This window comes from Pinisolibacter sp. DMC100 (genome assembly GCF_056313705.1).
The window spans coordinates 167754-225424 of sequence record NZ_JBQUZT010000001.1 but is presented as its reverse complement, the minus strand read 5'-3'; the positions used below and the strand labels follow the sequence as shown (position 1 = coordinate 225424).

General features: G+C 69.1%; 51 protein-coding genes (2 of these 51 cut by a window edge). 39 read left to right on the top strand and 12 right to left on the bottom strand.

Annotated elements, in window-relative coordinates; all coding sequences use genetic code 11:
- Together ACT541_RS01075 and ACT541_RS01070 are read right to left on the bottom strand one after the other, a co-directional pair.
- On the bottom strand, positions 1-899 hold the 5' portion of the coding sequence (locus tag ACT541_RS01075) for an aspartate-semialdehyde dehydrogenase (RefSeq protein ID WP_476133601.1). 139 nt of this gene lie to the left of the window's left edge; the window shows 899 of its 1038 coding nt (coding positions 1-899); its start codon is at positions 897-899; its stop codon lies off the left edge, out of view.
- A 294-nt stretch (positions 900-1193) separates the two neighbouring features.
- Complete coding sequence (locus tag ACT541_RS01070) at positions 1194-1400, bottom strand: hypothetical protein (protein ID WP_476133599.1); 207 nt, start codon at positions 1398-1400, stop codon at positions 1194-1196.
- On the opposite strand from ACT541_RS01070, the gene ACT541_RS01065 reads away from it, so the two are divergent.
- The 3 genes from ACT541_RS01065 to ACT541_RS01055 all read left to right on the top strand — a co-directional run bounded on the left by ACT541_RS01065 (position 1399) and on the right by ACT541_RS01055 (position 5145).
- Positions 1399-2349 carry a TAXI family TRAP transporter solute-binding subunit gene (locus tag ACT541_RS01065; RefSeq protein ID WP_476133597.1) on the top strand — a complete coding sequence of 317 codons (951 nt, stop codon included), beginning with the start codon at positions 1399-1401 and terminating at the stop codon, positions 2347-2349. The two genes, ACT541_RS01070 and ACT541_RS01065, sit on opposite strands and share 2 nt — an antisense overlap.
- 97 nt (positions 2350-2446) lie before the next feature.
- Positions 2447-4741 (top strand): TRAP transporter permease, encoded by a 2295-nt coding sequence (locus ACT541_RS01060; RefSeq protein ID WP_476133595.1) that lies wholly within the window; start codon positions 2447-2449, stop codon positions 4739-4741.
- Positions 4738-5145 (top strand): DUF1850 domain-containing protein, encoded by a 408-nt coding sequence (locus tag ACT541_RS01055; protein WP_476133593.1) that lies wholly within the window; start codon positions 4738-4740, stop codon positions 5143-5145. The genes ACT541_RS01060 and ACT541_RS01055 overlap by 4 nt, the downstream gene beginning before the upstream one ends.
- On the opposite strand, the gene ACT541_RS01050 is transcribed toward ACT541_RS01055, so the two are convergent.
- Complete coding sequence (locus tag ACT541_RS01050; RefSeq protein WP_476133592.1) at positions 5117-5917, bottom strand: phosphatase PAP2 family protein; 801 nt, start codon at positions 5915-5917, stop codon at positions 5117-5119. The genes ACT541_RS01055 and ACT541_RS01050 overlap by 29 nt on opposite strands.
- Positions 5918-6034: 117 nt before the next feature.
- Here ACT541_RS01050 and ACT541_RS01045 point away from each other — a divergent pair, with 117 nt between their 5' ends.
- A complete protein-coding gene (locus ACT541_RS01045) occupies positions 6035-6688 on the top strand; it encodes a LysE family translocator (RefSeq protein WP_476133590.1) in 654 nt (217 codons plus the stop codon).
- 125 nt (positions 6689-6813) lie between these two features.
- On the opposite strand, the gene ACT541_RS01040 is transcribed toward ACT541_RS01045, so the two are convergent.
- Positions 6814-7461 (bottom strand): septation protein A, encoded by a 648-nt coding sequence (locus tag ACT541_RS01040; RefSeq protein WP_476133588.1) that lies wholly within the window; start codon positions 7459-7461, stop codon positions 6814-6816.
- Between the two features lie 136 nt (positions 7462-7597).
- On the opposite strand from ACT541_RS01040, the gene ACT541_RS01035 reads away from it, so the two are divergent.
- From ACT541_RS01035 to ACT541_RS00900, 28 genes are all read left to right on the top strand, one after another.
- The gene (locus tag ACT541_RS01035; protein ID WP_476133587.1) at positions 7598-8422 is read left to right on the top strand and encodes a hypothetical protein; all 825 of its coding nucleotides are present in this window, start codon (positions 7598-7600) and stop codon (positions 8420-8422) included.
- 130 nt (positions 8423-8552) lie between these two features.
- Positions 8553-9845, top strand: coding sequence for a S1C family serine protease (locus tag ACT541_RS01030; RefSeq protein WP_476133586.1), 1293 nt, complete (start codon positions 8553-8555; stop codon positions 9843-9845).
- A 27-nt stretch (positions 9846-9872) separates the two neighbouring features.
- A complete protein-coding gene (locus tag ACT541_RS01025; RefSeq protein WP_476133584.1) occupies positions 9873-10892 on the top strand; it encodes an NADH-quinone oxidoreductase subunit B family protein in 1020 nt (339 codons plus the stop codon).
- Positions 10889-12340 (top strand): nickel-dependent hydrogenase large subunit, encoded by a 1452-nt coding sequence (locus ACT541_RS01020; protein ID WP_476133582.1) that lies wholly within the window; start codon positions 10889-10891, stop codon positions 12338-12340. Before ACT541_RS01025 ends, ACT541_RS01020 begins: the two co-directional genes overlap by 4 nt.
- Before the next feature lie 380 nt (positions 12341-12720).
- On the top strand, positions 12721-13806 hold the full coding sequence (locus ACT541_RS01015) for a hydrogenase small subunit (RefSeq protein WP_476133580.1): 1086 nt from the start codon (positions 12721-12723) through the stop codon (positions 13804-13806).
- Positions 13807-13847: 41 nt separating this feature from the next.
- A complete protein-coding gene (locus tag ACT541_RS01010) occupies positions 13848-15638 on the top strand; it encodes a nickel-dependent hydrogenase large subunit (protein ID WP_476133579.1) in 1791 nt (596 codons plus the stop codon).
- Positions 15639-15746: 108 nt separating this feature from the next.
- The gene (cybH, locus tag ACT541_RS01005) at positions 15747-16478 is read left to right on the top strand and encodes a Ni/Fe-hydrogenase, b-type cytochrome subunit (RefSeq protein WP_476133577.1); all 732 of its coding nucleotides are present in this window, start codon (positions 15747-15749) and stop codon (positions 16476-16478) included.
- Positions 16479-16482: 4 nt separating this feature from the next.
- On the top strand, positions 16483-17046 hold the full coding sequence (locus ACT541_RS01000; protein WP_476133575.1) for a HyaD/HybD family hydrogenase maturation endopeptidase: 564 nt from the start codon (positions 16483-16485) through the stop codon (positions 17044-17046).
- Positions 17047-17068: 22 nt separating this feature from the next.
- Complete coding sequence (locus ACT541_RS00995; protein WP_476133573.1) at positions 17069-17395, top strand: HypC/HybG/HupF family hydrogenase formation chaperone; 327 nt, start codon at positions 17069-17071, stop codon at positions 17393-17395.
- 238 nt (positions 17396-17633) lie between these two features.
- Entirely contained in the window at positions 17634-18089 is a 456-nt protein-coding gene (locus tag ACT541_RS00990; protein ID WP_476133571.1) for a thioredoxin domain-containing protein, read from the top strand.
- A complete protein-coding gene (locus tag ACT541_RS00985; protein ID WP_476133569.1) occupies positions 18086-18964 on the top strand; it encodes a hydrogenase expression/formation protein in 879 nt (292 codons plus the stop codon). The genes ACT541_RS00990 and ACT541_RS00985 overlap by 4 nt, the downstream gene beginning before the upstream one ends.
- The gene (locus ACT541_RS00980; RefSeq protein ID WP_476133567.1) at positions 18961-19176 is read left to right on the top strand and encodes a rubredoxin; all 216 of its coding nucleotides are present in this window, start codon (positions 18961-18963) and stop codon (positions 19174-19176) included. Before ACT541_RS00985 ends, ACT541_RS00980 begins: the two co-directional genes overlap by 4 nt.
- Before the next feature lie 4 nt (positions 19177-19180).
- On the top strand, positions 19181-19735 hold the full coding sequence (gene hybE / locus ACT541_RS00975) for a [NiFe]-hydrogenase assembly chaperone HybE (RefSeq protein WP_476133565.1): 555 nt from the start codon (positions 19181-19183) through the stop codon (positions 19733-19735).
- A gap of 2 nt (positions 19736-19737) precedes the next feature.
- Positions 19738-20862, top strand: coding sequence for a hypothetical protein (locus ACT541_RS00970; RefSeq protein WP_476133564.1), 1125 nt, complete (start codon positions 19738-19740; stop codon positions 20860-20862).
- Complete coding sequence (gene hypA, locus ACT541_RS00965) at positions 20855-21196, top strand: hydrogenase maturation nickel metallochaperone HypA (RefSeq protein ID WP_476133562.1); 342 nt, start codon at positions 20855-20857, stop codon at positions 21194-21196. Before ACT541_RS00970 ends, hypA begins: the two co-directional genes overlap by 8 nt.
- Positions 21196-22257 carry a hydrogenase nickel incorporation protein HypB gene (gene hypB, locus ACT541_RS00960; protein ID WP_476133560.1) on the top strand — a complete coding sequence of 354 codons (1062 nt, stop codon included), beginning with the start codon at positions 21196-21198 and terminating at the stop codon, positions 22255-22257. Before hypA ends, hypB begins: the two co-directional genes overlap by 1 nt.
- Before the next feature lie 10 nt (positions 22258-22267).
- Positions 22268-24598 (top strand): carbamoyltransferase HypF, encoded by a 2331-nt coding sequence (hypF, locus tag ACT541_RS00955; protein ID WP_476133558.1) that lies wholly within the window; start codon positions 22268-22270, stop codon positions 24596-24598.
- A gap of 13 nt (positions 24599-24611) precedes the next feature.
- Complete coding sequence (locus ACT541_RS00950; RefSeq protein WP_476133556.1) at positions 24612-24848, top strand: HypC/HybG/HupF family hydrogenase formation chaperone; 237 nt, start codon at positions 24612-24614, stop codon at positions 24846-24848.
- A complete protein-coding gene (gene hypD / locus ACT541_RS00945; RefSeq protein ID WP_476133554.1) occupies positions 24845-25996 on the top strand; it encodes a hydrogenase formation protein HypD in 1152 nt (383 codons plus the stop codon). Before ACT541_RS00950 ends, hypD begins: the two co-directional genes overlap by 4 nt.
- A gap of 35 nt (positions 25997-26031) precedes the next feature.
- Positions 26032-27060 (top strand): hydrogenase expression/formation protein HypE, encoded by a 1029-nt coding sequence (gene hypE, locus ACT541_RS00940; RefSeq protein WP_476135995.1) that lies wholly within the window; start codon positions 26032-26034, stop codon positions 27058-27060.
- A gap of 44 nt (positions 27061-27104) precedes the next feature.
- Positions 27105-28571 (top strand): sigma-54-dependent transcriptional regulator, encoded by a 1467-nt coding sequence (locus ACT541_RS00935; RefSeq protein WP_476133553.1) that lies wholly within the window; start codon positions 27105-27107, stop codon positions 28569-28571.
- Complete coding sequence (locus ACT541_RS00930; protein ID WP_476133552.1) at positions 28552-29943, top strand: sensor histidine kinase; 1392 nt, start codon at positions 28552-28554, stop codon at positions 29941-29943. Before ACT541_RS00935 ends, ACT541_RS00930 begins: the two co-directional genes overlap by 20 nt.
- A 442-nt stretch (positions 29944-30385) precedes the next feature.
- The gene (locus tag ACT541_RS00925) at positions 30386-31990 is read left to right on the top strand and encodes a phytoene desaturase family protein (protein WP_476133551.1); all 1605 of its coding nucleotides are present in this window, start codon (positions 30386-30388) and stop codon (positions 31988-31990) included.
- Positions 31991-32149: 159 nt separating this feature from the next.
- Complete coding sequence (locus ACT541_RS00920) at positions 32150-32998, top strand: ABC transporter substrate-binding protein (protein WP_476133549.1); 849 nt, start codon at positions 32150-32152, stop codon at positions 32996-32998.
- A gap of 141 nt (positions 32999-33139) precedes the next feature.
- Entirely contained in the window at positions 33140-34270 is a 1131-nt protein-coding gene (locus ACT541_RS00915) for an amino acid ABC transporter permease (protein WP_476133548.1), read from the top strand.
- An 18-nt stretch (positions 34271-34288) separates the two neighbouring features.
- Positions 34289-35035, top strand: coding sequence for an amino acid ABC transporter ATP-binding protein (locus ACT541_RS00910; protein WP_476133546.1), 747 nt, complete (start codon positions 34289-34291; stop codon positions 35033-35035).
- Positions 35032-35682, top strand: a complete 651-nt coding sequence (locus ACT541_RS00905) for a class II aldolase/adducin family protein (protein ID WP_476133544.1) — start codon at positions 35032-35034, stop codon at positions 35680-35682. The genes ACT541_RS00910 and ACT541_RS00905 overlap by 4 nt, the downstream gene beginning before the upstream one ends.
- A gap of 191 nt (positions 35683-35873) precedes the next feature.
- Positions 35874-36620 carry a L,D-transpeptidase gene (locus ACT541_RS00900; protein ID WP_476133542.1) on the top strand — a complete coding sequence of 249 codons (747 nt, stop codon included), beginning with the start codon at positions 35874-35876 and terminating at the stop codon, positions 36618-36620.
- Between the two features lie 64 nt (positions 36621-36684).
- Here the strand turns inward: ACT541_RS00900 and ACT541_RS00895 are convergent, their stop codons facing one another.
- The 8 genes from ACT541_RS00895 to ACT541_RS00860 form a co-directional block, all read right to left on the bottom strand.
- Positions 36685-37491: a DUF2189 domain-containing protein gene (locus ACT541_RS00895; RefSeq protein WP_476133541.1), complete on the bottom strand. Its 807-nt coding sequence runs from the start codon at positions 37489-37491 to the stop codon at positions 36685-36687.
- A gap of 214 nt (positions 37492-37705) precedes the next feature.
- Positions 37706-38626, bottom strand: coding sequence for a transglutaminase family protein (locus ACT541_RS00890; RefSeq protein WP_476133539.1), 921 nt, complete (start codon positions 38624-38626; stop codon positions 37706-37708).
- On the bottom strand, positions 38626-41157 hold the full coding sequence (locus tag ACT541_RS00885) for a circularly permuted type 2 ATP-grasp protein (protein ID WP_476133538.1): 2532 nt from the start codon (positions 41155-41157) through the stop codon (positions 38626-38628). Before ACT541_RS00885 ends, ACT541_RS00890 begins: the two co-directional genes overlap by 1 nt.
- A 31-nt stretch (positions 41158-41188) precedes the next feature.
- Complete coding sequence (locus ACT541_RS00880; protein ID WP_476133536.1) at positions 41189-44491, bottom strand: transglutaminase family protein; 3303 nt, start codon at positions 44489-44491, stop codon at positions 41189-41191.
- 179 nt (positions 44492-44670) lie between these two features.
- On the bottom strand, positions 44671-45081 hold the full coding sequence (locus ACT541_RS00875; protein ID WP_476133534.1) for a DUF6228 family protein: 411 nt from the start codon (positions 45079-45081) through the stop codon (positions 44671-44673).
- Between the two features lie 81 nt (positions 45082-45162).
- Entirely contained in the window at positions 45163-46272 is a 1110-nt protein-coding gene (gene leuB / locus ACT541_RS00870; RefSeq protein ID WP_476133532.1) for a 3-isopropylmalate dehydrogenase, read from the bottom strand.
- Between the two features lie 143 nt (positions 46273-46415).
- A complete protein-coding gene (locus tag ACT541_RS00865; RefSeq protein ID WP_476133530.1) occupies positions 46416-47069 on the bottom strand; it encodes a carbonic anhydrase in 654 nt (217 codons plus the stop codon).
- A gap of 62 nt (positions 47070-47131) precedes the next feature.
- Positions 47132-48082, bottom strand: a complete 951-nt coding sequence (locus tag ACT541_RS00860; RefSeq protein ID WP_476133528.1) for a threonine/serine dehydratase — start codon at positions 48080-48082, stop codon at positions 47132-47134.
- Positions 48083-48362: 280 nt separating this feature from the next.
- On the opposite strand from ACT541_RS00860, the gene ACT541_RS00855 reads away from it, so the two are divergent.
- The 7 genes from ACT541_RS00855 to odhB all read left to right on the top strand — a co-directional run.
- On the top strand, positions 48363-48734 hold the full coding sequence (locus ACT541_RS00855) for a hypothetical protein (protein ID WP_476133527.1): 372 nt from the start codon (positions 48363-48365) through the stop codon (positions 48732-48734).
- A 174-nt stretch (positions 48735-48908) separates the two neighbouring features.
- Positions 48909-50099 carry a cell division protein ZapE gene (gene zapE, locus ACT541_RS00850; protein WP_476133525.1) on the top strand — a complete coding sequence of 397 codons (1191 nt, stop codon included), beginning with the start codon at positions 48909-48911 and terminating at the stop codon, positions 50097-50099.
- Between the two features lie 158 nt (positions 50100-50257).
- Positions 50258-51220, top strand: a complete 963-nt coding sequence (gene mdh / locus ACT541_RS00845; protein ID WP_476133524.1) for a malate dehydrogenase — start codon at positions 50258-50260, stop codon at positions 51218-51220.
- A gap of 247 nt (positions 51221-51467) precedes the next feature.
- Entirely contained in the window at positions 51468-52664 is a 1197-nt protein-coding gene (sucC, locus tag ACT541_RS00840; RefSeq protein ID WP_476133523.1) for an ADP-forming succinate--CoA ligase subunit beta, read from the top strand.
- 4 nt (positions 52665-52668) lie between these two features.
- On the top strand, positions 52669-53553 hold the full coding sequence (gene sucD / locus ACT541_RS00835) for a succinate--CoA ligase subunit alpha (protein WP_476133521.1): 885 nt from the start codon (positions 52669-52671) through the stop codon (positions 53551-53553).
- A 264-nt stretch (positions 53554-53817) separates the two neighbouring features.
- On the top strand, positions 53818-56793 hold the full coding sequence (locus ACT541_RS00830; RefSeq protein ID WP_476133520.1) for a 2-oxoglutarate dehydrogenase E1 component: 2976 nt from the start codon (positions 53818-53820) through the stop codon (positions 56791-56793).
- Positions 56794-56874: 81 nt separating this feature from the next.
- On the top strand, positions 56875-57671 hold the 5' portion of the coding sequence (gene odhB / locus ACT541_RS00825; protein WP_476133519.1) for a 2-oxoglutarate dehydrogenase complex dihydrolipoyllysine-residue succinyltransferase. The gene runs 427 nt beyond the window's last position; 797 of the gene's 1224 nt are visible here — the first part of the coding sequence; the start codon lies at positions 56875-56877; its stop codon lies beyond the right edge, outside the window.

Here is a 57671-nt window from a genome sequence, read left to right as displayed (position 1 = left end):
TCCTCGCGGATGCGGCTGATGTAGGTCGCGTCTTCGCCGGCCGCCTCGTAGGGGGTGATGTAGCCACCCGGCTCGTGCTTGTCGATGACCAGGCAGCCCGGGGCTTCGCGCAGGATGTCGCGGGCCTCGTCGGCCGAAACCGTCTTCTCGAACTCGACGTTGACCGACTCGGAGTGCGAGATGAACACCGGCACGCGGACGCAGGTGGCGGTCAGCCTGATCTTCGGATCGAGGATCTTCTTGGTCTCCGCCATCATCTTCCACTCTTCCTTGGTGAAGCCGTCTTCCATGAAGACGTCGATCTGAGGAATGAGGTTGAAGGCGATGCGCTTGGGGAACTTCTTCGGCTCGACCGGATCGGTGACGAACACCGCGCGGGTCTGGGTGAAGAGCTCGTCCATGGCTTCCTTGCCGGCGCCGGAGACCGACTGGTAGGTCGAGACCACCACGCGCTTGATGGTGTACTCGTCGTGCAGCGGCTTCAGCGCCACGACGAGCTGGGCGGTCGAGCAGTTCGGGTTGGCGATGATGTTCTTCTTGGTGAAGCCGACGATGGCGTCGGCGTTCACTTCCGGAACGATCAGCGGCACCTCGGCGTCGTAGCGCCAGGCCGAGGAGTTGTCGATGACGACGCAGCCCTGGGCGCCGATCTTGGGCGACCATTCCTTCGACACCGAACCGCCGGCCGACATCAGGCAGATGTCCGTGTCGGAGAAGTCGTAGTGGTCGAGCACCTTGCACTTCAGCGTCTTGTCGCCGAAGGAGACCTCGGTGCCGAGCGAACGGGCGGAGGCCAGCGCCACGACTTCCGAAACCGGAAATCCGCGCTCGGCCAGGATGTCGAGCATTTCACGTCCGACGTTGCCGGTGGCTCCGACGACTGCGACCTTGTAACCCATCTTCAGATTCCCCGCATGAACGACCACTCTCCCGTTTCACGGAGAGGACCTCGGGGATCGCTTTTTCGAGGGTGTCGAAGAAGGAACCGTTCGGTCCTCCGCTGCCCTCGTCACCCGCCGGGAGAGGGCTGCGGGAGGTCGAGAGCCTGCGTCAGCCGGCGACTTTCGTCGCCGTCGTCGTGGTCGTTTTGATTTTCGTCGTGGTGACGAACGACATGACGGACACGTGTTCCCGAACAGTTGATCCCGCGCGACGCGCGAGCCCTTCCGAAAAGCCCGAAAGAGGCGGGGAAGTCAAGGGGCGCGCGCCACATCCGCGCTTCCCCGCAGCCGGCCGGCATGGCGTTCGCGAAACGAACGGATGACCGAAAAAATGCCGCGGTCGGCGAAATTGCGGGATTCCGTGGTTGCCGTCGGGCCGCGATCGCGCGACAGTTCCTGGACGATCGGCCTGCGAGAAACGACGGGCCGACGGCGGGGAAACCAGGGAGAGACGGCCATGAAGGCACGTTCCGCGATCGCGGCGCTCGGTGCGCTGGCGATCATGACGGCGTCGTCGATCGGCGCACGCGCCGACGAGTTCATCACGGTCCTGACGGGCGGCACTTCGGGCGTCTACTACCCGATGGGCGTCGCCATCGCCAAGATCTACGGCGAGAAGATCGCCGGCGCCCGGCCGACGGTGCAGGCCACCAAGGCCTCGGTCGAGAACCTCAACCTCTTGCAGCAGGGCAAGGGCGAGGTCGCCTTCACCCTCGGCGACAGCCTCGCCGCCGGCTGGACCGGCGATCAGGAGGCCGGCTTCAAGGCCAAGCTCGACAAGCTGCGCGGCATGACCGCGATCTATTCGAACTACATCCAGATCGTCGCCTCGCACGACAGCGGCATCAAGACGCTGGCCGATCTCAAGGGCAAGCGCCTGTCGGTCGGCGCGCCGAAGTCGGGCACCGAGCTCAACGCGCGGGCGATCCTGGCGGCGGCGGGCCTCGCCTACGCCGATCTCGGCAAGGTCGAGTACCTCTCGTTTGCCGAATCCGTCGAGCTGATGAAGAACCGTCAGCTCGACGCGACGCTGCAGTCGGCCGGTCTCGGCGTCGCCTCGATCCGCGACCTCGCGACCTCGGTCGACATCACCGTCGTCGAGATCCCCAAGGCGGTGGTCGAGAAGGCGGGCGCACCCTTCGTCGCCACCGACATCCCGGCCGGCACCTACGGCAAGCAGGACAAGGCGGTGCCGACGGCGGCGGTGGTGAACTATCTCGTCACCCGCTCCGATCTTTCCGACGACCTCGTCTATCAGATGACCAAGTCGATCTACGAGAACCTCGGCGAGCTGCAGGCGGCCCACGCCGCGGCCAAGGCGATCAGAATCGAGAACGCCAAGGTCGGCATGCCGGTGCCGATGCATCCGGGTGCCGCCAAGTACCTCGCCGAACACGGCGTGAAGTGATCCCGCGACGCCCGGGCGGGGCCTTCCCGCCCGGCGCTCTCATCGCGCGTGGACGGGGGGTCCGCGCGACGGCGCATGCTCATTCGGGAACGGCGAGATGATCCATCAGGCGACGACGCACGACGACGAAGGGCCGATCGGTCCGGCGATCGATCCGGAACACGGCATTCCGGCCGACCACGGCGACGGCTTCGGCGGTCGGCTGTTCTACTGGATCTCGGTCGCCTTCGCGGCCTTCCAGGTGGTGACGGCCTTCTCGATCCCGCTCGACAAGCCGATCGTCGCCGGCCTGACGGCGATCCACTTCACCGCCGGCGCCTTCGCGCTCTGGGCGGTGTGGATCGCGATCGCGGGTCTCCGCGGGCGGATCGGCCTCGACGCGCCGCTCGGCTTCGTGAGCCTGCTCGTCGCCTTCGGGCTGGTCGCCTGGTACACCGGCAACCCGCCGAGCCAGATCGTGCGGACGCTGCACGTCGGCTTCCTCTGCATGGTCGGCGGCCTCGCCCTGGCGCTGCACCGGTCCAAGGGACCGATGGACCGCGTCTTCCTCGTGATCCTGGCGGTCGCCGGCTTCTTGGTCGGGCTCTATCACTGGGCCTTCTACCACGATCTGGTGGTGCGATCGGGCGACCTGACGCAGGCCGACATGGTGGTCGGCATCACCGCGATCTCGGTGCTCTTCGTGCTGGTCTGGCGCTTCATGGGCCCGGCGCTGCCGATCGTGGCGGGCACGTTCCTCGCCTATTGCCTGTTCGGCCATTGGCTGCCCAAGCCCTTCGACCATCGGCCCTACGGGCTCGAGCAGGTGGTCGAGCACATGGCCTTCGGCACCGAGGGCATCTACGCCACGCCGACGCTGGTGTCGGCGACCTACATCTTCCTCTTCATCCTGTTCGGCTCGTTCCTGGAGAAGGCCGGGATGATCGGCCTCTTCACCGACGTCGCCATGGGCCTCTTCGGCGCGGCGCGCGGCGGGCCGGCCAAGGTGGCGGTGTTCTCCTCGGCGCTGATGGGCACGATCTCGGGCTCGGGCGTCGCCAACGTCGTCGCCGTCGGTCAGTTCACGATTCCCTTGATGAAGCGCTTCGGCTATCGGGCGGCCTTCGCCGGCGGCGTCGAGGCGACGGCCTCGATGGGCGGGCAGATCATGCCGCCGGTGATGGGCGCGGTCGCCTTCATCATGGCCGAGACGATCGACGTTCCCTACGTCGAGATCGTCAAGGCGGCGGTGGTGCCGGCGATCCTCTACTACGTCTCGGCCTTCCTCGCGGTGCATCTGGAAGCCGGCAAGTGCGGTCTCCTCGGCCTGCCCAAGGATCAGCTGCCCGACGCGCTCGGCTCGCTGAAGCAGCGCTGGCATCTGGTGCTGCCGCTCGCCGTGCTCGTCTGGCTGCTGTTCTCGGGCTACACGCCGCTCTTCGCCGGCTCGGTCGGCCTCGCCCTGACGGTCCTCCTGGTGATCGCCGGTTCGCTGCTGCTCGGGGTCGAGCGGCAGGCGATCCGCTTCGGCTTCTGGATCGGCCTCGGCGTCATCGCCGGCGCTTCGCTGGCGGTCGGCGTCACCACCATGCTGGCGCTGGTCGGGTTGGCGGTGGTGATGGGCACGCTGTCGGTCGGCGGGCGGGCGACGCTGATCGTCTGCCGCGACGCCTTCGCCGACGGTGCCCGTCAGGCGCTGCCGGTCGGTCTCGCCTGCGCCGTTGTCGGCCTCGTCGTCGGCACGATGACGCTGACCGGCGTCGGCACGATCTTCGGCAACTGGGTGGTGGCGGTCGGCAAGGATTCGCTGATCGCCTCGCTGATGCTGACGATGGTGGTCAGCCTGATCCTCGGCATGGGCATCCCGACCATCCCGAACTACATCATCACCTCGTCGATCGCGGCGCCGGCGCTCTTGGCGCTCGGCGTGCCGCTGATCGTCTCCCACATGTTCGTCTTCTACTTCGGCATCATGGCGGACCTGACGCCGCCGGTGGCGCTCGCCGCCTTCGCCGCGGCGCCGATCGCCCGGACCTCCGGCTTCAAGATCGGCTTCGAGGCGATGCGCATCGCGCTGCCGGGCTTCGTCATCCCCTATCTGGCGGTCTACGACCCGGCGCTGATGCTGCAGCCGCACGGGGCGGCGAGCGCCTTCGCCCACTGGATGGACGTCGCCTACGTGGTGGTGAAGGCGGCGGCGGCGATCGCGCTGTGGGGCGCGGCGGCGGTCGGCTACGGCCGGGCGCATCTGACGCTGCTCGAACGGGCGATCGCGGTGGCGGCGGCGGGCTTCCTGATCACCGCGGTGCCGTGGACCGACGGCGTCGGCTTCGCCCTCGGCATCGGCTTCCTCGTCCTGCATCTCGCCCGGACGCGGGGTGCGGTGGCGTCCGCGTCGGCGAGCCGGTCGTGAAACTCTGCCTGATCGCCGGGGGGGTCGTCGTCGCGCTCTCCGGCGACAGGGCGACACTTTCGTGGACCCACTCGGTCGAGCGTCAGGTCTGGGAAGAGGACTGGCGCGCGACGACGCGCGGGCCGGTGGTCGAGACGGCGCGGGTGCGCGGCTCGGGCGCCGGGATGGAACCGGGGGCGGACGCGCGGCTCGTCGACGGCGCCTGGGTCTGGCATCCGAAGGTTCCCCCGACCCCCGCGGTGCGGCTGGCGCGCTCCGGCGCCACGGCGGATTGGCGGCTCTGCGAGGGCGGCGCCTGCCGGCCGTTCGAGGCGCTGTTGCCGGCGAAGGTGCCGTCGGTCGACCTGACCGTCTGCGACGACGCCGGGCGCCCGCTCACGCCTTCGGGCGGAACGGGGCGATGAGCTTCTCGCCGAGACCGGCGAGGAAGGCTTCGACCGCGTCGACCTTCGCCTGAGGCAGGCGGACGAGGACGAGTTCACGCAGCCCCAGCAGCACGGTCGCGATCAGGCACCACGAGATCATCACGTCCGAGAGGAAGTGCGAGCCGAAGATCACCCGGTTGAACGAGATCGCCAGCGTCCAGCCGACGGTGACGATCAGGGTGGGGCGGCGGAAGCGCTCCGGCACGACGAAGACGAGACCGACCAGCCAGGCCGCGCTCGCCGCCTCGCCGGAGGGGAAGGAGCAGTTGTTGGTCGGGCAGTCGCCGCCCAGCACCCAGGCCGGCTGGAAGCGCCAGTCGCCGCCGAAGATCGTCGTCTCGATCGGGCGGGGTCGGCTCCACAGTTCCTTGAAGAAGACGTTGATCAAGAGGCCCGGGCCGGCGGCGAGCGTCGCCAGCACGTAGAGGAGGCCGCGCATCGGGATCGCCTTGGCGAGCATCGGCACGAGGATCTTGGCCAGCACGGCGAGGACGACGAGGACCGCCGCCCAGCGCGTCACGCCCATGCCGGCGCGGCGCAGCGCGAGGAGCACGGGCACGTCCTCGAGCGGAAAGGTCGTCGTCGGCTTGACGCCCGGATGGAAGAAGAGACGCGCGACGGCGAGATCGATCGACGGCAGCGCGACGGCGATCAGCGAGACGAAGGCGGTCAGGAGCGCCGCGGCGAGCACGGGGCGGGTGGTCGCGAGCGTCGCGATGCGCGCCCGGATGCCTTCGATGCCGTCGACCATGCCGTCTCCTCGTGTTGCATCCGGCAGCGGGGCTGCCGGTCGCCCATGCTCTAGCCGGTTCGGGCGACGCGTGCAAAAGTCGGCCGCGACGACACCCGATCACGAGAGGGCGAGCGCATGATCGACGGCGGATGGATGGCGGCGCTGCCTTCGGGCGGCACGGTCGCGGCCTATGTGGCGGCGGTGCTGCTGCTGGTCTTCACGCCGGGGCCGGACATGGCGCTGTTCCTCGGGCGGACGCTCGCCCACGGGCGGAAGGCGGGCTTCGCCGTGCTCGCCGGCACGACGGTCGGGCTCTATGCCCACACGGTGCTCGCCGCCCTCGGGTTGTCGGCGCTGCTCGCGGCCTCGGCCACCGCCTTCACGGCGCTGAAGTGGATCGGCGCGGCCTATCTCGTCTGGCTGGCGGTGGCGACACTGCGCCACGGCTCGGCCTTCAACCCGCGCACGGCGGGCGAGGCGGAGACGCCGATGCGGTCCTTCCTGGTCGGCGTCGGGGTCAACCTGCTCAATCCGAAGATCGTGCTGTTCTTCGTGACCTTCCTGCCGCAGTTCGTCGACCCGGCCGATCCTCATGCCGCCTTCAAGATCGCCTTCCTCGGCGGGCTCTACGGGCTCATCGGGGCGCCGTGCTGCGCGATGCTGATCCTGGGAGCGGAGCGGGTGTCGGGAGCCTTCGCGCGATCCGAACGGCTGCGTCGGGCGCTCGACTGGTCGGTGGCGACGCTCTTCGGGGCGTTCGCGGCGCGGCTCGTGCTGTCGCGGGGGTGAAGTCTTCGGCTTTCGGCAGATCGCTTGCGCGATGCCGAAAGCGGATCTCCGAAAATCCCCCGGCGAGGGCCGGGATTTTCGGAGAATGGAATACGAAACTCCGATCTGGACGATCGGATTTCGTATCAGGCCCGATCGGACGGCGTGGCCTCGTCCTCGGCCGGGGCGGGGCCGTGCTTCTGGATCAGCGGCACCTGGGAGAGCGCGAAGAGGAAGGTGATCGGCATCACGCCGAAGACCTTGAAGGTCACCCAACTCGACTGGGCGATGGCGCCGGTTCCGACCAGATGACGCAGCACCTCGTTGAGGCCGGCGAGGAAGAAGAAGAACAGGCCCCAGCGGAAGGTCAGCTTGCGCCAACCCTCGGCGTCGAGGTCGAAGGCGGCGTCGAGCGCCACCTGCAGGAACGACTTGCCGAAGGCGAGGCCGCCGAGCAGCGTCGCGCCGAACAGGATGTTGACGATGGTCGGCTTCAACATGATGAAGGTGTCGTCGGCGAAGATCAGCGTCAGCGTGCCGAACACCAGCACGACCGCGCCGGAGACGAGCGGCATCACCGCCACCTTGTGGAAGAGCCGCCAGCCGACGATCAGCGCCACCGCGGTCGCCACCATCAGCGCGCCGGTCGCCGGCAACAGGCCGTGGTCGCGGTTGGTCAGCATGTAGACGAGGAAGAACACGCCGAGCGGTCCCATCTCCAGCGCCGGGCGTCGCCAGTCGTGGCTCGGTCTGGCGGCCGCGGGGGTCGTCTGCGTCTCGGGCGTGATGCTCATGGTCTCTTCCGTCGCGTGTCGCCGTTTCCCGTGCTCGGGGTGGGCCCAGAGGCTCGTATCACATGGTGCGTGTTTCGTCGCGCGCCAGAGCGGGGCACTCTTGCTGCCACGCGAACGATTCGCCCCGGGGTTCCCCATGCTCGCCGAAGTCGTCACCTGGCTCGCCACCCCCGCCTCGCTCGATGCCCGGCGGACCGGCCATCTGACGGCGGCGGTGTCGCTGTGGTCGCGCGGTTTCCGCTGCCGCCGCGCCTGGGGGCCGCACGAGGCCCGGTGCCATGCGGTGGTCGACCGGGCGATCGAAGCTTGCGAGCGGCGCCGCACGGCGATCGTGCTCGGCTCGGGACTGGTGCGCGACGTGCCGCTCGACCGGCTGGCGGCCGCCTTCGAGACGGTGCTGCTGGTCGACGTGGTGCATCTGTGGCCGGCGCGCTGGAAGGCGCGGCGGCATCGCAACGTCCGCCTCGTCGATCTCGACATCACCGGTTCGACCGACCTGATCCTCGACCGGGCGACCGGGCTCTCCGATCCGTTGGCGCGGCTCGCCGCCGATCCGACGGTCGATCTGGTGATCTCGGCCAACTGCCTCAGCCAGCTGGCGCTGCTGCCGCTGGAGCGGCTCGCGGCGATGAACTCCTCGAAGCGCCGCCGCCATGCCGATCTCGGGCGGCGGATCGTCGAGGGCCATCTCGTCGCGCTCGAGCGCTTCTCCGGCCGGGTCTGCCTGCTCACCGACAGCGAGGGGCGCGACGTCGACGCGGAAGGCCGCGTGCTCGAGCGCCGCGACCTGCTCGAAGGCGTGACGCTGCCGCCCGCCGACGAGGACTGGGACTGGGAACTGGCGCCGATCGGCGAGCAGGCACCCGATCACGCCATCGTCCACCGCGCCCATGGGTTCGCCGACTGGCACGGCTCGGTGGCACGCGGGCGACGGGCGCGCTCGGGCGGACCTGCTCGATGACGGAAATCGTCATCGTCGCGGGCCTTTCGTCGGCTTGAACGCGCTCGCGTCCCCGCGTAGCTTCCGATCGAAGGGTCGACGTCGGGTGGACCCCGGGGGGCCCGATCGGGCGAGGGCTTGGGAGGCAGGGATGTCGTCGACGGACAGCAACCGGGTGGCGAAGACGGTCGGCCGGATCGCGGGCATGGCGCTCGTCGCCGGTGCGGCGATGTTCGGCGCGACGATTTCGGGCACGACGGCGGCGCGAGCGGGCACGCCCTATTCGATCGACCGCGAGGTCGACGAGGTGCGCGGCTGGACCATCGCCGCCAACGCCCAGCGTCAGGGCTGCTTCGCCTTCGCGACCTTCAAGTCCGACACCTCGATCGAGCTCGGCTTCGACACCAAACAGGACAACGCCTTCATGGTCTTCGCCAACGAGAGTTGGGACAAGATCAAGGTCGGGACGAACTACGACCTCAAGCTGATCTTCGACGGCTCCAAGAGCTGGAACGGCAAGGCGGTCGGCGTGAAGATCGGCAAGCTCTACGGGCTGGCGCTGGAGAACGTGAAGGCCGAATTCGTCATCGACTTCGCCCGCCATTCGACCATCCAGGTGAACTACAACGGCAAGCGGCTCGACGGCTTCAACCTCGCCGGCACGCGCGCGGCGATCCAGTCGGCGATCTCCTGCTCGGAGGACGTCCAGAAGGGCCGCGTCGCCTTCGACGAGGAGAAGACGAGCGAAGAGGCGCCGCCGCGTCGCGAGGCCAAGGAGGAGAAGCCGGCCGAGACCCCGAAGAAGGGGTCGAGCGTCTCCACCGGCACCGGCTTCTTCGTCTCCGACAAGGGCCACCTGATGACCAACGCCCATGTGGTGGAGGACTGCGACGAGGCCGAGCTGAAGCTGCCCGACGGGCGCGCCGCCAAGGCCTCGATCCTGGCGCGGTCGAGCCAGAACGACCTCGCCGTGCTGAAGACCGAGCTGAAGCCCTCCAACGTCGCCAAGTTCCGCTCCGGCGGGCAGATCCGCCTCGGCGATCCGATCGTGCTGTTCGGCTATCCGCTGGCGGGCGAGCTGACGGTGACCGGCAATCTCTCGACCGGTCTCGTCTCGGCGATGGCCGGCCCCGGCGAGGACGTGACGCGGATGCAGATCTCGGCGCCGGTCCAGTCGGGCAATTCCGGCGGCGCGGTGGTCGACCAGTCGGGCAAGGTGGTCGGCGTCGTCGTGGCCAAGGCCAACACGCGGGCGCGCGGCGACGGCGCGACCGAGGTGCTGCAGAACGTCAACTTCGCCATCAAGTCGGGCGTCGCGGGCTACTTCCTCGACGCCAACCAGGTTCCCTACGCGCAGGAGCCGTCCGATGGCGACAAGTCGACGGCGGACGTCGCCGCGATCGCGAAAGACTTCACCGCGCTGGTGATCTGCCGCAGCCGCTGAGGCGGACGGCGGGTCCGGAGACCCGACATGACGGGCGAACGCTTCTCGGTTCTCTGGCTGCAGGCCGGCAGTTGCGGCGGCTGCACCATGGCGGTGCTGGAACACGGCGCCCGTGGTCTGTTCGACGCGTTCGACCGGGCCGGGATCGAACTCCTGTGGCACCCGTCGGTCAGCGTCGAGACCGGCTCGGAGGCGCGCGCCATCCTCGAGAGCGTCGAGCGCGGTGAACGGCGGCTCGACGCGCTGGTGATCGAGGGTTCCGTCCTGCTCGGGCCGAACGGCTCGGGGCGCTGCCAGATGCTCGCCGGGACCGGGCGGACCATGGCCGACTGGGTGCGGTCGCTCTCGACCCGCGCCGGCGTCGTCGTGGCGGTCGGCTCCTGCGCCGCCTTCGGCGGTATTCCCGCCGCCGCGCCCGATCCGGCCGAGGCGATCGGTCTGCAGTTCGACGGGGCCGAACGCGGCGGCGCGCTCGGCGCCGACTTCGCAGCCACAGGCGGGTTGCCGGTCGTCTCGATCGCCGGCTGTGCGCCGCATCCCGGCTGGATCGTCGAGACGCTGCAGGCCCTGGCGCGCGGCGCGCTGGTGGCGGCCGATCTCGACGCCTTCGGCCGGCCGAAGTTCTTCGCCGACCACCTCGCCCATCACGGCTGTTCGCGCAACGAGTTCTACGAGTTCAAGGCGAGCGCCGAACGGGCGTCGGACCGCGGCTGCATGATGGAACATCTCGGCTGCAAGGCGACGCAGGCGGTCGGCGACTGCAATCAGCGCGGCTGGAACGGCGAGGGCTCCTGCACCCAGGGCGGCTACGCCTGCATCGGCTGCACCTCGCCGGGCTTCGAGGAGGCGCGCGGCTTCCTGGCCACGCCGAAGATCGCCGGCATTCCGGTCGGTCTGCCGCTCGATATGCCCAAGGCCTGGTTCATGGCACTGGCGGCGCTGTCGAAGTCGGCGACGCCGAGGCGGGTCCGGGTCAACGCCGTCGCCGACCGGGTGGTGGTGCCGCCGGGGCGCGGCCGCAAGGGCGGCGAAGGGAGCGAGACGTGACGCGGGTTCTGGTCGGGCCGTTCAATCGCGTCGAGGGCGACCTCGAGGTCGCGCTCGACATCGAGGCGGGCGTCGTCCGGCGTGCCGAGGTCGGCGTGCCGCTCTATCGCGGCTTCGAGCAGATCCTGGTCGGCCGCCCGCTCGACGACGCGCTGGTGATCGCGCCGCGCATCTGCGGCATCTGCTCGGTGTCGCAGTCGCTGGCGGTGGCCCGCGCCATCGCCTCCTTCTCCGGCCTCGTGCCCGAGCGCAACGGCGAGCTGGCCGCGGCGATCGCCCACGGGGCGGAGAACGTCGCCGATCATCTGACCCATTTCCACCTCTTCTTCATGCCCGACTTCGCGCGGGCCGCCTACGCCGATCGGCCGTGGTATCCGGCGGTCGCCGAGCGTTTCGCGGCGATCCGCGGGACGACGTCGGCGACGTTCCTGCCGGCGCGGGCGCGGCTGCTCGAGGTGATGGGTGTCGTCGCCGGCAAATGGCCGCACAGCCTCGCCTTCCGCGCCGGCGGCACGACGCGGGCGCTGGGGCTCGGCGAGATCATGCGGCTCGGCACCATCTTCGCCGACGTCCGGGCCTTCGCCGAGGGACCGCTGTTCGGCCGGCCGCTCGAGGCGATCGCCGGGCTGGCGAGCCTCGCCGATCTCGATCGGGTCTCCGACGGACCGAGCGACTTCTCGGCTTTCCTCAGGCTCGCCCGCGATCTCGATCTCACCCGGCTCGGCCGTGGGCCGGGCCTCGTGATGAGCGTCGGCGCCTATCCGGGCGTCGGCCGCGACGGGGCACACGAATTCCGCGCCGGGGTGATGGAGACGGCGGATCTCGTCCATCGGCCGCTCTCGATCGACGCGATCACCGAGGATCCGGCCCATGCCTGGATCGCCGGCGAGGCCGGGCCGCCGGCACGGGCGACGACGGCGCCGGATCTCGAGCGCGCCGGGGCCTATTCCTGGGCGCGGGCGCCGCGGCTCGACGGCCGGGCGGTCGAGGTCGGTGCGCTGGCGCGTCAGCTGGTCGACGGCGACCCGCTCGCCGCCGCGCTGGTGCGCGAGGCCGGCGGTACCGGCGTCGCCGCACGGGTGATCCTGCGGCTGGTGGAATCGGCGCGCGTGCTCCTCGCGATGGAACGCTGGGTGGCGGCGATCGCCCGTGGCGCCTCCTTCTGCTCGGAGGGACAGAGCCAGACCGACGGGTCGGGCGTCGGTCTGGTGGAAGCCGCGCGCGGCAGCCTCGCCCATTGGACGACGGTGCGCGGCGGGCGGATCGGCCGCTGGCAGATCGTCGCGCCGACCACCTTCAACTTCTCGCCGCGCGACGCGGCCGGCGTGGCCGGTCCGCTGGAGGGTGCGCTCGAGGGGCTCGCGGTCGGCGAGGCGGGCGCCGAAGCGGTCGCGGTGCAGCACGTGGTGCGCTCCTTCGACCCCTGCATGGTCTGCACCGCCCACTGAGCGCCATGCGGCGCGACCGTCTTCTTGCGTCCGGACACTCCATTCGAACACCATGCCGACGACGTCCTCGCCACCCGCTGCGCCGGATCGTGGCACGGCAGGTGGTGTCCATTCGGTTTCCGCCTTCGGACACCATCCTTCCGGACGAGCGTCGAAACGGCGGCGCGGTCGAGTCGTGACCTGCGACAGGAGCGACCTCGGAATGGCGGGAATCCGGAGGTTTCCGTAAGACGATCGGTCGCGGGTCCGACGCGGGGGCAATTGGCCTACGATTTGCTCTCAGAGATGCATCGCTACGAAACGTCCGTCGTGGCCGATGCGAGCGCCCCTCGGGACGCGCGGATCGGGATACGGCGAGACCGTCCTGGGGGATACGCGCGATGGGTGCAGTCAACGAAACGTTCTACGAAGTGATCCGGCGTCAGGGGATCACGCGGCGCAGCTTCACGAAATTCTGTTCGCTCACCGCGGCGAGCCTCGGGCTCGGCTCGACGGCGGCGTCCGAGATGGCCCATGCGCTGGAGACCAAGCCGCGCATCCCGGTCATCTGGATGCACGGCCTCGAATGCACCTGCTGCTCGGAGAGCTTCATCCGCTCGGCGCATCCGCTGGTGAAGGACGTGGTCCTCTCCATGATCTCGCTCGACTACGACGACACGATCATGGCGGCGGCCGGCCATCAGGCCGAGGCGATCCTCCAGGAGACGCGCGAGAAGTACAAGGGTCAGTACATCCTCGCCGTCGAGGGTAACCCGCCGCTCAACGAAGACGGCATGTTCTGCATCGACGGCGGCCGTCCCTTCGTCGAGAAGCTGAAGGAAATGGCCGAGGACGCCATGGCGGTCATCGCCTGGGGCGCCTGCGCCTCGTGGGGCTGCGTCCAGGCGGCGAAGCCGAACCCGACCCAGGCGACGCCGATCGACAAGGTCATCAAGAACAAGCCGATCATCAAGGTTCCGGGCTGCCCGCCGATCGCCGAGGTGATGACGGGCGTCGTCACCTACGTGACGACCTTCGGGCGCCTGCCCGAGCTCGACCGCCAGGGTCGGCCGAAGATGTTCTATTCGCAGCGCATCCACGACAAGTGCTACCGCCGGCCCCATTTCGACGCCGGCCAGTTCGTCGAGGAGTGGGACGACGAGGGCGCGAAGAAGGGCTACTGCCTCTACAAGATGGGCTGCAAGGGTCCGACGACCTACAACGCCTGCTCGACCGTGCGCTGGAACGCCGGCGTCTCCTTCCCGATCCAGTCGGGCCACGGCTGCATCGGCTGTTCGGAGGAGAATTTCTGGGACAAGGGCTCGTTCTACGATCGCCTCACCGGCATCAACGCCTTCGGCATCGAGGCCAACGCCGACAAGGTCGGCGGCACGGTCGCCGGCGTCGTCACGGCCGGCGTGGTCGCTCATGCCGCGATCACCGCGGTGAAGCGCGTCGCCTCCAAGAAGCCCGAGCAGGTCGGCTGACGGCCGCCCCGAACCAGAACATTTGAAGAGGACGCGCCGTCATGGGCATCCAGACTCCGAACGGTTTCAATCTCGACAACTCCGGCAAGCGCATCGTCGTCGATCCGGTGACCCGCATCGAGGGTCACATGCGCGTCGAAGTGAACGTCGACGAGAACAACGTCATCCGCAACGCGGTGTCGACCGGCACCATGTGGCGTGGCATCGAAGTGATCCTGCGCGGCCGTGATCCGCGTGACGCCTGGGCCTTCACCGAGCGCATCTGCGGTGTGTGCACCGGCACCCACGCGCTGACCTCGGTGCGCGCGGTCGAGAACGCGCTCGACATCAAGATCCCGGAGAACGCCAACTCGATCCGCAACATCATGCAGCTGGCGCTGCAGGTGCACGACCATCTGGTGCACTTCTACCATCTGCATGCGCTCGACTGGGTCGACGTGGTCTCGGCACTCTCCGCCGACCCGAAGGCGACGTCGCAGCTCGCCCAGTCGATCTCCAACTGGCCGCTGTCGTCGCCGGGCTACTTCAAGGACCTGCAGGGTCGCCTGAAGAAGTTCGTCGAATCGGGACAGCTCGGCCCGTTCAAGAACGGCTACTGGGGCCACAAGGCCTACAAGCTGCCGCCGGAAGCCAACCTCATGGCGGTCGCCCACTATCTGGAAGCACTCGACTTCCAGAAGGAGATCGTCAAGATCCACACGATCTACGGCGGCAAGAACCCGCATCCGAACTGGCTGGTCGGCGGCGTGCCCTGCGCCATCAACGTCGACGGCGTCGGTTCGGTCGGCGCCATCAACATGGAACGGCTCAACCTGGTCTCCTCGATCATCGACCAGTGCATCGCCTTCACCGAGCAGGTCTACCTGCCGGATCTGCAGGCGATCGGCTCGTTCTACAAGGACTGGCTCTACGGCGGCGGTCTGTCCGGCAAGTCGGTGATGTCCTACGGCGACATTCCCGAGCACGCCAACGACTATTCGGCGGCCTCGTTGAAGCTGCCGCGCGGCGTGATCCTGAACGGCAATCTGAAGGAGGTCTATCCGATCGACCTCGCCGATCCCAATCAGGTCCAGGAGTTCGTCACCCATTCCTGGTACAAGTATCCGGACGAGACCAAGGGTCTGCATCCGTGGGACGGCGTCACCGAGCCGAACTACGTGCTGGGTCCGAAGACCAAGGGCACCAAGACCAACATCCAGGCGCTCGACGAAGAGGGCAAGTACTCCTGGATCAAGTCGCCGCGCTGGAAGGGCAATGCCGTCGAGGTGGGCCCGCTCGCCCGCTACATCATCGGCTACGCCCAGAACAAGGCGGAGTTCAAGGAGCCGGTCGACAAGCTGCTCAAGGACCTCGGCGTGCCGGTGACGGCGCTGTTCTCGACGCTCGGCCGCACGGCGGCGCGCGCGCTCGAGTGCCAGTGGGCGGCGCATCAGATGCGCTACTTCCAGGACAAGCTGGTCGCCACCATCAAGGCCGGCGATAGTTCGACCGCCAACACCGAGAAGTGGAAGCCGGAGTCCTGGCCGAAGGAGGTCAAGGGTGTCGGCTTCACCGAGGCGCCGCGCGGCGCGCTCGGCCACTGGGTGAAGATCAAGGACGGCAAGATCGACAACTATCAGGCCGTCGTGCCGACCACCTGGAACGGCTCCCCGCGCGATCCCAAGGGCGGCATCGGCGCCTTCGAGGCGGCGCTCATGGACACGCCGCTGGCGGATCCGGAGAAGCCGCTCGAGATCCTGCGCACCCTCCATTCCTTCGACCCGTGCCTGGCGTGCTCGACGCACGTCATGTCCGAGGACGGTCAGGACATGGCGACGGTCACGGTGCGCTGACCGGACAGGCGGGACGGCGGTTCGCCGCCGTCCCCTCCCTCAGGTTCGAGTACGATCACCGCATGGTCGACCCCGGTCGGCGCGGCGGGTGATCGTCGGGAGGATCCCATGACGACGCAGATCGCCGAAATTCAGGGCGCCTACGACGCCTCCGGCAAGGAAAAGGCGCGCGCGCTCCAGACCATCTACGTCTACGAGGCGCCGGTGCGCCTGTGGCACTGGGTCAATGCCCTCTGCATCCTGGTGCTGTGCATCTCCGGCTACTTCATCGGTTCGCCGCTTCCCTCGGTTCCGGGCGAGGCTTCGAACAACTTCCTGATGGGCTATATCCGTTTCGCGCATTTCGCGGCCGGACAGACGCTCATCGTCTTCTTCCTGTTCCGCCTCTACTGGGCCTTCGTGGGCAATGCCTATTCACGCCAGCTCTTCATTCTGCCGGTGTGGAACAAGACCTGGCTCTGGGGTGTGCTCTACGAGGCCAAGTGGTACGCCTTCCTGGTCAGGGACCCGAAGAAGTACATCGGCCACAACCCGCTGGCGCACATCGCCATGTTCACCTTCATGCTGTTCCTCGTCTTCATGATGATCAGCGGTATGGCGCTCTATTCCGAGGGCGCCGGGCAGGCGAGCTGGCAGTACAAGCTGTTCGGCTGGGTCTTCTCGATCTTCCCGAACAGCCAGGACATCCACACCTGGCATCACCTCGGCATGTGGGCGATCGTGACCTTCGTGGTCGTGCACGTCTACGCCGCGGTGCGCGAGGACATCCTCAGCCGTCAGTCGATGATCTCGTCGATGGTGTCGGGCGAACGTCTGTTCCGCGACGATCTGAAGGACTGAGACGATGGGACAAGCGACCTCGCGCACGCTGGTGCTCGGCATCGGCAACATCCTGTGGGCGGACGAGGGCTTCGGGGTCAGGGCGGTGGAGGAATTCCACCGCCGCTACCGCGTTCCCGACGACGTCACCGTCCTCGACGGCGGCACGCAGGGGCTCTACCTCGTCAACTTCCTGCAGGAGCACGATCGCCTGCTGGTGTTCGACGCGATCGACTACGGGCTGGAACCCGGCACGCTGAAGATCGTCCGTGACGACGAGGTGCCGAAGTTCACCGGCGCCAAGAAGATGTCGCTTCACCAGACGGGCTTCCAGGAGGTATTGTCGGCGGCGGATCTGCTCGGGGCCTATCCCCGGGAGCTCGCGCTGATCGGCTGCCAGCCGCTCGATCTCGAGGACTGGGGCGGACCGCTCACCGGGCCGGCGCGCGATGCGCTGGAGCCGGCGCTCGCCGCCGCGGTGGCGCTGCTCGCCGAGTGGGGCATCGCGGTGGAGAGGCGGGCGGACACGGCCGAGCCGCTGCTCGCCAACGACATCGACTTCGCCGCCTACGAGCGGCGGGTCGGCTGAGACTGCGAAGGGACGAGCAATCATGTGCCTCGGGATTCCGATGGTCGTCGTCGAAGGCGACGACGTCACCGCACTCGTCGCCCGCGGCGACGAGCAGCGGCGCGTCTCGATGCTGCTGATCGGCGAACAGCCGGTCGGCACGCGGGTGCTCGTCCACATCGACAGCGCGGTGCGCGTGCTCGACGAGGCCGAGGCGACGATGATCGACAATGCGCTGCGCGGCCTCGCCGCGGCGCTCGACGGCGAGAGCTTCGACCATCTCTTCGCCGATCTTGTCGGGCGCGAACCGCAGTTGCCCGACTTCCTGCGCGAAGACGGCGGCGAGGACGTCCCCGCCGCGACGGCCTGACCGGGCCTTCGCGCAACCCGCGCAACGGCGCGCGGGATACGCGGTCCGATCAATTGATTTCCATCGATGGAAAGTGCACGGTCGTATCCGGAAGCGGCGCTCGGGGTGTCCCGACGGTCGTGACCGGAAAACGGCGGTCGTTTGCTTGTCATCGGGTGGACGGAAAGTTGGCATACGGCTTGCTGAACCAGAGGGATGCGGGCCACAGACAAACGCGAAGCCCGCACCGGGAGGACGAATGACACATCCCCTCGTCGCCGCATTGGCCGATCGCTACGGCCTGCCGGTGGTCGATCCCTCGTCGATCGACGCTTTTCTCGCGCCCGCGGAGGGGGAACCCCCGCATGCGCTGCTGTTCTTTCCCGGCGATCCGGCGACGCGGGCGGAGACGCTCGATGTGGCCGTGGTGATGCCGGAGGTGCTGGCCGCCTTCCAGCGTCGCCTGCGCGGTGCCGTCGTGGCGGCCGGCGCGGAGGCGACGCTGTCGTCGCGTTTCCACGTCGCGGTGCTGCCGTCGCTGGTGGTGACGCGCGGCGCCGAGACGATCGCGGTTCTGCCGAAGATCCGCGACTGGTCCGAATACATGGAGAAGATCGAGGCGGCGCTGGCGGCGGACGCCCCGGCGCTGATCAAGGACGAGAAGCCGCGGGTGGCCTTCACCACATCGCAGGCCGCGAGGGGAGACGAAGCATGAAGGCTGGATTCTGGGTCGCGCCGGACGGCGCCGACGAAGGCGTGTCGATGGTGCCGATCGGCATCGACGACAAGGCTTCGGGTTTCGCCGGTCGCTCGGGCCTGACCGGCACCGGCACCATCTCCTTCCTCGCCACCTCGAGCGCCGAGGAACTGATCGCGCGCTGTCCGCGGGTGGCGAGCCTGCTGCCGGAGATGGTCGCGGCGCTGGAGACGCAGGAGGTCGGTCAGCCGAGCCGGCTGTTCGATCTCGACGGCTGGGGTGCCGACGATCTCGAGCTGCTCGGCCAGGTGCTGGGCGAGGGCGAGGTCTCGGCCACCGTGGCGCTGCCCGACGGCGTCGTCGCGCAGGTGCAGGAATCGGTGATGGCCGGCCTGTGGCGGGTGCGCTTCACCGACGCCTCGGGCGCCCGCGTCGCCGACTACGTCGAGGTCGCCTCGGTGCCGGCGGCGGTCGAGCGCGCGGCGTCGATGACGACGGTGCTCGAGGATCTGCCGCCGCCGCCCGAGGGCGCGATGAACGTGATGTCGCTCCTGACCGAGATCCGCGACCGCGCGCTGGCGCATCGTCCCGGCGCGCCGTCGCACACCGTCACCTTCTCGCTGTTCCCGATGTCGGAAGCCGACATGAGCCATCTCCAGGACACGCTGGGGCCGGGGCCGGTGCAGATGCTGTCGCGCGGCTACGGCACCTGCCGGATCGTCGCGACCGGCACGCGGAACGTCTGGTCGGTGCAGTTCTTCAACGCCATGGACACGATCGTGCTCGACACGCTGGAGATCGGCGACGTGCCGGTGACGGCGCGCGCGGCGGTCGAGGACTTTCGCGATTCGGCCGAGCGCTTGAAAGACATCCGCGAGGCCTATTTCCAATGAGTGGCTTCGAGAACTTCGGCGTGAAGCAGGACGTGACGGCGGAAACGAAGATGGAGTGCGGCATCTGCTGGCACGTCTACGATCCGGCGGAAGGCGACGACGCCTGGCAGGTGCCGCCCGGCACGTCCTTCGCCGATCTGCCGGAGGAGTGGACCTGCCCGAACTGCAGTGCGCCGCGCTCGAAGTTCATGATTCTCGGATCGGGAGGCTGATGCCGTGACCGAGACCGCGCCGTCGACCCTCGTCTCGCCGATGCCGCAGGCCCTGCCTGCGGACGATGCGGCGGCGTCGGTCGTGGCGGCGCGGCTCGAAGCGGCGTTCCGCGTGGTGGCGGACGGACCGATGCGCGACGTGCCGCTGGTCAATCCGGTGCTGACGGTCGAGGCGATCGGCTTTCGCCCCTGGGGCGCGCGCATCGTCGGGGTGATGGCGACGCCGTGGTTCATGAACCTCGTCGTCACCGCGCCGCCCGACGGACCCGAGCTCGAGCCGGCCTCGCCCGGCTCGACCGTGGTCCATGCCTTCCCCGGCGGCGACTTTCCCTGCGTGGTCGGGGCGGTCGACGGGTTCGGCCGGCTCGACAGCGCCTCGTTCTTCTCGCCGATGTTCGAATTCGACGACCCGGCGGTCGTCCGCGCCGTCGCCGAGGCGGCGATCGAGGAAGTCTTCCGGGCGCCCGAGCCCGAACCCGAACCGCAGCCCGAGACGCGGGCGCCGGCGGCGATCGATCGCCGTGCGCTGCTCTTCGGTCGGCGCGGGGGGGAGGGCTAGGCATGGCCGCCGTCGCACCCCTTTCGGCCGGCGCGATCCGGCTCGAGATCGCGGTCGATCCCGAGACGCGGGCGGCGCGGCGCGTCACCGTGCGTTCGACCCGGCCGACCGGCTTTTCGGGGCGTCTGCTCGCCGGACGCTCGGCCGGCGAGGTGCCGGCGCTGCTGGCGCGGATGCATGCGCTGTGTGGCCGCTCCCACTGGGTGGCGGCGGAAACCGCGATCGTCGCGGCGATGGGGCGCGACGTCGAACCGATCGTCGCCGAACGGATGCAGGGTCTCGCCGCCGAGCGGCTGGGTGAGCATCTCAGGGCCATGGTGACCGGCTCGGGCGTCGGCGGTGTCGACGCGACGGACCGCGAGACGCTCGCCGACGTGCGGGCGGTGCTCGCCGGCGTCCACGCCCTGCTCGGCACCGCGGTCGGCGGTCCCGTGACCGAAGCGACGGGGGCGATCGACCGCATCCGCGGCGCCCTCCTGCGGCTCGGTCCGACGATCGATCGGCGCGGGCGGTTGGCGGTCGCCTCCGGCTCGTGGGCGGCGCGGGCGCTCGAGACGATCGCGGCGGCGACCGACGACCGATTCGGCCGCTGCGATGCGCTTCGTCCGACCGACGACGAGGCGGTGGTCGCCGGGCTGATGCGCGATGCGGAGGGCTTCTCGACTCTGCCGCGTCTCGCCGGGCGCAAGCCGGAGGCGGGGCCGGGCGCGCGGGCGGCGACGTCGCGGACGCTCGCCGACGGGCGCTTCCGCCTGGCGGCTCGCCTCGCCGAGATCGCGGAAGCGGCGGAACTGCTCGACGCGCCGCAGGACGATCGTCTGCGCATCGGCGCCGACTGGATCACCGGGCGGCAGGTCGGCCCACGCACCGGTCATGCCGCGGTCGAGAGCCCGCGCGGCCGGCTGCACCATCTGGCGCGGGTCGACGAGGACGGGCGCGTCGTCTCCTGGGCGATCGTCGCGCCGACCGAATGGAACTTTCACCCCGAGGGGCCGCTCGCGGCGACGCTCGCCGCCAACGTCTTTCCCGCGGGTCCCGAAGGGCTCACGCGGGCGGAGCGGATCGGGGCGCTGTTCGACCCCTGCGTCGGCTGGGACGCGGCGATCGAGGAGACGCTCGATGCATGAAATGTCGCTCATGGAGAGCGTGATCGAGATCGTCGAGGAAGAGGCGCGCCGCGCCGGGGCGACATCGGTCAAGGTGGTCAAGCTCGCGATCGGCGAACTGTCTCACGTCGAACCGGACGCCATGCGCTTCTGCTTCGAGGCGGTGACCGGCGGCACGATCGCGGCGGGCGCCGTGCTCGAGATCGAACGCGTGCCCGGCGAGGGCTGGTGCATGGACTGCGGCAAGACGGTGCCGTTGTCGGAGCGCTTCGGGGCCTGCCCCGAATGCGGCAATCACAGGGTTCAGATGACCGGCGGCGACGATCTGCGCGTCGCGGAGTTGGAGGTTGAGTGATGTGCACGGTCTGCGGTTGCGGCACGGCGACGGTCGAAGGCAAGCCGGTGGGCGAACACCACCATCACGACCACGATCACGGGCATTCCCACGATCACGATCACGATCACGATCACGATCACGACCATGGCCACGATCATGATCACGTCCACGACGCCGATCATGCCCATGCGCACGATCACGGCCATGCCCACGTCCATTCGCACGACCACGATCACGGCGGCCACTCCCATGCCCACGAGCATGAGCACGGCCACGGTCACTCCCATGCCCACGGCCACGATCACGGGCACACCCACGATCACGACCATGACCATGACCACGTGACGAAGTCGGGCGACGATCTGCACTACGGCGGCGGTCTCGCCGGGGTCCACGTGCCGGGGATCTCGCAGGACCGGCTGGTGCGGATCGAGCGCGACATCCTCTCCAAGAACGACCGGCTCGCCCGCGACAACCGCCGGGCGCTGGCCGAGAAGGGGGCCTTCGCTCTGAACTTCGTCTCTTCGCCCGGATCGGGCAAGACGACGCTGCTGTGCAAGGTCATCGGCGATCTGAAGGGCCGTTACCCGATCTCGGTGATCGAGGGCGATCAGCAGACCTCCAACGACGCGGATCGGATTCGTGCCACCGGCGTCAAGGCGATCCAGGTCAACACCGGCAAGGGCTGCCACCTCGACGCCTCGATGGTCGGCCGGGCGCTCGGCGATCTCGATCTGCCGGAGAACGCGCTGCTCTTCATCGAGAACGTCGGCAATCTCGTCTGCCCGGCCGCCTTCGACCTCGGCGAGGCGCACAAGGTGGCGGTTCTGTCGGTGACGGAAGGCGAGGACAAGCCGCTCAAGTACCCGGACATGTTCGCCGCCGCCGACCTGATGCTGCTCAACAAGTCGGACCTGCTGCCGCATCTCGACTTCGACGTCACGGCCTGCATCGCCGCGGCGAAGCAGGTGAATCCGCGGCTCGAGGTGCTGACGGTGTCGGCGCGCACCGGCGAGGGGCTCGATGCCTTCTACGCCTGGGTCGACAAGCGCGCCGGCTTCGCGCGCCGTCCGGCCTGAGGAGGGACCCATGTCGCTCGATCCGCTCTTCGCACGCCAGGGACAGGACGAGGTCGCATCCGCGATCGATCGTCTGCGCCTGCGCGTCCGGGGCGCGGTTCAGGGCGTCGGCATGCGGCCCTTCGTCTATGGGCTCGCGATGCGCTTCGGGCTTTCGGGCTACGTCCTCAACGACGGCGACGGCGTGCTGATCGAGGTCGAGGGCGAGGGGCTCGACGGCTTCCGCGCCGCGCTCGAAGCCGAGCGCCCGCCGCTCGCCCGCTTCGACGCGATCGAGACGGTGCCGCTCGCGCCGCGCGGCGAGACCGGGTTCCGCATCGTCGAGAGCATCGCCGGCAAGGTCAGGACGCGGGTGCCGGCCGATGCCGCGACCTGTTCGGCCTGTCTCGACGATCTCTTCGATCCCGAGAGCCGCTATCACCTCTATCCCTTCGTCAACTGCACCCATTGCGGGCCGCGGCTGACGATCACGGCGCGGCTGCCCTACGACCGGGCGCAGACGTCGATGGCGTCCTTCCCGATGTGCGGCTCCTGCGCCGCCGCCTATCGCGATCCGATCGATCGACGCTTCCATGCCGAACCGGTCGCCTGTCCCGCCTGCGGACCGCGGCTGACCCATTCGGTCGAGACGATCGTCGCGGCGATCCGCGCCGGCGAGATCGTGGCGCTGAAGGGCCTCGGCGGGTTCCATCTCCTCTGCGATGCGCGCAACGAGGCGGCGGTGGCGGAGCTTCGCCGGCGCAAGCAGCGCGATGCCAAGCCCTTCGCGGTGATGGCGGCGAACCTCGCCTCGCTCGACGGGCTGGTCGTGGCGAGCGAGACGGAGCGGGCGCTCCTCGCCTCGCCGGCGGCGCCGATCGTGGTGATGGACGCGGTTGCGGGTGTGGTGGCGCCGTCGATCGCGCCCCATCTCTCCCGCCTCGGCGTGATGCTGGCGGCGACGCCGCTGCATCACCTGCTCTTCTGGGAAGCGGCCGGACGGCCGTCGTGCAAGGCGGTGCGCGAGGGGGCGAACGACTTCGTCATCGTCGCGACCTCGGCCAATCCCGGCGGCGAGCCGCTGGTGATCGACGACGCGGATGCGCGGCGCCGGCTCGGCGGCATCGCCGATCTGATCGTCGGCCACGATCGCGGCATCGTCATCCGTGCCGACGACAGCGTCATGCAGGTGGTGGCCGGGCGGCCGAGCTTCATTCGCCGGGCGCGCGGCTTCGTACCGGAGCCGATCGACCTCGGCGCCGACGGGCCGTCGGTGCTGGCGACCGGCGCCCATCTCAAGGCGACGGTCTGCGTGACGCGCGGGCGCGAGGCCTTCGTCTCGCAGCACGTCGGCGATCTCGACACCGCCGAGACGGTCAAGTTCTACCGCGAGACGGCGGCCCATCTGATGGCGCTGCTCGACGTCGAGCCGGAGCTGGTGGTCTGCGACCTCCACCCCGACTATCGCTCGTCGCGCTTCGCCGCCGAGTTCGCGGTGCCCTGCCTGCCGGTGCAGCACCACGCCGCCCATGTCGCGGCGGTGGCGGCGGAACACGGGATCGGCGGGCCGATCTTCGGTCTGGCGCTCGACGGCATCGGCCACGGCGACGACGGTGCCGCCTGGGGCGGCGAGGCGATCCGCATCGAGGGCGCGGGCTTCGCCCGGCTCGGCCGGCTGGCGCCGATCGCTCTGCCGGGCGGCGACCGCGCGGCGCGCGAGCCCTGGCGCATGGCGCTGGCGGCGGCCCATCTCGCCGGCGACCTCGAGGCGGCGAAGAAGCGCTTCACTGCCGATCTCGAGGCGGCAAACCATCCCCGCATGCCGGCCGCGATGGTCGGGCCGCTGGCCGATCGCCTCGCCTCGGGTCGCGAGGCGACGACGACCTCGCTCGGCCGGCTCTTCGATGCCGCCGCCGGTCTTCTCGGGCTCAGGCTCGTGCAGGACCACGAGGGACAGGCGGCGATGGAGCTCGAGGCGCTGGTGCGCGCACCCGTTCGCGGCTCCGGCCTCTACCGGATCGACGACGGCGTGCTCGACTTCCGACCGCTGCTGGCCGAGCTCTGCCGGCCGGGGCTCGACGCCCGCGCCGGTGCCGAGCTCTTCCACGGGGCCGTTGTCGACAGTCTCCTCGCCCTCGTCGCGGCGCTCGCCGTGCCGGGCGAGCGGGTCGCGCTCGGCGGCGGCTGCCTGATGAACCGCGTGCTCGCGACCGGCCTCGACGAGGGCCTCGTCGCGCGCGGCTTCCGTCCGCTCTTTGCCGAGAAGGTCCCGCCGGGCGACGGCGGCCTCTCGCTGGGTCAGGCCGCGCTCGGCCGTGCCCATCTCATCACCCCGATCCAAGACGACAAGACGATCCCCTGAAGGAGCCGACACCATGTGTCTCGCCATCCCCGCTCTCGTGAGTGAACTGCTTCCCGACGACATGGCGCGCGTCAATCTCGACGGCGTCACCAAGGAAATCTCGGTCGCGATGGTCGAGGGCGTGGCGCCCGGCGACTACGTGATCGTCCATGTCGGCTACGCGCTCGCCAAGATCGACGCGGAAGAGGCGGCCGAGACGCTGCGTCTTCTCGCCGAGGCCGGCGCCTTGGCGAAGGGGGCGGTGCAATGAAATACGTCGACGAATATCGCGACGGCAAACTCGCCCGCGCGGTCGCCGCGACCATCGCGGCCGAGGCCGATCCGGCCCGCTCCTACGCCTTCATGGAGTTCTGTGGCGGCCACACCCATGCGATCTCGCGCTACGGGCTCGAGGATCTGCTGCCGAAGAACGTCAGGATGATCCATGGGCCCGGTTGCCCGGTCTGCGTGCTGCCGATCGGCCGGATCGACGAGGCGATCGAGCTCGCCAAGAATCCGGAGGTGACGCTCCTCACCTACGCCGACCTGATGCGCGTGCCGGGTTCCAAGGGCACCTCGCTGATCAAGGCGAAGGCATCGGGCAGCGACATCCGCATGGTCTATTCGACCCTCGACGCGGTGCGCATCGCCGAGGAGAACCCGAACCGGCAGGTCGTCTTCTTCGCCATCGGCTTCGAGACGACGACGCCGCCGACGGCCATGGCGGTGAAGCTCGCCAAGAAGAAGGGGCTGACGAACCTCACCTGCTTCGTCAACCACGTGCTGACGCCCTCGGCGATCCGCGCCATCCTCGACGCGCCGGAGATCGACGGTCATTCGCCGGTGAAGATCCAGGGCTTCCTCGGACCGTCCCACGTCTCGGCGGTGATCGGCCTCGAGCCCTACGACACGTTCGTCGAGGAGTACGGCCAGCGCATCGTCGTCTCCGGCTTCGAGCCGCTCGACGTGATGCAGTCGATCCTGATGCTGGTGCGTCAGATGAACGAGGGTCGCTCCGAGGTCGAGAACCAGTACATCCGCGCCGTCACCCGCGAGGGCAACCGCGCGGCGCAGGCGCTGGTCGGGGAGGTCTTCGATCTGCGCGACGCCTTCGAATGGCGCGGTCTCGGCTCGATCCCGGACTCGGCGCTGAAGCTGCGCGACGAATGGGCGGAGTTCGATGCCGAGAAGCGTTTCGCGGTGAAGCGCATCGAGGCCTCGGACAATCCGGCCTGCGAATGCGGCACCATCCTGATCGGCGCCAAGGAGCCGGCCGACTGCAAGCTCTTCGGCACGGTCTGCACGCCCGAGACGCCGATGGGCTCCTGCATGGTGTCGTCGGAAGGCGCCTGCGCGGCGCACTGGACCTATGGCCGCTTCCGGGTGAAGGCGAAGCAGGCTGAAAGGAAAGCCTCGTGAACCAGCTCTCCAATCCCCGCGTGCGTCATCGCAAGATGGATCTCAAGAACGGTCGCGTCGACCTCTCGCACGGTTCGGGCGGCCGGGCCATGGCGCAGCTGATCTCCGAGATCTTCCACGAGGCCTTCTCCAATCCGCTGCTCGACCAGGGCAACGATCAGGCGACCTTCCCGGCGCCGGCCGGTCCCGGCGAGAAGATGGTGATGACCACCGACGGCTACGTCGTGTCGCCGCTGTTCTTCCCCGGTGGCAACATCGGTTCGCTGGCGGTCCACGGCACGATCAACGACGTCGCCATGGGCGGCGCGCGGCCGGTGGCGCTGTCGGCCTCCTTCATCATCGAAGAGGGCTTCCCGCTGGCGGATCTGAAGCGGATCGCCGACACGATGGGCGAGGCGGCACGCGAGGCGGGTGTGCCGATCGTCACCGGCGACACCAAGGTGGTCGAGCGCGGCAAGGCCGACGGCGTCTTCATCTCCACCGCCGGCATCGGCGTGGTGGCGGCGGGCGTCGAACTGTCGGGCGACCGGGCGCGGCCGGGCGACAAGGTGATCGTCTCCGGATCGATCGGCGACCACGGCGTCGCCATCATGTCGAGCCGCGAGAACCTGACCTTTGACACCGCGATCGTCTCGGATTCGGCCGCCCTCCACGGGCTGGTCGCGGCGATGATCGAGGCGGGGGCGCCGCATCTGCGCCTGCTGCGCGATCCGACGCGCGGCGGGCTCGCGGCCACCCTCAACGAGATCGCCCACCAGTCGCGGGTCGGCGTCCGCATCGAGGAAGACGACGTGCCGGTGAAGCCGGAGGTCCATGCGGCCTGCGAATTCCTCGGTCTCGATCCGCTCAACGTCGCCAACGAGGGCAAGCTGATCGCCGTCGTGGCGCCGGAGGGTGCCGAGGCGGTGCTGGCGGCGATGCGCGCGCACCCTCTGGGGGCGGAAGCGGCGATCGTCGGCGAGGTGATCGCGGACGACCAGTTCTTCGTGCAGATGACGACGTCGTTCGGCGGCGGTCGCATCGTCGACTGGCTGTCGGGCGAGCAGTTGCCGCGCATCTGCTGATGCCGATCGAGGGGAACGATCGTGAGCCAATCGGGGGAACAGTGATGCCGGGCAATGCCACGGTGCTCGTCATCGACGACGAGATCCGCAGCCTCGAGGCGATCCGCCGCGTGCTGGCGGAGGAGTTCGAGGTCATCTCCGTGCGTGGGGCGGCGGAGGCCGAGGACGTGCTGGCCGGCGAGATGGTGCAGGTCATCCTGTGCGATCAACGCATGCCGGGCGAGAACGGCGTCGACTTCCTAAAACGGGTCCGCGACCAGTGGCCCGACCCGATCCGCATGATCATCTCCGGCTACACGGACTCGGAGGACATCATCGCCGGCGTCAACGAGGCGGGGATCTATCACTACATCACCAAGCCCTGGCACCCGGATCGGCTGATCGACACGGTGCGCGAGGCCTCGCGGCTCTATTGGGCGCAGCGCGAGGCCGGCGGGGCCGGGGCGGTGGAGGTGGAGGCGAAGCCCTCGCCGAAGCGGCTGACCTCGGTGGTCGGCGACATGCGGCGGGCGCAGCGGCGGCTCGGCGACTTCGACAAGATCGTCCACGAGCCGGCGAGCCCGGTGGCCCATGCCATCGCGCTGGCCAAGCGGGCGACCGACTACGACATCTCGGTGCTGATCACCGGCGCCTCGGGCACCGGCAAGGAGCTTCTCGCGCGGGCGATCCACAACGGGTCGGGCCGGGCCGATCAACCCTTCGTCGTCGAGAACTGCGGCGCGTTGCCGGACGATCTGCTCGAGAGCGAACTCTTCGGCTGCAAGAAGGGCGCCTTCACCGGCGCCTATCAGGACCGCATCGGTCTGTTCGAAGTGGCCGACGGCGGCACGATCTTCCTCGACGAGATCGGCGAGACCTCGCCGGCCTTCCAGGTGAAGCTGCTGCGCGTGCTGCAGGAGGGCGAGATCCGTCCACTCGGCGCGCAGCGGCCGCGGAAGGTCGACGTCCGCGTCATCGCCGCGACCAACCGCAACCTGATGAACGAGGTCGACGCCGGGCGCTTCCGCCGCGACCTGTTCTATCGGCTGGCGGCCTTCCCGATCCATCTGCCGTCGCTCGCCGAACGCGCCATGGACGTGCCGGCGATCGCGGCGCGGATCCTCGGCGACGTCAATCGCGCCTTTAAGCGCGACGTGCCGGGCTTCACCGGTGAGACGCTGGCGGCGATGACGCGTTACGAGTGGCCGGGCAACGTCCGTGAACTCGCCAACGAGATCCAGCGCATGGTGGCGCTGTCGGATCGCGACGGGGCGCTCGGCATCGATCTCCTGTCGCCGCGCATCGCCCATGCCGGCCGGCCGATGCGAGTGGTCGACGCTTCCGGTCCGCGGCCGCAGCTCAAGGAGCGGGTCGAGTCGCTGGAGCGCGAGGTGATCGCCGAGGCGCTCGACCGGCTGAACGGCAACATCTCGCGGGTGGCCGCCGAACTCGGATTGTCGCGCGTCGGTCTTCGGGCGAAGATCCACCGCTACGATCTGAGACGAGACCTCGATGACGACGAGCGAGACTGATCTGCGGCCGCGGCCGGCGAACCTGATGGCCCATGTCTTCGACGAAGGCGGGGCCGGGCTCGACGGCGCCGGTGAGGAGATGTGGATCGACGTCATCGCGAAGATGGACGCGGTCTACTCCGACCTGCTGCGCTACGAGGCGGATCTCGAGACCAAGAATGCCGAGCTGGAAGCGGCCGAGGGCTTCATCTCCTCGGTGATCGCCTCGGTCTCCGACATTCTCGTGGTGGTCGACGAGCGCGGCGCGGTGGTGAAGGCCAATCCCGCCTTCTCGCGCATCATCGCCCGGCCGCTCGAGGCGGTGCTCGGCGAGCGGCTCGGCGATCTCGTCGTCGAGGGCGACCGGGCCAAGGCGCGCAACGCGCTGCTGTCGGGCGTCGAGGGCGAGGTGCGCGAGCTCGAGCTGTCGTTCCTGACCGCCGAGGGCGCCTCCGACCTGATGGCGATGAACGTCTCGGCCCGTTTCGACCACAACGGTCACCGGGTCGGCGCGGTCTTGACCGGGCGGCCGATCGGCGAGCTGCGGCGCGCCTACGAGGCGCTGCACAAGGCGCACATGGAGCTGCAGAAGGCGCAGCGCAAGCTGATCGAGCAGGAGAAGATGGCGAGCCTCGGCCGCCTCGTCGCCGGCGTCGCCCACGAGCTCAACAACCCGATCTCCTTCGTCTACGGCAACATCCACACGCTCGAGCGCTATCGCAAGAGCCTGGAACGCTACATCGGCGCCCTGGAAGAAGAGGCGCCGCGGGCCGCGGTCGATCGGCTGAAGCGCGAGAGCCGGGTCGGCGCCATCCTCGCCGACCTCGCGCCGTTGATCGAAGGGACGCTCGAGGGCGCCATGCGCATCTCCGAGATCGTCAAGAACCTTCGCCGGCTTTCCTTCTCGCGCGCCAGCGAGAATGCGACCGTCGACCTCGCCAAGCTGATCGGCACGGCGGCGCAATGGGCGATGCGGGCGAAGAACGTTCCGGCCAAGCTCGAGACCGATCTCGAACCCGGCCTGACGGTCGAGGGCGAGGAGGGCAAGATCCACCAGGTGCTGGTCAATCTGGTCGACAACGCACTCGACGCGGTCAAGGCGGTCGCCGAGCCGCACGTGGCGATCGCGATGCATGCCCAGGGCGACGACGTGGTGATCGAGGTCGCCGACAACGGCGCCGGCATCGCCGACGGGGTCGCCGACAAGATCTTCGAACCCTTCTTCACCACCAAGGTGGTGGGCGAGGGGACGGGTCTGGGGCTCTGGATCTCCTATGCCATCGCCCGCGAGCACGGCGGCTCGCTGTCGGCGGCGAACGGGCCGGTCAGGGGGGCGGTCTTCCAACTGCGCCTGCCGCGCCACCAGCCGGGCAGCCGCCGCGCGGGCGGGTGAGGGGCGGTCGGTCGGCTCTCGAACATCCCCGAACGTCGATGGTTCTCATGGCGCCGCCTCCGCTTCACCCTCCCTTCAGGGGAGGGTGCCGAGCGCAGCGAGGCGGGTGGGGTTCGGCGGTTCGGCATCTCGGGCGCAGCCGGGCTCGTTCCGACTTCGGCGACTCCCATGACCTCACTGCAACTCCCGTCACCCCACCCTCGACCCCTCCCCTGATGGGAGGGGGGAGCGCCGCGCATCGTGGCGCGACCCTTCGTCCCACGGCGCCGCGTTGCAAACGGCGGCGGCACCTCGTCCGTCCGCGGTGTGTCGAGTGCCTCGTTTCGGCCCTGCCTCGAGATCGGGCAGCGTCTCCGCAAAATCCCGCTTGACGACGAAAGTTCTTTGACGACCGTATCACACGGATTTCGGCGGGGGCCGAGGGCGCGAGAGGGCGGGAAGCATGCACGACGTCATCGTGATCGGAGCGGGCCACAACGGGCTGACGACGGCGGGCTATCTGGCGGCCGGCGGGTTGAAGGTGTTGGTGCTCGAGCGACGCGACGTCGTCGGCGGCTGTGCCGTCACCGAGGAGTTCCATCCCGGCTTCCGCAACTCCGCCGCCGCCTACACGGTGTCGCTGCTCAATCCGAAGGTGATCCGCGATCTCGAGCTGGCGAAGCACGGGCTCGAGGTCGTCGAGCGGCGGATGTCGAACTTCCTGCCGCTGCCCGACGGGCGGGCGCTGGAGATCGGCCCCGGCCGGACCAAGGCGTCGGTCGCCACCTTCTCGGCACGCGACGCCGAACGGCTCGATGCCTACGGCGACCGGCTGGAGCGGATGGCCGACGTGCTGCGCGATCTGGTGCTCGAGACCCCGCCCAACGTCACGACGGGGCGCGGGCTGATCGAGACGCTCGGGCAGATGCTCGCGGCCGGCAAGGTCGGCAACCGCTTCCGCCGGCTGGATCTTTCCGGCCAGCGCGACCTGCTGGAGATCTTCACCCGTTCGGCCGGCGACTTCCTCGACCAGTGGTTCGAGAGCGATCCGATCAAGGCGATCTACGGCTTCGACGGCATCGTCGGCAACTATGCCAGCCCCTATGCCGCCGGCTCGGCCTATGTGCTGCTGCACCACTGCTTCGGCGAGGTGAACGGCAAGCGCGGCGTCTGGGGCCACGCGATCGGCGGCATGGGTGCGATCACCCGGGCCATGGCGTCGTCGGCGCGGTCGCGCGGCGTCGAGATCCGGACGGAAGCCGGCGTCGCCGAGATCCTGGTCGAGAACGGCCGCGCCGTCGGCGTCGTGACGGAGGCGGGCGAGACCATCCGCGCCCGCGCGGTGGTCTCCAACCTCCACCCGAAGCTCACCTTCGAGAAGCTGCTCGACCCGGCGACGCTGCCGGACGACTTCCGCGACCGCATCGCCTCGTGGAAGTCGGGCTCGGGCACCTTCCGCATGAATGTCGCGCTCTCCGAGCTGCCGAGCTTCACCTGCCGGCCGGGGCGCGAGGTCGCCGACCACCACACCGCCGGCATCGTGATCGCGCCGTCGCTGAAATACATGGAGGACGCCTTCTTCGACGCCCGCCGCCACGGCTGGTCGAAGGCGCCGATCGTCGAGATGCTGATCCCCTCGACGCTCGATTCCTCGCTGGCGCCACAGGGTGCCCACGTCGCCTCGCTGTTCTGCCAGCAGGTGGCGCCGACGCTGCCGGACGGCCGGTCGTGGGACGAGGCGCGCGAGGAGGTCGCCGATCTGATGATCGCCACGGTCGATGCCCATGCGCCGGGCTTCGCGGCCTCGGTCGTCGGCCGGCAGATCCATTCGCCGCTCGATCTCGAACGCAAGTTCGGCCTCGTCGGCGGCGACATCTTCCACGGCGCCCTCGGGCTCGACCAGATGTTCTCGGCGCGGCCGGTGATGGGACACGCCGATTATCGTGCGCCGGTCGCCGGTCTCTACATGTGCGGCTCGGGCACCCACCCGGGCGGCGGCGTGACGGGCGCGCCGGGGCACAACGCCGCGCGCGAGATTTTGGCAGATGCGAAGCGTCGCCGCCTCTGAGCGGGCGGGATGCGGCGGTGTCGAGGAAAATCCATCCCCGAAACAACCTTCCGATCGCTGTTTTTTCCGGTTCCATCCGGCGATTTCGGCGTTAACATGCGGCCAAGGACCGGCACCCCGTCGGCCCTCCGCGCCTTTCGCCACAAGAGGCAGATCCCCATGATTTCCAAGTCGAAAGTCCGTCTCGGAATTGCTCTCGTCGCCTTCGGTGCCTTCGTCGGTACCGCCGCGGCCGCCGACAAGATCGGCAACTGCGAACTGACCGGCAAGAAGGGCGAGTTCTCGATCACGCCGGCCATTCCGGGCCAGCTGACCTATGAGACCAACCTTCCGGCGCCGGGCTGGAACAACGGCGACACGCCGGAAGCCATCAAGGACGGTTACGAGTATTGCCTCGCCGCCAACATCGCGTGGCGCGTCGGCCTCGACAAGGTGGTGCTGAAGAACGTCGACTTCGACGCGCTCGTCGCCGGCAACACCAAGGACTTCGACATCGCCCTGTCGCAGATCTCGATCACCGACAAGCGCAAGGAAGTGGTGCAGTTCTCGGTTCCCTACTTCGACAGTGACGTCGGCGTCCTGGCCAAGAAGAGCAAGAAGATCGAGAGCGGCGACATGAAGGGCCTGCGCATCGGCGTCCAGGCCGGCACCACCGGCACCGACTTCGTCAAGGAGACGCTGAAGCCGAAGACCGAAGCCAAGGTGTTCCCGGACACCCCGGCGATGTTCACCGCGCTGATGGCCAACCAGATCGACGTCGCCATGACCGACACGGCGATCGTGCTCGGCCAGGCCGCCGAATCCAAGGGCAAGATGGTCGTCGTCGGCCAGTACTCGACCGGCGAGAAGTACGGCGCGCTCTTCCCGAAGGGTTCGGCCAACGCCGCGACCCTCGACAAGGCGCTGCAGGCTCTGATCGCCGACGGCACCACCAAGAAGCTGGCCGCGAAGTATCTCGCCGCCACGTGGGGTGCGGATCCGACCAAGATCCCGTATTTCAAGCCCTGATGTTCCGAGCCGATCTCGGCTGAAGCGGACGGCGGCGGGGAAACCCGCCGCCGGTCGTACGACCGGATCCCCTCTTCCGATCCTCGCGCCCGGCGCCGCCGGGCGTGCGGTCACTCGGTCCCGACACGAGCGAGACACAGCATGGACGACCTTCCCGACGCATCGCAGCCGCCGCGAATCCGGGCGCCGCGCGCCACCCGCAAGTGGACGCCGGCGCCGCCGAAATCGGCAAAGGGGATTGCGCTTCTGGCGATACTCGTCGTCGTCGGTCTGATCGCCGCCGGCCTCGCCACCGCCGGCGCGGTGCGCGACGGGCTCGCCTCGATCGGTGTGGAGTCGGACTGGGCGACCGCCGGGCTCTTCGCGGTGGTGGCCGGTTTCCTCGTCGTCTTCGTGCCGGCGCTGCAGGGCTTCTTCGGGGCGGTCAAGGCCGACCGTCTGGCGGCGACCGACGTCGCCGAGGCGCGGGCCGAGACGGCGGCGGCGCGGGAACATTCCTGGGTCGCCATCGGCTATGCGGCGGCGGCGGCGATCGTGCTGTTCTTCGGCCTCTTCCTGGTGGCCAACGAGGTCGCGGTCGGACGCACCTTCTTCGATCTGTCGCTGATCTTCGAGACCTTCCACCTCGTCGGCGCCGCCTTCTGGATCAATGTCGAGATCTTCGTGATCGCCGAGATCCTGGTGCTGATCTGGGGTCTGCTGATCGCGGTGGCGCGGCTGGCGCCGGGCCGGGCGGGGGCGCCGGTGCGCCTGATCGCCACGGCCTATGTCGATCTCTTCCGCGGCCTGCCGGCGATCATCGCGATCTATCTGGTCGGCTTCGGCCTGCCGCTGACCGACCTGCCGATCCTGCGCGACATGTCGCCGACGATGTTCGCGATCCTGGCGCTGACGCTGACCTACGGCGCCTATGTCTCCGAGGTCTATCGCTCGGGCATCGAGAGCGTGCACTGGTCGCAGACCGCGGCGGCGCGTTCGCTCGGCTTCTCGCACACCCAGACGCTGCGCTTCGTCGTCGTGCCGCAGGCGGTGCGCCGGATCATTCCGCCGCTGCTCAACGACTTCATCTCGCTGCAGAAGGACACGGCGCTGGTCAGCGTCATCGGCACCGTCGACGCCTTCAACCAGGCCAAGATCATCGCTTCGAACCACTTCAATCTGTCGTCGGTGACGACGGTGGCGGTGCTCTTCGTGCTCATCACCATTCCGCAGGCCCGCCTCGTCGACAAGCTGATCGAGCGCGACCAGAAGCGCATGCGCGCCGGCAGCTGAGGACGGACGGAGAAACTCATGGCACTCGTCGAGATCCGCGACGTCCGCAAGTCCTACGGCGGGGTGGTCCCCGTTCTCAACGGCATCACGCTCGACATCGAGGAGCATCAGGTGGTCTGCCTGATCGGCCCCTCGGGTTGCGGCAAGTCCACGCTCCTGCGCTGCATCAACGGGCTCGAGACGATCGATTCCGGTGAGATCCGGCTGCACGGCGACCGCGTCTCCGGCCCCGGCGTCGATGTCGACGCGCTGCGCCGCGACGTCGGCATCGTCTTCCAGTCGTTCAACCTCTTCCCGCACATGAGCGTCCTCGACAACATCACCGCGGCGCCGGTGAAGGTGCTGGGGCAGAGCCGCGCGGAGGCGAAGGAACGGGCGATGGAGCTCCTCGCCCGCATCCGCCTCGACCACAAGGCGAACGAGTTCCCCGATCGGCTGTCGGGCGGCCAGCAGCAGCGCGTGGCGATCGTGCGCGCGCTCGCCATGGACCCGATCGTCATGCTGCTCGACGAGATCACCTCGGCGCTCGATCCCGAACTCGTCGCCGAAGTGCTCGACATCGTCCGCGACCTGCGCGACGAGGGCATGACCATGGTGCTCGCCACCCACGAGATGGGCTTCGCCAAGGAAGTGGCCTCCAAGGTCTGCTTCCTCTACGGCGGCGTCGTCCACGAGGAGGGACCGCCGAGCCAGATCTTCTCCGACCCGAAGGACGAGCGCACCCGCGCCTTCCTGCAGCGGATCATCGAGGCGGGACGACTGTGAACGAGACCGAGCGCGCGGCGCGCGAGACGGTGGTCGCGGCGATGCGCGAGCTCGGGACCTCCGGGCTCAATCGCGGCACCTCGGGCAACGTGTCGCTGCGCTTCGGCGACGCCATGCTGATCACGCCCTCGGCGGTGCCGCCGGCGGAGCTGACGGCCGATCTCGTCGCGAAGATGGATCTCTCCGACGAGGCCGGCGGATGGGAGGGGCCGCGGCCGCCGTCGTCGGAATGGCGCTTCCACCGCGACATCCTCAGGGCACGACCGGAAGCGAACGCGGTGGTCCACACCCATTCGCCCTACGCCACCGTGCTCGCCATCGGACGGCGGCCGATCCCGGCGGTCCACTACATGATCGCCGGTTTCGGCGGTCCGACCATTCCCTGCTCGGACTACGCCACCTTCGGCACGCCGGAGCTCTCGGCGGCGGCGCTCGCCGCGCTCGAGGGGCGCAACGGCTGCCTCCTCGCCAATCACGGCTCGATCACCGTGGCGCCGACCATGGCGCGGGCGCTGTGGCTGGCGGTCGAGCTCGAGACGCTCGCCTTCCAGTACCATCAGGCGCTGCTCCTCGGCGATCCGGTGATCCTCACCGACGACGAGATCGCGGCGGCGGCCGAGAAGTTCTCGACCTACGGACGCCGCTAGGCGATCTGCGGTCGCGAGGGAACGATCGGCTCGCCGGAGCGTTCATCCCGGAGCGATGCGGCGCGGCATTTCGGCCACAGGCCGCCGCTTCGTGATCGAGAGGGGCGGCAGACCTTTCCTCGCCCCATCTCTGCCCCACTATCTCCATGCGGGGTGGTGATGGTCGGGGGTGTCCGCAGTCGAGGTGATTCATGTTCGAAGACATTTTCCGCGATGACCGACGCGGCGCGGCCAAGACCTGGTCGCGGCGCGCCCTGATCGCCGGCCTGCCGTTGGCGCTGGCCGGCTGTGCCGCATCGGCGCGCGTCGAGCGCTGGGATTTCGAGAGCGACGGTTACGAGACGCGCGTGCGTCGCCGCGCCAGCGAGATCGGCACCGGCGGCCACATTCCATCGCAGTATCTCACCATGTACGGCGAGATCGACGACGGCCGTTTCATCGTCGATCCGCTCGATTTCTCCGAGGTCGATCCGGCCTATCTGCGCGCGCTGGTGCGCTGGCGCGGGCCGGAACAACCCGGCACGATCGTGATCGATCCGGGCGAGCGCTATCTCTATCTGGTGCGCGACGACGGCGACGCCATCCGCTACGGCGTCGGCGTCGGCCGCGAGGGCTTCGCCTGGTCGGGGCGGGCGACGATCCGGCGCAAGGCGGAATGGCCGACCTGGACGCCGCCGCGCGAAATGACGCTGCGCGACGAGGAAGCCGCCAAATGGGCCTCCGGCATGCCCGGCGGGCCGGAGAACCCGCTCGGCGCCCGCGCGCTCTACCTGTTCCAGGGCGATCGCGACACGCTCTATCGCATCCACGGCAACAACGATCCGTCGAGCATCGGCAAGGCCGTGTCGTCGGGCTGCATCCGCCTGCTCAATCACGACGTGATCGATCTCCACCGCCGGGTTCCGATCGGTACACCGGTCGTGGTGCGTCCCGCCTGAGGCACGAAGGGCGCCCGACCGGGATGATCCGGGGCGCCCTTCGGACCGGTCGGCGTCGTGCCGCTCACGCCGGGCTCTGCGGCAGGACGATGCGGCGATAGAGATGCCAGGTGGCGTGGCCGAGCACCGGCAGCGTCACCAGAAGGCCGAGGAAGGCCGGCAGGATCGACAGGAACAGCGTCGCGGCGACGATCAGCCCCCATGAGATCATGGTCCTGGGGTTGAGCGTCACCGTGCGCACCGAGGTGATCATCGCGGTGACGAAGTCGACCTCGCGATCGAGCAGCAGCGGGAAGGCGACGATGGTCAGCGAGAAGGCGACCAGCGCGAAGACCAGCCCGTCGAGATGGACGAGGCCGAGGAAGAGCCAGCCCGAGGGCGTCGACGTCACGGCATGGAAGAACTCGCCCATCGTGGCGAAGCCGCCGAGGCCGAGCGTCAGGATGAACAGCACCCGGACCTGATACATCCAGAGCAGGAAGACGAAGAGCGTGACGAAGGCCATCCAGCCGAACTCGCGGCCGCTCTGGCGCCCCATCACGGTCAGGACGGCGGCGAAGTCGAGCGGCTGGCCCGCCTCGCGCCGGCGGCTCACCTCGTAGCAGCCGACGGCGACGAAGGGGCCGAGCAGGGCGAAGCCGGTGGCCATCGGATAGGTCAGCCAGCCAAGGCCGGCGCCGAGCGTCAGCCAGGTCAGGAACAGGCCGCCGAAGGCGAAGATGCCACCGAAGAACAGCCCGTAGGCCGGCGCGGCGCGGAAGTCGGCGAAGCCGAGGCGCAGTGCCTCGATCACGTCGGCGGCGCCGACGTCGAGGACGCGCGGTGCGGTGGGCGACAGGCCGGTCGCATGGGAACGAGAAACGTCCGTCATCGTAACCCTCCTCGAGGTGTCCGCCGGCCGGGGCCGCGTCTCGGCGGCGACGGCCCCCGACCTTGCGGCGTCATATCGATTAGATTAGCGGAAATCGGCCGCTTCGCCAGTGTGGAATCCGTGGTTTCCCTTAGACGTGATGACGCAGCCTCGCGCGGCGGCGAGGTCCGGTGGGTCGTGGCGGAGGAAGACGGAGGGCCGTCGTGCCGCGGCCTCAGGCCGGTGGGGCGGGGACCGAGAGGGCATCGAGCGCCGGGTCTCGCGCCTCGACCACGTCGACGGCGACCGACAGGCCCTGCTCGCCGCTCGACGACAGGATGCCGATCACCGGGGCGGCGTCGGCATAGTCGCGGCCGAAGGCGACGACGATGTGGTCCTCGCCGGCGAGGATGGCGTTGGTCGGATCGAAGCCGATCCAGCCGAGCTCGGCGCCGCACCAGACCTCGACCCAGGCATGCATGGCGTCGGCGCCCTCGAGCCGCGGCTTGCCCGGCGGCGGCAGGGTGCGCAGATAGCCGCCGACATAGGCCGCCGGCAGGCCGAGACCGCGCAGGCCGGCGATCATCACATGGGCGAAGTCCTGGCAGACGCCGCGGCGTTCCTCGAAGGCGCGAGCGAGCGGCGTCGCCACGTCGGTGACGCCGGGCATGTAGCGGAACTCGGCATGGATGCGCTGCGTCAGCGCCAACGCCGCCTCGAGGATCGGCCGGCCGGGGGTGAAGCATTCGACCGTCCAGCGCGTCACCGCCGGCGTCAGCGGCACGGCGCGGGATGGAAAGACGAACTGCACCGGATCGTCGGGGCTGAGCGAGTGCGACTGGGCGGCACGCGCCGCGATCGTCTCCCAGGCGGGGGAGGCGGCGGCGTCGAGGGGCAGAAGCGGCAGGGTCGTCACCGTCGCGGTCGAGCGCAGCGTCAGGCGCGAGTGGGGCGCGCGGAAGGCGATGCGGGTGACGTGATTGCCGAACCAGTCGACCTCGTCGACGACGTGTTCGGGCTGCGGATCGATGACGAGACGCGAGACGTGGACGCGCTGGCCGCGCCGCTCGATCGGCGTCAGGCGCAGTCGGCAGTCGGCGACCGGCACCGGACCGCCCCAGTCGTAGACGGTGACGTGGGTGACGTCGAAACGCATCAGGCCTCCTCCTCCGTCGCCGGCAGGAGCGAGCCTTGCGTGAAGTAGCGGGCGGCGACCGCGTCGGAGATCGCCATCAACGCGCCCTCGATGCGGCGGATGCGGGCGGTGTCGAAGACACCGGCGTCGTCGGTCTCGAGCTCGGCGGCGAGGCGGCGCGCGGTCTTCAGTTCCGGCGGCAGCAGGTCGCCCTCGCGACGGTCGGCGAGGCTCTCGAGATGGTCGAGGATGCGGGCGACCTGATAGGCGACGGCGCGCGGATTGGCCTCGTCGAGGAGGACGAGGTCGAGCACCGGGCGGCGCGCCGTGCCGCCGAGATAGCGGGTGCGATAGGTGACGCGGCCGTCGGCGAGGTCGAGCAGCATGTCGAGGGCGTCGGTGTCGGCCGCCTCGTCGCCGAAGCCGCGGGCGGCGCGGGCGAGGCCGATGCCGCGTTCGACGCGGCGGCCGAGATCGAAGAAGTGCCAGCCCTCGCGGCGGTTCATCGTCTCGTGGGCGAGGCCGACGATGGCGGCGATGGTCCTGAGCGTGCCGTCGACCTCGGCGAAGACCTGCAGCGGCCGTCCGGCGGCGTCGAGGCCGCGGTCGAGCCGGTCGCGCAGGCCGGCGAGTGCCCGCCAGGCGTCGGGCGACAGGCGGTCGCGCACCACCGAGGCGGTGCGATGGGCCTCGGCGACGAGGCGGCCGACGGCCCCGGGCAGGGGCGACCAGACCGCGGCCTCGGCCAGCGTGCGGGCGCTGCCGGCGGTCGAGGGGACGGCGAGGCCCTGGTCGAGCAGATGGGCGATGCGGCGCTGGAGATCGCGCGAGATCTCGACGACGCCGTCGTCGCCGTGGCCCTCGAGGCCGCGCAGCAGACGGGCAGTCTGTTCGGCGCGCTCGAGATAGCGGCCGAACCAGAACAGGTTGTCGGCGGCGCGCGACGGCAGGATGCCGTTGTCGCGGCGGATCGCCACCTTGTCGGGCTCGGGCATCAGCCGCGCTTCGGGCTTGGCCTCGCTGCGGCTCGCCGCGCGCTGGCCCAGCACCCAGACGTCGCCGGAGCGGCCGCCGCGCTGCATCGACAGGAGGCGCACGTCGGAGCGTTCGGCGAAACGGGCGAGGCCGCCGGGCATCACCGACCAGCCGTCGGCGGTGCGGGCGACGAAGACGCGGATGGCGAAGGGGCGGGGCACCAGCCGGCCCTTCTCCCACACCGGCGCGGTGGAGAGGCGCAGCGGCTCGCGGCCGACGAAGTCGATGCCGCGGCGGGAGAGCTTGGCGGCATAGCGCTCTCGCTCGGCGCGGGTCAGCTTCTTGCCGAGCACGCCGGCGCTGTCGAGGATGCCGGGCAGGGTGCGGCCGAAGGCGGGGGCGAGCACCAGATCGTCGAGGTCGGCGATCACCGTGTCGCGCGCCGCCGGCTCGCCGCACCACCAGGTCGCGACGTTGGGCAGCGCCAGTTCCTCGCCGATCAGCCGGCGGCTCAGCGCCGGCAGATAGCCGGTCAACGCCGGGGCCTCGACCAGACCGGTGCCGAGCGCGTTGCTGACGACGACACGGCCGGCGCGCACCGCCTCGACGAGGCCGGGGACGCCGAGGCGCGAACCGGGATTGAGCTCGAGCGGATCGGCCCAGTCGGCGTCGATGCGGCGCACCAGCACGTCGATCGGCTCGAGACCGGCGACGGTGCGCACCGCGACGCCCGCCTCGGAGGCGACGAGATCACCCGCCTCGACCAGCTGGAAGCCGAGCGAGCGGGCGAGGAAGGCGTGTTCGAAATAGGTCTCGGACCACGGCCCCGGCGACATCAGGGCGATGCGCGGTTCGGTGCCGCGGGCGGCGACCTGGGCGAGGCCGACGCGGACCGCCTGGAAGAAGGGGCCGAGGCGCTCGACGCCGATGTCCTCGAAGGCCTCCGGCAGGGCGCGCGACAGGGCGACGCGGTTCTCGATGGCGTAGCCGGCACCCGACGGCGCCTGGGTACGGTCGGCGAGCACCCACCAGCGCCCGTCGGGCGCGCGGGTGACGTCGGCGGCATAGAGATGAAGGAAATGGCCGCCCTTGGGGCGGATGCCGGCGACGGGGCGCAGGAACTCGGGATTGCCGGCGACGAGCGCGGCCGGCACGGCGCCGGAGGCGACGAGATCGGCCGGGCCCATCAGGTCGGCGATCAGCGCCTCGAACAGGCGGGCGCGCTGCTCGACGCCGTGGGCGAGGCCGGCCCAGTCGGCGGCGTCGAGGACGATCGGCAGATGGGCGAGCGGCCAGGGGCGGTCGAAGTTCTGACCGTCCTCGTAGACGCGGTAGACGACGCCGCTCTCGCTCAGATAGCGGTCGGCGCCGACGAAGCGGGCCTCGACGTCGGTCGGGCCGTGACGGCCGAGATGGGCGAGCAGCGACAGCCAGTGCGGACGAATGCGACCGACCTCGTCCACGAGTTCGTCGTGGACGCCGGGTACCGGTCGATAGCCGGCGACGAGCTCGGCGATGGCCGGATCGACCTCGCCCGACCAGCGCATCGCCAATTCCAACTGGGTCGAGTTCACCATGCCCCCCGGGCGCGTGTCCGCGTCGCCTTCCTCAGGTTCGAGAGGGGGGGCGACGCAGGTCGAGAGTCAAGGGGTATTCGCTCGTCCGCTCGGACGGGGGAACGGTGACGAAACCCGGCGTGTGGCCGTGGTCGACGAAACGCGCCAGACGCCGCGCCTCGGCCTCGTAGGAGTTGACCGGGAAGGTGTCGTAGTTGCGCCCGCCCGGATGGGCGACGTGATAGACGCAGCCGCCGAGCGACCGTCCGGTCCACCGGTCGAGGATGTCGAAGGTGATCGGCGGGTGGGTCGGGATGGTCGGGTGGAAGCCCGAGGCCGGCTGCCACGCCTTGTAGCGCACGCCCGCCACCGCCTCGCCGGAGGTGCCGGTCGAGGCGAGCGGCACCGGACGGCCGTTCGCGGTCACGACATGGCGCTTGGGGTCGAAGCCCTCGACGCGCACCTGCAGGCGCTCGACCGAACTGTCGACATAACGCACCGTGCCGCCGACCGCGCCTTCTTCGCCGGTGACGTGCCAGGGCTCGAGCGCCTGACGGATCTCGAGCTTCACGCCGCCGTGCTCCACCGTGCCGTAATAGGGGAAGCGGAACTCGAACTGCGCCTTGAACCACAGCGGATCGAAGGCGTAGCCGGCGCGGCCGAGGTCGTCGAGCACGCCGAGGAAGTCCTCCCACACGAAGTGGGGCAGCATGTAGCGGTCGTGCAGCGCGGTGCCGAAGCGCGAGAACTCGCCCTGCTGCGGCTCGCGCCACAGCCAGGCGATCATCGCGCGCAACAGGAGCTGCTGGGCGAGCGACATGCGCGCGTCCGGCGGCATCTCGAAGCAGCGGAACTCGACGAGGCCGAGGCGGCCGGTCGGCCCGTCGGGCGAGTAGAGCTTGTCGATGCAGATCTCGGTGCGATGGGTGTTGCCCGAGACGTCGACCAGCAGATTGCGGAAGAGCCGGTCGACCAGCCACGGCGGCGGCGCGAAGCCCTCGCCCGGGGCCGGCACGTTGGCGAGCGCGATCTCGAGTTCGTAGAGCCCGTCGTGGCGGGCCTCGTCGATGCGCGGGGCCTGCGACGTCGGGCCGATGAAGAGGCCGGAGAAGAGGTAGCTGAGCGAGGGGTGGCGCTGCCAGTAGAGCACCAGGCTCTTCAACAGGTCGGGGCGGCGCAGGAAGGGGCTGTCGCCGGGCCAACGGGCGCCGACCACGACGTGGTTGCCGCCGCCGGTGCCGGTGTGGCGGCCGTCGACCATGAACTTCTCGGTGCCGAGCCGCGACAGCCGCGCCTCTTCGTAGAGCCGCGTGGTGATGTCGACGCATTCGGCCCAGGAGCCGGCGGGCTGGACGTTGACCTCGATGACGCCGGGGTCGGGGGTGACCTTGATCACCTCGAGCCGCGGGTCCCACGGCGGCGGATAGCCCTCGATGTGGACCGGCAGGCGATGGGCCTCGGCCGCGGCCTCGACCGCGGCGAGGAGCTCCAGATAGTCGTCCAGCGTCGAGACCGGCGGCATGAAGACGTGGAGGATGCCGTCGCGCGGCTCGATCGACAGGGCGGTGCGGACCTGATCGGCGCCGATCTCCTCGACGAAGCGCTGGGTGACGCGCTGCGCCGGGCCGGTGCGGCGATAGACCTGCGCCAGCTCGTCCGGGTCCGGCAGGTCGGGACGCTCGACGAAGGGGTCGAGTTCCATCACGTAAGGATAGGACGACGGCGGGATCCACGGCAGCGAGGCGATCGGCAGGCGATAGCCGACCGGGCTGTCGCCGGGGATCAGGAACAGTTTCTCGCGGCGCAGGCGCCACTTCTCGGAGTACCAGCCCTGACCGGCGCGGCTCTGCCAACGCTGGACGGGGAGGACGTGACCGGTCGGTTTGGTCAGGCCGTGGTCGAAGACGCGGGCGATGCGGTGGCGGTCCTCGGCGTTCTCGAGCTTGGAGTTCGACGGATCGAGATTGACCGGCAGCTGCGCCTCCTGGACCAGCCAGTGGGCGGGGTCTTCGAAGGCCGGAATGACGTAGTCGCCGCCGATGTCGAGGCGTTCGGCGACGCCGTCGGCGATCAGCTTCGAATGTTCGGCCGTCGCGGCGTGGGTGTCGCCTTCGGAGGCGATCAGCGTCGGATCGCGCCAGATCGGCTTGCCGTCCTTGCGCCAGTAGAGGGCAAAGGCCCAGCGCGGCAGGCTCTCGCCGGGATACCACTTGCCCTGACCGTAGTGCAGGAAGCCGCCGGGGGCGAAGCCCTCGCGCAGGCGGCGGATCAGCTCGTCGGCCTTGACGCGCTTGGTCGGGCCGACCGCGGCGGTGTTCCATTCGGCCGACTGGTAGTCGTCGATCGACACGAAGGTCGGCTCGCCGCCCATGGTCAGGCGGACGTCGTGGCGGGCGAGATCCTCGTCGACGCGGGTGCCGAGCGCGTCGAGCGCTTCCCAGGCCTCGTCGGAGAAGGGCGCGGTGACGCGCGGCTTCTCGGCGATGCGGTCGATGTGCATGTCGAATTCGAACTGCACCTCGGCCGGATCGACCAGACCGGTGATCGGCGCGGCCGAGCGATAGTGCGGCGTGCCGCAGAGCGGCAGGTGTCCTTCGCCGGCGAAGAGACCGGAGGTCGGGTCGAGGCCGATCCAGCCGGCGCCGGGCAGGTAGACCTCGCACCACGCATGCAGGTCGGTGAAGTCGTGGTCGGTGCCGGACGGGCCGTCGAGCGCCTTCACGTCCGGCTTCAGCTGGATCAGGTAGCCGGAGACGAAGCGGGCGGCGAGCCCCATGCGGCGGGCGATCTGGACCAGCAGCCAGGCGGTGTCGCGGCACGAACCGGAGCCGAGCTCCAGCGTCTCGTCGGGCTCCTGCACGCCCGGCTCCATGCGGATGACGTAGCGGATGTCCTGGCTGAGGCGCTGGTTGAGGCGGACGAGATAGTCCACCGTGCGGACGTCGGTCTCGCGCACCGCCTCGAGATAGGTCTCGAAGCGCTCGCCGGTCTTCTCGGCCACGAGATAGGGCTTCAGCTCCTCCGCCAGCTCCGGCTTGTAGGCGAAGGGGAAGGTCTCGGCATATTCCTCGAGGAAGAAGTCGAAGGGGTTGAACACCGCCATCTCGGTCAGCAGGTCGACCTCGATGCGGAACTCGCGCGTCGTCTCGGGGAAGACGAAACGGGCGAGCCAGTTGCCGTGCGGGTCCTGCTGCCAGTTGACGAAGTGGTTCTCCGGCGTGATGCGGAGCGAATAGCTCGTCACCTTCGTCTTGCAGTGGGGCGCCGGCCTCAACCGGATGATCTGCGGCCCGAGCTGGACCGGGCGATCGTAGGCATAGGCGGTGAGGTGGTGCAGGGCGACTTGAATGGCCAAGGCGTGGCTCTCTCGGCAAAGGGGGCAGCGACCGGACGTCTGGCGTCAGCCTAAACCGTGTGCAGCGCGGCGCAAGGTACGATTGGGGGCAGGCGGTGCCCACTTCTCGGGCAGGGGCGGCTCGAAGCGATTTCGAGAATCTGTCGGCGCAACGGCCCGGTCGACGGTGCGAAGCGACGTCAGTCGGGCAGGAGTTGCGCCATTTTCCGGGCCCAGTGGTCGAGCTTTCCAGCTTCGAGAGTCACCTTGCCTTCGAGTTGGTCGCCGGACGGATCTCGCATTCGAACGTTCAGCCCGACGTGTCCGAGACTGTCGCACGTCGCCCTCAGCGTCAGGGCGCCATCGATGTCGCCCCAAATCTTCTCGCCCGACCAGCCACGCCAGTCTCGGGCGACTTCGGTGAAGAGACGTGCCGGACTGCCTGAAAAACAGGTCGAACAACGGACGGCTCCAGAGAAAGCCGTGCCGACGTACTCGACATCGAAATCAATGTCGCCGGGCATTCCACGCCGACGCACGAAGCTCAGTGAACGACCGGGATCTTCAGACGAGGCAATCCGCAGTGAGGTCTCGCTCTCGGAGTCCGTCATGGGTCACCCGTCGCATGCCGATCATTGCACATGGCGAAATGCCGGAAGTCGGGGGCGGGTTCGCCCCCGACTTCCATCCGATCACTTGGTGCGGGCGTCGAGGGCCTTGATCACGGCTTCGCCCATCTCGGTGGTCGAGACGGTGTTCTCGCCGGCCTTGGCGATGTCGGCGGTGCGGATGCCGGAGGCGAGCACGTCGGAGATCGCGCCGTCGAGCAGGTCGGCCGCCTCGCCGAGGCCGAGCGAATAGCGCAGAGCCATCGAGAAGGAGCCGATCATGGCGATCGGGTTGGCCAGCCCCTTGCCGGCGATGTCGGGGGCCGAGCCGTGGACGGGCTCGTACATCGACTTGGCGCGGCCGGTCTTGGGATCGGGGGCGCCGAGCGAGGCGGAGGGCAGCATGCCGAGCGAGCCGGTCAGCATCGCCGCGACGTCGGAGAGGATGTCGCCGAAGAGGTTGTCGCAGACGATGACGTCGAACTGCTTGGGGCGACGGACGAGCTGCATGGCGCAGTTGTCGGCGAGGATGTGCTCGAGGGCGACGTCCGGATACTCCTTGCCGACCGCGGTCACGACCTGCTTCCACAGCACGCCCGACTTCATCACGTTGTGCTTCTCGGCCGAGTGGACCTTGGCGCCGCGGGTGCGGGCGAGGTCGAAGGCGACGCGGGCGATGCGGTCGATCTCCGAGGTGGTGTAGAGCTGGGTGTCGACGGCGCGCTTCTCGCCGTTCTCCAGCGTCACGATCTCCTTCGGCTCGCCGAAATAGACGCCGCCGGTGAGCTCGCGCACGATCAGGATGTCGAGGCCCTCGACCAGCTCGCGCTTCAGCGCCGAGGCGTCGGCCAGCGCCGGATAGCAGATCGCCGGGCGCAGGTTGGCGAAGAGGCCGAGGTCCTTGCGCAGGCGCAGCAGGCCGGCTTCCGGGCGGACCTCGTAGGGAACGTCGGCCCACTTCGGACCGCCGACGGCGCCGAAGATGACGGCGTCGGAGGCCTGGGCCAGCGCCATGTCGCCGTCGGAGATCGCCTTGCCGTGGGCGTCGTAGGCGCAGCCGCCGACGAGGCCGCGCTCGCGCTCGAAGGTGGCCAGCCCACGCTTCTCGAACCAGGAGACGACCTTCTCCACCTCGACCATGATTTCGGTGCCGATGCCGTCGCCGGGCAGAAGGAAGAGATTGAAGGAGGCCATGGGTTCGGTTCCTCGGGAGGGCTGAAAAATAGGGGTGAGCGGTGGCCCGCGCGGGGCCACCCTCTAGCAAGTCCGGCGACCGGCATCAACGATCGCCTGCCGGGAAATGCCGGCAAATGGTCGGATTTCCGCCGGCGCCCGGCTCAGGCGGCGATGTCGGGCGTGTCGAGCCGGTTCCAGACCTCGGCGAACTCGTCGTAGACGTGCAGCTCGCCGAGCGCGATGTCGAACCAGGCGCCGTGCAGGCAGATCTCGCCCTTGCGCTCCAGGATGCGGATGCAGGGGAAGGTGCGCAGGTTCGCCAGAGAATTGACGATCGACATGTGCTCGAGGCGGTTGATCCGCTCCTCCTCGGTGGCGTCGCCGTGGCAGAGGCACTCGGCCTTGGGCTTCTCGAGCAGCGAGATCCACTTGCCGATGAAGTTGCCGGGCGACAGCGGCTCGGCCGTGTCGGAGGCGAGCGCCGCCTTGATGCCGCCGCAGCGGCCGTGGCCCATGACGATGACGTCCTTGACCTTCAGCGCCATCACCGCGAACTCCAGCGCGGCGGAGGTGCCGTGGTAGTCGTCGTCGGGGGCGTAGGGCGGCACCAGGTTGGCGACGTTGCGCACCACGAAGATCTCGCCGGGCGAGGCGTCGAAGATCAGTTCCGGCGCGGCACGGCTGTCGCAGCAGGCGATGATCAGCACGCCGGGGTTCTGTCCGGTCTCGGCGAGGCGGCGGTAGCGCTCGTTCTCGGCCTGGAAGCGGCCGTTGCGGAACGAGGCGTAACCGTCGAGAAGGCGTCTGGGCAGCATGCGAGGCTCCTTTGTCGGCACCGCGCGTTCGGGCGGGCGGCGCCTCTTCGGGGCGAAGGGTCTCAGCCGGCGAGGGCGGCGAGCGCGGTGAGGTCGACGTTGCCGCCGCACACCAGCACGCCGACCCGTTCCCCGGCACGTGGCATGTAGCGCCGTGCCAGCAGCGCGGCCAGTGCGGTGGCGCCGCCCGGCTCCGCGGCGATGCGCAGGCTCGACCACAGACGAGTCTGTGCCTCGACGATGGCGCTGTCGGGGACGAGCAGCACGTCGTCGACGAAATCCTCGGCGATGGCATGGACCAGCTCGCCGACCCGCTTGGCGCCGAGGCTGTCGACGGCGACGGATTCGGTCTCGACGTCGACCGGGCGTCCGGCCTCGCGGGCGGCGTGGAGGGCGCGCGAGCCCTGCGGCTCGACGGCGATCACCCGGGTGCGGCCGTGGAACCACAGCGCGACGCCCGAGACGAGGCCGCCGCCGCCGGCCGCCACCAGCACGGTGTCGAGGCCGTCGACCGCGTCTTCCTCCCACTCCAGACCGACGGTGCCCTGACCGGCGATGGTGTAGGGGCTGTCGTAGGGATGGACGACGAGGGCGCCGCTCTCCTTCGCCCAGGCCTCGGAGAGGAGGGCGGCGTCGGCATAGCGATCGCCGGCGACCACCACCTCGGCGCCGTAGGCGCGGATGCGGTCGACCTTCACCGGGCTCGACACGGTCGGCACGAAGATGCGGGCACGGTGGCCGAGGCAGGCGGCGGCATAGGCCACGGCGGCGCCGTGGTTGCCGCCGGAGGCCGCGGTCACGCCGATCTTCGGCACCGGTCGGGCGAGGAGATTGTTGAAGGCGCCGCGCGCCTTGAACGATCCGGTGTGCTGGAACAGCTCGAGTTTCAGATGGACCCGGTCGGCGAGGCCGAAGGCGGCGCCTTCGACGATCATGCCGGGGGTGTGCCGCACATGGGGGCGGATGCGGGCCTCTGCGGCCTCGACGGCCGCGGGGGAGAGCACTTCGGCCATGGTTCGCGCGTCGCTCCCTCGTCTGTCGTCCCCGGCGAAGGGTTCGCCGATCTCGCCGGCGGCGATGAGGACATGCGGCCGACGCATAGCGGATCGCGCCCCTTTCGCCAAGAGCGCAGGGCGCAGGGCGGGCCTTCGATCCCGCATCCTGCGGTCGGCTTCCGAACGAAATGTTGCACTGCAACATAATTGCTTGCGGCGACGGTGCGGCCGTCTACAATGGATGATCGCCGCGAAGCCGGCGGCGTTGCCGATCCTCGGTGGCGCCACGAGGATGCCCATGACCGAACACCCCGTCTCCAACACGCTCGACCATCTGGTCGCCCTCGGCAGGGCCTGCACCGAGATCGCCAGCCTCTCGCCGATGGTGATCGCGTTGCGCACCGACGCGGCGCTCGGGGCTCTGGTCGATCCGGAGGCGATGCCGACGGGCGAGCCGGCGCGGATGCTGGCCGAGAAGATCGATGCGGCGGCCGAAGGGGCCGTGGCGGCGATGCTGGAGAGCGGGCTCGCCTTCGGGCGGGTGCTGGGTGGCAGCGAGACGCCGCTCGACGCGGCGATCGACGTGGCACGGGCGGCCGTCGAACCGGCGCGGTCGCGGCTGCGTGCCAACGTCCGGCGGCTGGGCCGTCGCACCGACGCCCGCGCCTGAACGGACGTCGATCGGGCGAGCCGCCCGCGACGAAGGTCGTGCGTCGTGCAGGTCACCCTTGCTTTGACAGCGGCTCCGTCGCCGGGCTACCGGAGACTGACCGGGCCGAGCGGGCATCTCTCCCTCGCCCTCGAGCGGAGCGATCGTCCCGACATGCCGCATTCCGAAGACAGGATGCACACCGTCTCCGGCCGCTACGAGGCGCTGGTCGCCTCCGGCGCCATCTCCTCCGATCCGGCCCAGGTGCGGCTGACCAAGCGGCTCGATCGGCTGGAGAAGGAGATCGCCACCTCCGATCTCGCGGTCAAGGGCTCGTCGCTCGGCTGGCTGTTCCAGCGCAAGGCGCCCAAGCGGGAGACGATCCGCGGGCTCTACGTCCACGGCGACGTCGGCCGCGGCAAGACCATGCTGATGGACCTCTTCCACGAGGCCTCCAAGGTCCAGAAGAAGCGGCGGGCGCATTTCCATGCCTTCATGGCCGACGTGCAGGATCGCATCCACCGGGCGCGCGGCGACATTCTCGCCGGCCGCATCAAGGGCGACGATCCGATCGCACCGGTCGCCGCCCAGATCGCCGAGGAGACGCGGCTGCTGTGCTTCGACGAGTTCGCCGTCTACGACATCGCCGATGCGATGATCCTCGGACGGCTGTTCGAGAAGCTGTTCGAGGCCGGCGTGGTGGTGGTCGCCACCTCCAACGTGGCGCCGCAGGATCTCTACAGGGACGGGCTCAACCGGGCGCTGTTCCTGCCCTTCATCGCGCTGCTGCAGTCCCACGTCGACGTCGAGCGACTGGCGGCGGCGACCGACTATCGGCTGGAAAAGACCGACGCCGACGCGGTGTGGACCACGCCGCTCGGTCCGGCGACGGATCTGGCGATGGAAGAGGCGTGGTTCCGCCTGATCGACCACCGGCCGAGCGCGCCGGAGGCGATCCCCTTCCGCGGCCGCGAGATCCGGGTGCCGCAGGCCTGCGGACCCTTCGCGCGTTTCGACTTCCTCGATCTCTGCGACCGGCCGCTCGCCGCCGCCGACTATCTCCAGGTGGCGCGGCGCTATCACACGGTGATGATCGAGCGTGTTCCGGTGTTGACGCCCGACCGCCGCAATGCGGCCAAACGGCTGATCAACCTCGTCGACGCGCTCTACGACTGCCGGGTCAAGGTGGTCGTGTCGGCCGCGGCCGAACCGGAAGCGCTGTGGACAGGGGTGGAAGGAACGGAGACGTTCGAGTTCGCCCGCACCGTCTCGCGGCTGACCGAGATGCGTTCGGAAGAATATGCGGCGAGCCCCCATCTGGGGGTCAACGGAGGGGTCCTGCGGGAGGACGACGAGGGCTCGGACGACGGTTCCGAGCCAACCTGAAACCTCTTGCAAATTGCAATGAAATTGCCGCTTTTTCAGTCGTTTTGCGGGGGGTGGTAAACCTTCGGCCGACTTGCACCCCTTCCCGGAACAGAGTATCGAACCGCACGACAGGATGTCGCACCGACTTCCGATTGACGAAAAGGGAAACCTCTGAAATGGCGCGGAAAAAGATCGCCCTCATCGGCGCGGGTCAAATCGGCGGCACGCTCGCTCATCTGGCGGGCCTCAAGGAGCTCGGCGACATCGTCCTGTTCGACATCGTCGACGGCGTTCCGCAGGGCAAGGCGCTCGACATCGCCGAGTCCTCGCCGGTCGACGGCTTCGATGCGGCGCTCTCGGGCGCGTCGTCCTACGAGGCGATCGCCGGTGCCGACGTCATCATCGTGACCGCCGGTGTGCCGCGCAAGCCGGGCATGAGCCGCGACGATCTCTTGGGCATCAACCTCTCCGTCATGGAGAAGGTCGGCGCCGGCATCAAGGAATTCGCCCCGAACGCCTTCGTCATCTGCATCACCAACCCGCTCGACGCGATGGTGTGGGCGCTGCAGAAGTTCTCCGGCCTGCCGGCTAACAAGGTGGTCGGCATGGCCGGCGTGCTGGACTCGGCCCGCTTCCGCTACTTCCTCGCCGAGGCGACCGGCGTCTCCGTCAAGGACGTCCATGCGATGACGCTGGGCGGCCACGGCGACGACATGGTCCCGCTGGTGCGCTATTCGACCATCGGCGGCGTGCCGCTGCCGGAAATCGTCAAGCTGGGCTGGCTCACCCAGGAGAAGCTCGACGCGATCGTCGACCGCACCCGCAAGGGCGGCGCCGAGATCGTCGGCCTGCTCAAGACCGGTTCGGCCTTCTACGCCCCGGCCGCTTCGGCGATCGCGATGGCGGAGTCCTATCTCAAGGACCAGAAGCGCATTCTCCCGGTGGCCGCGGCGCTGAACGGCGAGTACGGCCTCAAGGACATGTACGTCGGCGTTCCGGCGCTGATCGGCGCCGGCGGCGTCGAGAAGATCGTCCAGGTGGAGTTCGACGCCACCGAAGCGGAGCAGTTCAAGAAGTCCGTCGCCTCGGTGACCGGCCTCGTGGACGCCTGCAAGCAGATTCAGCCGGCGCTCGCCTGAGCGTCCTGAACGGAATTCCTTCGGGCGTCCCGATCCCCGGGGCGCCCAGCGGAATCGGTCGATCGATGCGCGGAGCCGGAAGACAAGCCGGCTCCGTCTTCTCGCGGGTGGAGGACCTGCGAGCGGGGGGTGACCTCGTATCGTCGTCGCGGACGGCTCGATGGGGTGCGTGATCGACGCGCCGCATGTCGGTCGACTGCCGATTCCGACAGTTTCTCAATCGAATTCTTCGAGGCGAGACGAGGCGATGAACATCCACGAATACCAGGCGAAGGCGATCCTTCGCGAATACGGTGCGCCGGTGTCGCGCGGTATCCCCGCGTTCACCCCGGCCGAGGCCGCGAAGGCGGCGGAGGAGCTCGGAGGCCCGCTCTGGGTCGTGAAGTCGCAGATCCACGCGGGTGGCCGCGGCAAGGGCAAGTTCAAGGAACTCCCGGCCGACGCCAAGGGTGGTGTGCGTCTCGCCAAGTCCGTCGCGGAGGTGGAGGCCTTCGCCAAGGAGATGCTCGGCAACACGCTCGTCACCGTGCAGACCGGCCCGGCCGGCAAGCAGGTGAACCGCCTCTACATCGAGGACGGCTCCGACATCGAGCGCGAGCTCTATCTCTCGGCGCTGATCGACCGCGCCACGGGTTCCGTCGGCTTCGTCGTCTCGACCGAGGGCGGCATGGACATCGAGGCGGTCGCCCACGACACGCCGGAGAAGATCCACACCTTCCACGTCGATCCGGCCGCGGGCTTCCAGCCCTACGTCGGCCGCAACATCGCCTATGCGCTGGGCCTCCAGGGTGCCCAGATCAAGCAGGCGGTGAAGCTGATCGCCGATCTCTATCGCGCCTTCGTCGACAAGGACATGGCGATGCTCGAGATCAACCCGCTGATCGTCACCAAGCAGGGCGACCTCAAGGTCCTCGACGCCAAGGTGAACTTCGACAGCAACGCGCTCTTCCGTCACCCCGACGTCGTCGCCCTGCGCGACGAGACCGAGGAGGACGCCAAGGAGATCGAGGCTTCCAAGTTCGACCTCGCCTACATCGCGCTCGACGGCACGATCGGCTGCATGGTCAACGGCGCGGGTCTGGCCATGGCCACCCTCGACATCATCCAGCTCTACGGCGAGAGCCCGGCCAACTTCCTCGACGTCGGTGGCGGTGCCAGCGAAGAAAAGGTGACGGCCGCGTTCAAGATCATCACCTCCGATCCGAACGTGAAGGGCATCCTGGTCAACATCTTCGGCGGCATCATGAAGTGCGACATCATCGCGCGCGGCGTGCTGGCGGCGGTGAAGGCGGTCGGCCTGCAGGTTCCGCTGGTGGTCCGTCTGACCGGCACCAACGAAGAACTGGGCAAGCAGATCATCCGCGAGTCCGGCCTCAACGTCATCCCGGCCGACAACCTGGACGACGCCGCTCAGAAGATCGTCAAGGCCGTTCGGGGAGCTTGATCAGATGTCGATTCTCGTCACCAAGGACACCAAGGTCATCTGCCAGGGCTTCACCGGCGCGCAGGGGACCTTCCACTCCGAACAGGCCATCGCCTACGGCACCAAGATGGTCGGCGGCGTGACGCCGGGCAAGGGTGGTCAGACCCACCTCGGCCTGCCGATCTACGACACCGTCTGGCAGGCCAAGGCCGCTACCGGCGCCGACGCCTCCGCGATCTACGTCCCGCCGCCCTTCGCGGCCGACGCGATCCTCGAGGCGATCGACGCGGAGATCCCGCTGATCGTCTGCATCACCGAGGGCATCCCGGTGATGGACATGGTCAAGGTCGGCAAGGCGCTCAAGGGCTCCAAGTCGCGCCTGATCGGGCCGAACTGCCCGGGCGTGCTCACCCCGAACGAGTGCAAGATCGGCATCATGCCGGGCCACATCTTCAAGCGTGGCTCCGTCGGCATCCTGTCGCGCTCCGGCACCCTGACCTATGAAGCGGTCAAGCAGACCTCGGACGTCGGCCTCGGCCAGACGACGGCGGTCGGCATCGGCGGCGACCCGGTCAAGGGCACCGAGTTCATCGACATGCTCGACATGTTCCTGAACGACCCGGAGACCCAGTCGATCATCATGATCGGCGAGATCGGCGGTTCGGCCGAGGAAGAGGCGGCGGAGTTCATCGCCGCGCATCCGATCAAGAAGCCGATGGCCGGCTTCATCGCCGGCGTCTCGGCCCCTCCGGGCCGTCGCATGGGCCACGCCGGCGCGATCGTGTCGGGCGGCAAGGGCGACGCCAAGTCGAAGATGGCGGCGATGTCCAAGGCGGGCATCAACGTGTCGCCGTCGCCGGCGCGCCTCGGCGAGACCCTTCTGGAAGCCATCAAGGCCTTCGAGAAGTGATCGACTGCGAGGGGAGCCGGCGGCTCCCCTCGTCGTTCCCGCGGGGCACGGACCCGGTCCGAGACCCGCCGCCGGCGCCGGCGAGACGGCGTGTCGCCCCCGCCGCGGGGGCGGGGAGACGAGATGCGGATCGAGCGTGCACGACCTGCACGTCAATCGATTCGATAGATCGGCGGCGACGCCGGCGGATGGCGGGATCCACGCTTCGGCGAGGGTCCTCCGGAAACGACATCGAGGCGGAGCCGCGAGGTTTCGGGACGCACCATGGAACGTGACGAGAGCCAGCTGACTTCCTTCCTCTACGGTGGCAATGCCGCCTGGATCGAGGAATTGCATGCCCGGTACGAGGAGAACCCGGCGTCGGTCGACGCGAGCTGGCGAGCCTTCTTCGCCGAACTCGCCGACGACAAGTCGGGCGTGCTGAAGAGCGCCAAGGGTCCGGCCTGGAAGCGGTCGAACTGGCCGATCCCGGCCTCCGGCGAGATGGTCTCGACGCTCGACGGCGACTGGGCCTGGCTCGAGAAGACGCTCAAGGACAAGGTCAAGGGCAAGGCCGACGCCAAGGGCGTCGCCATCACCCAGGACCAGCTGCAGGCGGCGGCGCGCGACTCGGTCCGCGCCATCATGATGATCCGCGCCTATCGCATGCGCGGCCATCTGCACGCCCGTCTCGACCCGCTCGACATCGCGGCCGACAAGGACCACGAGGAGCTGCATCCGGCGTCCTGGGGCTTCACCGAAGCCGACATGGATCGCAAGATCTTCATCGACCACGTCCTCGGTCTCGAGTTCGCGACCGTGCGCGAGATGGTCGAGATCCTGCGCCGCACCTACTGCTCGACGCTCGGCGTCGAGTTCATGCACATTTCCGACGCCCACGAGAAGGCCTGGATCCAGGAGCGCATCGAGGGTCCGGACAAGCAGATCGCCTTCACCCGCGAGGGCAAGCGCGCCATCCTCAAGAAGCTGATCGAGGCCGAGGGCTTCGAGAAGTTCCTCGACGTCAAGTACACCGGCACCAAGCGGTTCGGTCTCGACGGCGGCGAGGCGCTTATCCCGGCGCTGGAGCAGATCATCAAGCGCGGCGGCAATCTCGGCGTGAAGGAAATCGTGGTCGGCATGGCCCACCGCGGTCGCCTCAACGTGCTGACCCAGGTGATGGGCAAGCCGCACCGGGCGCTGTTCCACGAGTTCAAGGGCGGCTCCTTCGCCCCCGACGAGGTCGAGGGTTCGGGCGACGTGAAGTACCACCTCGGTGCTTCCTCCGACCGCGAGTTCGACGGCAATCGCGTCCACCTGTCGCTGACCGCCAACCCGTCGCACCTCGAGATCGTCAATCCGGTGGTGCTCGGCAAGGCCCGCGCCAAGCAGGACCAGCTCGCCAAGGATCCGACGGCGGAGATCATCCCGCTCGACGAGCGCATCCAGGTGCTGCCGCTGCTGCTGCACGGCGACGCGGCCTTCGCCGGTCAGGGCGTGGTGGCCGAGTGCTTCGGTCTCTCCGGCCTCAAGGGCCACAAGACCGCCGGCTCGATCCACGTCATCATCAACAACCAGATCGGCTTCACGACCTATCCGCGCTTCTCGCGGTCGTCGCCCTATCCGTCGGACGTCGCCAAGATGATCGAGGCGCCGATCCTGCACTGCAACGGCGACGATCCGGAAGCGGTGACCTTCGCCGCCAAGGTGGCGATCGAGTTCCGGCAGCGGTTCCACAAGCCGGTCGTGATCGACATGTTCTGCTATCGCCGCTTCGGTCACAACGAAGGCGACGAGCCGAGCTTCACCCAGCCGATCATGTATCGGAAGATCCGCAACCACCCCTCGACGCTGTCGATCTATGCCGAGAAGCTGGTCGGCGAGGGCGTGGTGACCCGCGCCGAGGTCGACGAGTGGCAGGCGGAGTTCCGCAAGCACCTCAACGGCGAGTTTGAGGCCGGCCAGTCGTTCAAGCCGAACAAGGCCGACTGGCTCGACGGTCGCTGGGCGGGCCTCAAGGCCGTCGGCATCCACGACGACTCCGACCGCTCCGGTTCGACCGGCGCGCCGATGGCCGATCTGAAGGACATCGGTGCCAAGCTCTGCGAGGTGCCGGCCGGCTTCAACGTCCACAAGACGATCCTCCGCTTCCTCGACAACCGCCGCAAGGCGATCGAGACCGGCGAGGGCATCGACTGGGCGACGGCGGAAGCGCTGGCCTTCGGCACGCTGGCGCGCCAGGGCTTCGGCGTCCGTCTGTCCGGTCAGGACTGCGAGCGCGGCACGTTCTCGCAGCGCCACACGGTGCTCTACGATCAGGAGACCGAGGCCCGCTACATCCCGCTGAACAACCTCGGCGAGGGTCAGGCCAAGTACGAGGTCATCAACTCGATGCTCTCGGAAGAGGCGGTGCTCGGCTTCGAGTACGGCTATTCGCTGGCCGAGCCGAACACGCTGACGCTGTGGGAAGGCCAGTTCGGCGACTTCGCCAACGGCGCCCAGGTGGTGTTCGACCAGTTCATCTCGAGCGGCGAGCGCAAGTGGCTGCGCATGTCGGGCCTCGTCTGCCTGCTGCCGCACGGCTACGAGGGTCAGGGTCCGGAGCACTCCTCCGCCCGTCTCGAGCGCTATCTGCAGATGTGCGCGGAAGACAACATGCAGGTCGCCAACTGCACGACGCCGGCGAACTACTTCCACATCCTGCGCCGCCAGCTGATGCGCGACTTCCGCAAGCCGCTCATCCTGATGACGCCGAAGTCGCTGCTGCGCCACAAGCGGGCGGTGTCGACGCTGGATCTGCTCGCCGAGAACTCGCGCTTCCACCGCATCCTCATCGACTCGGCGGAGTCCGGCAAGGAGCCGACGACCACGAAGCTGGTCGCCGACGACAAGATCCGTCGCGTCGTGCTGTGCACCGGCAAGGTCTACTACGACCTGCTGGAGGATCGCGAACGGCGCGGCATCGACGACGTCTATCTGATGCGCGTCGAGCAGATCTTCCCGACGCCGGTGAAGTCCCTGGTCCGCCTGCTGTCGCGCTTCAAGGGCGCGGAAGTGGTGTGGTGCCAGGAAGAGCCGAAGAACATGGGCGCCTGGTCCTTCATCGAACCCTATCTCGAGTGGGTGCTGACCCAGGTCGGCGGGGCCTCCAAGCGGGCGCGCTATGCCGGTCGCCCGGCCTCGGCGGCCACCGCGACGGGTCTGGCCTCGCGCCACAAGGCGCAGCTCGAGGCGTTCCTGGAAGACTGCTTCAAGGCGTGACGACATCCGAGCCCTCCGGTCGGCGCAGACGCCGATCGGTCGGACGATCCTGAAAACGATCAAAACGAAGAGACGACGATCATGGCGATCGAGATCAAGGTTCCGACGCTCGGCGAATCCGTCACCGAGGCGACCATCGCGAAGTGGTTCAAGAAGCCGGGCGAGGCGGTGAAGGCCGACGAGCCGCTGGTCGAGCTCGAAACCGACAAGGTGACGGTCGAAGTGCCCTCGCCGGGCAACGGCGTGCTCGAGGCGATCGTCGCCAAGGACGGCGACACCGTCGGCGTCGGCGCGCTGCTCGGCACGCTGGCCGAAGGCGGCGCCGCCTCGGCGGCTCCGGCCGCTGCCGCCGCGGCGGCGGCCCCGGCTGCCGCTCCGGCCGCCGCTCCGACCGCGTCCTCGACCACGATGCCGCCGTCGCCGGCCGCCGCCAAGCTGATGGCCGACACCGGCGTCGCCGTCGATGCCGGTTCCGGCAAGCGCGGTCAGGTGCTGAAGGGCGACGTGCTCGCCGCGGTGGCCTCGGGCGTGAAGACCGCCGCCGCGCCGGCCGCCGCCCCGGTGGCGGTCGCCGCGCCGCGTCCGGCCTCGGCGCCGGAAGATGCCGCCCGTGAAGAGCGCGTGCGCATGACCAAGCTGCGCCAGACCATCGCCCGCCGCCTCAAGGAGGCGCAGAACACCGCCGCCATGCTGACGACGTTCAACGACGTCGACATGAGCGCGGCGATGGCCCTGCGCACCCAGTACAAGGACATCTTCGAGAAGAAGCACGGCGCGCGTCTGGGCTTCATGGGCCTCTTCGTCAAGGCCGCGGTCGCCGCGCTGAAGGACATCCCGGCGGTCAACGCCGAGATCGACGGTCAGGATCTCGTCTTCAA

Coding starts and splice junctions, on each gene's coding strand:
- ACT541_RS01065 (WP_476133597.1), top strand. CDS start 1,399: ATGAAGGCACGTTCCGCGATCGCGGCGCTCGGTGCGCTGGCGATCATG.
- ACT541_RS01070 (WP_476133599.1), bottom strand. CDS start 1,400: ATGGCCGTCTCTCCCTGGTTTCCCCGCCGTCGGCCCGTCGTTTCTCGC.
- ACT541_RS01060 (WP_476133595.1), top strand. CDS start 2,447: ATGATCCATCAGGCGACGACGCACGACGACGAAGGGCCGATCGGTCCG.
- ACT541_RS01050 (WP_476133592.1), bottom strand. CDS start 5,917: ATGGTCGACGGCATCGAAGGCATCCGGGCGCGCATCGCGACGCTCGCG.
- ACT541_RS01045 (WP_476133590.1), top strand. CDS start 6,035: ATGATCGACGGCGGATGGATGGCGGCGCTGCCTTCGGGCGGCACGGTC.
- ACT541_RS01040 (WP_476133588.1), bottom strand. CDS start 7,461: ATGAGCATCACGCCCGAGACGCAGACGACCCCCGCGGCCGCCAGACCG.
- ACT541_RS01035 (WP_476133587.1), top strand. CDS start 7,598: ATGCTCGCCGAAGTCGTCACCTGGCTCGCCACCCCCGCCTCGCTCGAT.
- ACT541_RS01030 (WP_476133586.1), top strand. CDS start 8,553: ATGTCGTCGACGGACAGCAACCGGGTGGCGAAGACGGTCGGCCGGATC.
- ACT541_RS01025 (WP_476133584.1), top strand. CDS start 9,873: ATGACGGGCGAACGCTTCTCGGTTCTCTGGCTGCAGGCCGGCAGTTGC.
- ACT541_RS01015 (WP_476133580.1), top strand. CDS start 12,721: ATGGGTGCAGTCAACGAAACGTTCTACGAAGTGATCCGGCGTCAGGGG.
- ACT541_RS01010 (WP_476133579.1), top strand. CDS start 13,848: ATGGGCATCCAGACTCCGAACGGTTTCAATCTCGACAACTCCGGCAAG.
- cybH (WP_476133577.1), top strand. CDS start 15,747: ATGACGACGCAGATCGCCGAAATTCAGGGCGCCTACGACGCCTCCGGC.
- ACT541_RS01000 (WP_476133575.1), top strand. CDS start 16,483: ATGGGACAAGCGACCTCGCGCACGCTGGTGCTCGGCATCGGCAACATC.
- ACT541_RS00995 (WP_476133573.1), top strand. CDS start 17,069: ATGTGCCTCGGGATTCCGATGGTCGTCGTCGAAGGCGACGACGTCACC.
- ACT541_RS00990 (WP_476133571.1), top strand. CDS start 17,634: ATGACACATCCCCTCGTCGCCGCATTGGCCGATCGCTACGGCCTGCCG.
- ACT541_RS00985 (WP_476133569.1), top strand. CDS start 18,086: ATGAAGGCTGGATTCTGGGTCGCGCCGGACGGCGCCGACGAAGGCGTG.
- ACT541_RS00980 (WP_476133567.1), top strand. CDS start 18,961: ATGAGTGGCTTCGAGAACTTCGGCGTGAAGCAGGACGTGACGGCGGAA.
- ACT541_RS00970 (WP_476133564.1), top strand. CDS start 19,738: ATGGCCGCCGTCGCACCCCTTTCGGCCGGCGCGATCCGGCTCGAGATC.
- hypA (WP_476133562.1), top strand. CDS start 20,855: ATGCATGAAATGTCGCTCATGGAGAGCGTGATCGAGATCGTCGAGGAA.
- hypB (WP_476133560.1), top strand. CDS start 21,196: ATGTGCACGGTCTGCGGTTGCGGCACGGCGACGGTCGAAGGCAAGCCG.
- hypF (WP_476133558.1), top strand. CDS start 22,268: ATGTCGCTCGATCCGCTCTTCGCACGCCAGGGACAGGACGAGGTCGCA.
- ACT541_RS00950 (WP_476133556.1), top strand. CDS start 24,612: ATGTGTCTCGCCATCCCCGCTCTCGTGAGTGAACTGCTTCCCGACGAC.
- hypD (WP_476133554.1), top strand. CDS start 24,845: ATGAAATACGTCGACGAATATCGCGACGGCAAACTCGCCCGCGCGGTC.
- hypE (WP_476135995.1), top strand. CDS start 26,032: ATGGATCTCAAGAACGGTCGCGTCGACCTCTCGCACGGTTCGGGCGGC.
- ACT541_RS00935 (WP_476133553.1), top strand. CDS start 27,105: ATGCCGGGCAATGCCACGGTGCTCGTCATCGACGACGAGATCCGCAGC.
- ACT541_RS00930 (WP_476133552.1), top strand. CDS start 28,552: ATGACGACGAGCGAGACTGATCTGCGGCCGCGGCCGGCGAACCTGATG.
- ACT541_RS00925 (WP_476133551.1), top strand. CDS start 30,386: ATGCACGACGTCATCGTGATCGGAGCGGGCCACAACGGGCTGACGACG.
- ACT541_RS00920 (WP_476133549.1), top strand. CDS start 32,150: ATGATTTCCAAGTCGAAAGTCCGTCTCGGAATTGCTCTCGTCGCCTTC.
- ACT541_RS00915 (WP_476133548.1), top strand. CDS start 33,140: ATGGACGACCTTCCCGACGCATCGCAGCCGCCGCGAATCCGGGCGCCG.
- ACT541_RS00910 (WP_476133546.1), top strand. CDS start 34,289: ATGGCACTCGTCGAGATCCGCGACGTCCGCAAGTCCTACGGCGGGGTG.
- ACT541_RS00900 (WP_476133542.1), top strand. CDS start 35,874: ATGTTCGAAGACATTTTCCGCGATGACCGACGCGGCGCGGCCAAGACC.
- ACT541_RS00895 (WP_476133541.1), bottom strand. CDS start 37,491: ATGACGGACGTTTCTCGTTCCCATGCGACCGGCCTGTCGCCCACCGCA.
- ACT541_RS00890 (WP_476133539.1), bottom strand. CDS start 38,626: ATGCGTTTCGACGTCACCCACGTCACCGTCTACGACTGGGGCGGTCCG.
- ACT541_RS00885 (WP_476133538.1), bottom strand. CDS start 41,157: ATGGTGAACTCGACCCAGTTGGAATTGGCGATGCGCTGGTCGGGCGAG.
- ACT541_RS00875 (WP_476133534.1), bottom strand. CDS start 45,081: ATGACGGACTCCGAGAGCGAGACCTCACTGCGGATTGCCTCGTCTGAA.
- leuB (WP_476133532.1), bottom strand. CDS start 46,272: ATGGCCTCCTTCAATCTCTTCCTTCTGCCCGGCGACGGCATCGGCACC.
- ACT541_RS00865 (WP_476133530.1), bottom strand. CDS start 47,069: ATGCTGCCCAGACGCCTTCTCGACGGTTACGCCTCGTTCCGCAACGGC.
- ACT541_RS00860 (WP_476133528.1), bottom strand. CDS start 48,082: ATGGCCGAAGTGCTCTCCCCCGCGGCCGTCGAGGCCGCAGAGGCCCGC.
- ACT541_RS00855 (WP_476133527.1), top strand. CDS start 48,363: ATGACCGAACACCCCGTCTCCAACACGCTCGACCATCTGGTCGCCCTC.
- zapE (WP_476133525.1), top strand. CDS start 48,909: ATGCACACCGTCTCCGGCCGCTACGAGGCGCTGGTCGCCTCCGGCGCC.
- mdh (WP_476133524.1), top strand. CDS start 50,258: ATGGCGCGGAAAAAGATCGCCCTCATCGGCGCGGGTCAAATCGGCGGC.
- sucC (WP_476133523.1), top strand. CDS start 51,468: ATGAACATCCACGAATACCAGGCGAAGGCGATCCTTCGCGAATACGGT.
- sucD (WP_476133521.1), top strand. CDS start 52,669: ATGTCGATTCTCGTCACCAAGGACACCAAGGTCATCTGCCAGGGCTTC.
- ACT541_RS00830 (WP_476133520.1), top strand. CDS start 53,818: ATGGAACGTGACGAGAGCCAGCTGACTTCCTTCCTCTACGGTGGCAAT.